Here is a 57,671-nt window from a genome sequence, read left to right on the forward strand (position 1 = left end):
ACCCAGATCATGAGGCTAGTCTCGTGGGCTCGGTTTTGTTTATAAGAGACAGAGCGCGGCCTGCGGAACCAGCGTCTGGCGCAGGCTGGCGGCGAGCACGCCGCCAGCGACGGCCAGGGCGTCGCCGACGAATTGGGACAGCACCAGCATCGCCAGGCCGGTGGTGGACGACGCCGGCGCGAACGGCGTGATCAGCACCGCCAGCCCCGCGCCGGTCATGGCGGCCAGGATCGCCGGCCCGTGCCCCAGGCGGCGTGCGAGCAGCGGCGCAAGACCTGCGCCGACCAACGCGCCCGCGCCGCCCGCCGCGATCGCCAGGCCCAGCATCGAAGGGGAAAGGCCGAGCGTGCGCACGGCGAACAGGACGTAAAGGGCGCTGAACACCCCGCCGAACAGGCCCTGGGCCGACTCCATGGCCAGGAGCGGGCGCACATGGCGCTCGGACCAGGCCGTGCGGAACCCTGATGTCAGTTCCTTCGGCCAATATTCGGCGGGCGCTGGGCGGGGGTGCTCCTCCGGCGTGCCGATCACGGCCAGGAAGGCCGCCGAAACAGCGTAGGTCGCGGCGTTGGCGGCGACGGCGAGCGGTGCGCTCAGCCACTGGAACAGCAGGCCGGCGAGAGCCGGGCCGCCGACCTCGGCCGTGGCATCGGTCGAGGCGAGCTGGGCGTTGCGCTCGAGCAGACGCTCCCGGCCGACCAGGGTCGGCAGGTAGGCGTGGCTGGCCATCTCGAAGATCGCGCTGGCGCCGGCGATCAGGGCGGCGACGATGAAGACCTGCGGTAGATCGAGGCGGCCCATCAGAGCGGCGATCGGAATGGAGGCGAGCAGCCCGGCGCGTATCAGGTCCATCCAGATCAGCACCGGCCGCCGGCGGGCGCGGTCGACGAACGGCCCGGCGGCGAGCGCGGCGACCAGAGCCGCGCCGCTGGCCGCGGCGGCCAGCAGGCCCAGGGTGGCGGCCTGCGCGCCCAGAGCGATCACCGCCATGATCGGCAGGCCCTCGCGGGTGATGCGGGCCCCGAAGGCTGAAACCGCCTGCGCCGCCCAGAGCCTGCGGAAGTCGCTGGTCACGCGATCTCCGTCACGAAGGCCGAAATCGCCCGATCGCCCTGGAGCCTGCGGAGCGGGACGCCGGGAGCCAGGTCAGCCAGGCGGCGCTCCATGTCCGGCCGGGCGTGGGCCTCATAGGTCCAGATGTCGGCCAGCATCTCGCGGCTGGGCGTGTCGCGACAGCCGGCGGGCAGATCGGCGCGTCCGCCGGCGCGCGGGTCCAGGCAGCGGCCGAGCGCGCGTGACAAGGCCAGCCAGCGGGGCTGCTGCAGCCAGACGACGAGTTCGGCGCGGGGCAGGGTGAGGTCGCCGACCAGCGCCAGGAACGCCCCATCGACGATCCAGGCCTCGCCGGCCAGCGCGTCGCGAACGCGCCGGCGGAAGACCTCGGCGTCGCCATGCGCCCAGTCAGGGCCGTAATAGAGCGGGTCGAGGTGGACGACGGGGAGCCCGAGCCGGGCACCGAGCGCGCGGGCCAGCCGCGACTTGCCGCTGCCGGAATTGCCAAGGATCACCACGCGGCGCATGACGGCCTCCTTGGACCCTGGCTATAGGACGTCAAGTTTCCGGAGAACCCCATGACCGACGCCGCCAAGCCGCTAGTCCTGATTTCGCACCAGATGCTGTCGCCCGTGCAACAGGCGCTGGAGGCGGCTGGCTACGAGGTGGCCCGGCGCTGGGAGCTGGCCCCCGGGCAGGCCGAACGGGTGCGGGCGATCGTGCATGCCGGTGAGATTCCGCTGAGCCACGACTTTCTGGAAAGCCTGCCGCAACTTGGTCTCATCGCCAATGTCAGCGTCGGCTATGACGGCGTCGATGTCCCGTGGTGCCGCGCCCGCGGGATCGAGGTGACCCACGCCAAGGGGCTCAACGCCGACGACGTGGCCGATCATGCGATCGGCCTGCTGATCGCCGGTTGGCGCAACATCGTGGCCGGCGACGCGGTGGTGCGGGCCGGCGGCTGGCGCGACGACCCTCGGGTCGGCAATCGACCCGGCCTGCGCGGGCGCAAGCTTGGGGTCATGGGGCTTGGCGCGATCGGTGAGGCGGTGGCCGTTCGCGGCGCGGCCATGGGCATGGAGATCCTGTGGTGGGGCCCGCGCGAGAAGCCGGAGGCCGCGTGGCCTCGGGCCGATAGCCTCGTGGCGCTGGCGCAGGCGAGCGACATCCTGGTCGTCGCCTGCCGCGCTGACGAGTCCAACCGCAAGGCCGTGAACCGCGAGGTTCTCGACGCGCTCGGCGGGCGCGGCATGCTGGTCAATGTCGCCCGTGGCTCGATCGTCGACGAGGACGCCCTGATCGCGGCGCTGAAGGAGGGGCGGCTGGGCCGTGCGGCGCTGGATGTGTTCGAGGCCGAGCCGACGCCCGCCGCGCGCTGGGCAGATGTCCCGAACACCGTGCTGACGCCCCACAGTGCTGGCGGGACGGTGGATTCCATTCCGCGTATGGTCGGACAAGCGCTCGAAAATGTTCGTCGCTTCGCTGCCGGAGAGCCGGTGATGAGCGCGGTCTAACCGCGCTCCGCCAGCGCATGCTATAAGCGGCTCCTCAAGCGGGTTTGCGCATCGTCCTCGGCTTGACATAAAGACATAAAGATATCTTTATGTGCCCATGACGCTCTCCACGAGTCAGGCGGTGGAAATCTTGCGCGCGGCGGGCGAGCCGACGCGCTTGCGGATTCTTGCGCTGCTGTCGACCGAGGAATTGGCGGTCCTGGAGCTTTGCCGAGTGTTGGACCAGAGCCAGCCGCGGGTCTCGCGTCACCTGAAGCTCCTGGCCGAGGCGGGCCTCGTCGAGCGGTTTCCCGATGGCGCCTGGGTTTTCTACCGACTGGTCACCTCTGGGGATGCACGTCACCTGGCCGACCAGGCGCTGGGCCTCATCGACCCGACCGACGAGGTCGTGGTTCGTGACGCCGAGCGGCTCCAGGCCGTGCGTGGCGAACGCTCAGCCGAAGCGGGTGAATACTTCGCGCGCAATGCTGCGCGTTGGGACGAGATCCGCTCGCTCTACGTTTCCGAAAGCGCTGTCGAGGCGGCGATTATCGACGCGGTCGGACCCGGCCCGTTCAAGCGCCTGGTCGATCTCGGTTCAGGCACAGGCCGGATGCTCACCTTGCTCGGGCCGCACGCCGAGGCGGCGATCGGGCTCGATCTCTCCCAGCAGATGCTCAACATTGCGCGCAACCATGTCGCTGAGGCGGGGCTGGAAGGCTTCGAGCTGCGTCATGGCGACATCTTCGGCACCCGGCTGCCCGGCCAGAGCGCCGATCTGGTCGTCGTCCATCAGGTGCTGCACTACTTGGCCGATCCCGCCTCCGCCGTGCGCGAGGCCGCGCGTCTGGTCGCCGAGGGCGGCCGACTGCTGATCATCGATTTCGCCCCTCACCACCTCGAGTTCCTGCGCGAGCAGCACCAGCATCGGCGTCTCGGGTTCGCAGAGCCGGAAATGGCCCGCTGGCTGGAGGACGCGGGGCTCTCTGACGTCCGTGTGACCGCGCTGCCGCCCGCCCGGGCCGAGGGGCTCACCGTGAAAATCTGGGTCGCTGAGCGCGCCCGCTTGCCGCAAAGGAGCGCCGCATGAGCCCTCATGAAACCGCGCTCGGACCCGTCGCCCGCGCCGCCGCTGGAAATGCGCGTCGCCCGTCCGTGTCGTTCGAGTTTTCGCCCCCCAAAACGCCCGAGGCTGAAGTGAGCCTGTGGGAGGCGATCCGCCGGCTCGAGCCGCTGAACCCGTCCTTCGTTTCGGTGACCTACGGCGCCGGCGGCTCCACCCGCGACCGCACGCACCGCACGGTCGTCAGGATGCTGAAGGAGACGACCCTTAAACCTGCCGCTCACCTGACCTGTGTTGAAGCCTCGCGCGCCGAGGTCGATGAGGTCGTGCAGGCCTATTGGGACGCCGGCATCCGCCACATCGTCGCCCTGCGCGGCGACCCGCCGGGCAACATCGGCGGGGTCTACGTGCCCCGTGCCGACGGCTACCTGAACGCCACCGAGCTGACCGCCGGCATCAAGGCGGTGGCTCCGTTCGAGGTCAGCGTCAGCCTCTATCCGCAGATCCACCCGGAGAGCCCGTCGATCGACCACGACATCGACGTGCTGAAGGCCAAGATCGACGCGGGCGCGACGCGCGCGATCACTCAGTTCTTCTACGATATCGACGCCTACCTGTTCTTCATGGACAAGCTGCGCAAAGCGGGCGTCGACATTCCAGTGTCGCCGGGGATCATGCCGGTCTCGAACTACAAGGGCCTGAAGAAGATGGCCGGGCCGGTCGGCATCCCGCTGCCGGCGTGGCTGGGCAACCTGTTCGAAGGCCTCGACAGGGACCCGGAGACCCGCAAGCTGATCGCCGCCTCGGTGGCCTCGGAAATGTGCGTGCGACTGGCCGAGGAAGGCTATTCCGACTTCCACTTCTACACGCTGAACCGCGCCGACCTAGTCTATGCGATCTGCCGGGTGCTGGGCGTGCGCGAGGCGCCGACCGAGCCGGCGGAGGCGGCGGCGTGAGGGCGATCGCGCTAGGCCTGGGCGTCAGCCTGCTGGGCGGGGCGGGGCTTGCGCAGAGCCCGGCCAACTGGACCGCGCCCTCCGAGCCGTTCTGGATCGCCGATGACCTCTACTATGTCGGCACGGCGGGCCTCGGCGCCTACCTGCTGACCTCCCCCGCGGGCCACGTGCTGATCGACGGGGCGATGCCGACCAGCGCCAAGATGATCGAGGCCAACATCGTCAAGCTCGGCTTCAAGCCGGCCGACGTGAAGGTGCTGCTGAACACCCACGCCCACTTCGATCATGCCGGCGGCCTGGCCGAGCTGAAGAAGGACACCGGCGCCAAGCTCTACGCCGCGGCCGGCGACCGCCACGCGCTGGAGACTGGGACCTATGTCGGCTCCGAAGACGTCAAGGCGTTCGACTTCGCCCCGGTGAAGGTCGATCATGTGCTGAAAGACGGCGAGCAGGTCCGGTTGGGTAGCATCGTGCTGACCGCGCATCTGACGCCGGGCCATTCGGGCGGCTGCACCACCTGGACCTTCCCGGTGAGGATCGACGGCGTCGAGCGCCAAGCCTTGCTCTACTGCTCCACCTCGGTGGCGGCCAACCGGCTGGTGTCGAAGACCAAGGGCCCGCAGTACCCGGGCATTGTCGCCGACTACGAGGCCACCTTCGCCAAGCTGAAAACCATGCAGGCCGACGTCTTCCTGGCCCCGCACGCCGAGCAGTTCGGCCTGGGCGCCAAGCGCGCCAAGCTGGCGGCCGCAGGGCCGAACCCGTTCGTCGACCCCGGCGAACTGCAGCGCACCGTCGCGGCGTCCGAAGCGGCGTTCCGCGCAGATCTCGCCAAGCAGCAGGAGGCTGCCCGATGACCGCACGTCAGGACCGTATCGCCGCGCTCAAGCAGATCGCCAAGGAGCGCATCCTCATCCTCGACGGCTCGTGGGGGGTGATGATCCAGAAGCGCGGCCTGGCCGAGGCCGACTATCGCGGCGAGCGCTTCGCCGATCACGCCCTGGAGCTCAAGGGCAACAACGACCTCTTGTGCATCACCCGGCCCGACATCATCGGCGACCTGCACGACCAGTATTACGCCGCCGGGGCCGACATTTCCGAGACCAACACCTTCTCCGCGACGGTCATCGGCCAGGCCGAGTACGACTGCGGCGAGGCGGTCTATGACATCAACTTCCAGGGCGCGAAGATCGCCCGCGAGCGCGCCGACGCCTGGACCGCCAAGGAGCCGCACAAGCCGCGCTTCGTGGCCGGCTCGGTCGGCCCGCTGCCGAAGATGCTGTCGATGTCGTCGGACGTGAACGATCCGGGCGCGCGCCTCGTGACCTTCGAGGAGGTCTACCAGGGCTATCGCCAGCAGATGATCGCGCTGCACGACGGCGGCGTGGACATGTACCTGATCGAGACAATCACCGACACGCTCAACTGCAAGGCCGCGATCAAGGCGATCCTGGACCTCGAGGACGAGGGCTATGAGCCGCTGCCGATCTGGATCTCGGGTACGATCACCGACCGCTCGGGCCGGACGCTTTCGGGCCAGACCGTTGAGGCGTTCTGGAATTCGGTGAAGCACGCCAAGCCGTTCGCCATCGGTCTGAACTGCGCGCTGGGCGCGGACCTGATGCGGCCGCACATCGCCGAACTGGCGCGGGTCGCCGACACCCTGGTCTCGGCCTATCCGAACGCGGGGCTGCCCAACGCCATGGGCGAGTATGACGAGCAGCCGCACCAGACCGGCCACCAGCTGCACGAGTGGGCCGAGCAGGGGCTGGTCAACATCCTCGGCGGATGCTGCGGCACCACCCCCGACCACATTCGCCACGTCGCCGAAGCCGTCGCCGGCGTCACCCCGCGCCAGCCGCCCGAGCGGCCCAAGGCGATGAGGCTGGCCGGCCTGGAGCCGTTCGAGCTGGTTTGATCTCTTCCGCTCGTCTCCGCGAAGGCGGGGAGCCAAGCGGCCTTCGACTACCCACTGGCTTCGGCCGAATTCTACTTCAGCTTGGGTCCCCGCCTTCGCGGGGATGAGCGGTTTGATTGCGATGCGCCCCACCTTCATCAACGTCGGCGAACGGACCAACGTCACCGGTTCGGCCAAGTTCAAGAAGCTGATCGTCGAGGGCGACTACGCCGCGGCGCTGTCGGTCGCGCGCCAGCAGGTCGAGGCGGGCGCGCAAGTCATTGATATCAATATGGATGAGGGTCTGCTCGACTCGGTCCAGGCTATGCGGACCTTCCTCAACCTATTGGCGGCGGAGCCCGACATTGCACGCGTGCCGATCATGGTCGATAGCTCCAAGTGGGAGGTCATCGAGGCCGGCCTGCGCTGCGCCCAGGGCAAGTGCATCGTCAACTCGATCTCGCTCAAGGAAGGCGAGGCCAAGTTCATCGAGCAGGCCGTCGCCTGCCTGCGCTACGGCGCGGCCGTGGTGGTCATGGCCTTCGACGAGGTCGGCCAGGCCGACACCGCCCAGCGCAAGTACGAGATCTGCAAGCGCGCCTACGACATCCTGACCGAGCAGGTCGGCTTCCCGCCCGAAGACATCATCTTCGACCCCAACATCTTCGCCGTCGCCACCGGCATCGAGGAGCACGACAACTACGCCGTCGACTTCATCGAGGGCACGCGGGCCATCAAGCAGAACCTGCCCTACGCCCGCGTCTCGGGCGGCGTCTCCAACGTCTCGTTCTCGTTCCGCGGCAACGAGCCGGTCCGCCGGGCGATCCACTCGGTGTTCCTCTACCACGCCATCGCCGCGGGCATGGACATGGGCATCGTCAACGCCGGCGACCTGCCGGTCTATGACGACATCGACCCGGAGCTGCGCGAGGCCGTCGAGGACGTGATCCTCAACCGGCCCCAGCGCACCAACGTCTCCAACACCGAGCGGCTGGTCGACCTGGCCCCCAAGTACAAGGGCGAGAAGGGGCAGGCCAAGGTCGTCGACCTGGCCTGGCGCCAGGCCAGCGTCGCCTCGCGCCTCAGCCACGCCCTGGTCCACGGCATCACCGACTATATCGACGCCGACACCGAGGAGGCCCGGCAGGCCGCGCAGCGCCCGCTGCACGTCATCGAAGGCCCGCTGATGGACGGCATGAACGTGGTCGGCGACCTGTTCGGCGCCGGCAAGATGTTCCTGCCCCAGGTGGTCAAGTCGGCGCGGGTGATGAAGCAGGCCGTCGCCTACCTGATGCCGTTCATGGAGGCCGAGAAGGACGGCCAGCCGCAGTCCAGCGCCGGCAAGATCCTGATGGCCACGGTCAAGGGCGACGTCCACGACATCGGCAAGAACATCGTCGGCGTGGTCCTGCAGTGCAACAACTACGAGGTCATCGACCTGGGCGTCATGGTCCCGGCGGACCGCATCCTCGACGCGGCCCTGGAGCACAAGGTCGACATCGTCGGCCTCTCGGGCCTGATCACCCCCAGCCTCGACGAGATGGTCTATGTCGCCGGCGAGATGGAGCGCCGCGGCTTCACCATCCCGCTGCTGATCGGCGGCGCCACCACCTCAAAAACCCACACCGCGGTCAAGATCGAGCCCGCCTACAAGGCCGGCTCCACCACCTATGTGCTCGACGCCAGCCGCGCGGTCGGGGTGGTCGCCGGCCTGCTCTCGCCCACCGAAAAGGACCGCATCGCCGCCGAGACGCGCGCCGACTACGCCAAGGTCCGCGAGAGCTATGCGCGCGGGCAGGGCAGCCGCGCCCGCGCCAGCCTGGCCGAGGCCCGCGCCAACGCCTTCAAGCCCGACTTCGAGGCCTACGTCCCGCCCAAGCCGAGCTTCCTGGGCACGCGCAGCTTCGTTTCCTACGACCTCGCCGACCTCGCCCGCCATATCGACTGGTCGCCGTTCTTCGCCTCCTGGGAGCTGGTCGGCCGCTTCCCGCAGATCCTCGACGACGACGTGGTCGGCGCGGCCGCCCGCGACCTCTATCGCGACGCCCAGGAGATGCTCGCCAAGATCATCGAGGAGAAGTGGTTCGAAGCCCGCGGCGTGGTCGGCTTCTGGCCGGCCGCCGCCGACGGCGACGACATCGTGCTCTATACCGACGAGACCCGCAGCGCCGAGCTGACCCGGCTGCACAGCCTTCGCCAGCAGATGCCCAAGGACAAGAGCCGCGAGGACGGCGGCAGGGCCAATGTCGCCCTGGCCGACTTCGTCGCCCCCGTCGGCGGCAAGCCCGACTGGGTCGGCGGCTTCGCCGTCACCGCCGGCCACGGCGAGATCGAGGTCGCCCAGCGCTTCAAGGAAGCCGGCGACGACTATTCGGCCATCCTCGCCACCGCGCTCGCCGACCGGTTGGCCGAAGCCTTCGCCGAGGCCATGCACCGCAAGGTCCGCACCGAGCTCTGGGGCTATGCCGAAGGCGAGCCGTTCGACTTGGGCGCCCTGGTCGCCGAGCAGTACCGCGGGATCCGCCCGGCCCCCGGCTACCCGGCCCAGCCCGACCACACCGAAAAGGCGACGCTGTTCAAGATCCTGGACGCCGAGGCCGCGACCGGCATGGAGCTGACCGAGAGCTTCGCCATGAACCCGCCGGCGTCGGTGTCGGGGCTCTACTTCGCCCACCCCGAGGCGCACTATTTCGGCGTCGGCCGGATCGAGAAGGACCAGGTCGAGGACTACGCGCGCCGGAAGGGGTGGGAGCTGAAGACGGCGGAGCGCTGGCTGGCGCCGATCCTGAATTACGAGCCGTAGGGGGCGCTTTGGCTCGTGGCGGACATCCACGAGGTCCGCTCTCCGGGCGCAAGGGAACCTAAACCAGTGCGCGCGCACTGGGCTCCTAGGAGAAGCTGGGAACGTCCGCCAACTGGACGGCGAATTAGCTCCGCTATAGCGTCGTCGGTTCAGGATGGGGAGACGTTGCCGAGCCGTCACGCTCTCGTCGCGTCGGTCTCCACAGTGCGACGAACCCAGGGCCTCGATAGCTTGCTCGATTTCCGAAAGACTTTGGCGCGCGTCCTAAACGCGATCGCGGACCGGCTTGCGCGAGTTCCCGAGAACCCAGGCGAGGCGACACGCTTTGTGGATCTTGCGCCGACCGACAAGGCGGATGCATCAGGGGTGTATTCAAGCGCCTTGATCGAGGCGACGCGCAATCCTCGCGTGATGAATATTGCGCTGACCGGGCCGTACGGCTCCGGCAAGAGCAGCATCATAAAGTCTTTCCTAAAGTCGTATAAGCGCCCTGTTCTACAAATATCATTGGCGGCCTTCCTGCCTGAGGTTGCGTCGCCCAGCGGCAAGGTAAGCAAGCAAGAGATCGAGCGGAGCATACTACAGCAAATGCTCTACGGCGCTGATGCCAACCGCCTTCCTCTGTCCAGATTCAAGCGGATCCAGTCGCCAAGCCGCTGGTCCATGCTGGCCTCGTTGTCCATGGCCATCGGCGTCCTGTGTTGCTGGTACCTAATACAGAATCAAACAGCGATACAAAAGGGGACCTACTTTATCCCGTTCGACGCAACCAATTGGTTCAATCTCTCGACTTTCGCCGTCGCCTGCGTGCTTTTTTGGTTAACAATTCATCACATTTACATCGCGAGTTTCGGCATTTCCCTGAAGAGCATATCGTTGAAGGATATAGAAATCGCACCTAAAGCGATGACCGAGGAGTCGATCCTGAATCGTCACTTGGATGAGATAATATATTTCTTTCAATCCACGAGGTATGATCTAGTAGTAATCGAAGATATTGACCGTTTCGACAATGCCGATATTTTTGTTACACTTCGTGAAATCAATAGTTTGATAAATGCCAACGCGGGTGTGACGCGAACGGTACGCTTCCTTTATGCGCTTCGCGACGACATGTTCGTGAATACTGATCGAACCAAATTCTTTGAATTTATTATTCCCGTAATCCCAATTATCAACAGCTCAAATTCGATCGACAAGGTGTTGGAGCAGGGAAGGCGGCTTTCTCTCGACAGTCGGTTGAACCCACAGTTTCTGCGAGAAGTATCGCGCTACCTGAACGATCTCAGGCTCATTCAGAACATATTCAACGAATACGCCATCTATGTCGCCAACCTCGAGGCCGAGGGTGAAGTCGATCTGGACGCGAACAAGCTGCTCGCGATCTTGATTTACAAGAATGTTTTCCCCAGCGACTTCGAGAAACTGCATCGCGGTAAGGGCAATCTCGCGCGAATCCTTCGTAGTCACGATGACTACATCGCCGCCAGCGAAGCCCGATGCACGGCCGAGATATCTCGCCTGGAGGCCCTCGTCGATCTGGGCGAAAGGCAACTGCCGAACGATCTCAGCGAGCTTCGCAAGATCTACGCGATGGCGCTTATTGAGAGGATTCCCATCCAATTCGGCGAAATCTCGCTGGATCGCAGCAATTTCATTGCGTTGTCGGCATTGCCCAATTCCGAACGCTTTGAAGAATATTTGGACGCGAAGCAAATCATCGTGCGCCATGTGAATGGCGGCGGCCACAACTATGTTCCCATGGCTGATTTTCAGGCCAAGGTTGATCCGGCGAGAAATTTTCAGCAACGCAAGAGCGATGTCGAAAAGAAGTCCGCTGCATTCAGGGAGGCCACGGCAAAGAGTATTCGTGACCTCAGGGTCAAGTTAAGTAATCTTAGGATGATGAAGTTTAATGAGGTAATCCGGGAGAATTCTGAAAGTCTCGATGAATGCTTCGAGCTGTTTGGGGGCGATGCTGATCTAGCGCGCTACCTTGTGCTGGAGGGATATTTGGATGACACCTATTATCAGTACACTTCGCTGTTCCACTCGGGGCGCCTGTCGCCGAGCGACAACAATTTCCTGATCCGGATACGCGCTCTCAAAAACCCCGATCCCGACTTCCAGATAGACAACCCGAAGGAGGTCATCGCTGCCATGCGCGGCGAGGATTTCAGTCGGAACTTCGTCCTCAACGTCAAGATCGTGGACTGTCTGCTTGCCGATCCGGCGTCCTACGCAGAGCAAAAGGAAAGGCTTCTAGCCTTCATCGCCGCCGATTTCGGAGTGTGCGAGCCCTTTCTCGCGGTCTACTACACGCGAGGCACCGAAGTCGCGACGCTGATCACCGAATTGGCGAGGACATGGCCCAACTTCACGCGCGAGGCGATGGCGAGTTCCGCCAATCTCACGCACGTGGCGCGCGTCATCAGCCACTTGCCTAGCGCGCGGCTAGAGGACCTCAACCGAAGGCATCCGGCGCTTTCCGAATTCGTGTCCAAGAGGTTGCCAGAGATCCTCGCCCTAGGCATCGACTTCCCGCCAGAGCGATTGCAACTGCTCGGCGCGGAGGTCGTCGACCTGTCCGCGATCGAGACTCATCCAGGCTTCATCAGGGTCCTGTTCGACAAAGGCCTCTACGAGCTTTCCGTCGACAACGTGGACTTCATATTCCGAGCCGTGCTCGGCATCGAAGACTGGACCAGGTCGCGCGAGCAGAACCACACGCTGATGCTGGAAGTCGGCAGCACTCCACTACTGGCCAAGGTCGACGAAAACTTTGAAGCGTATCTGGACGAGGTTCTTCTTCGCCTGCCCGATAATCGCCACGAAAGCGTGGCTGCCATCCAGCGCATCATCGGTCACGACGGCGTAGAACTTGAGACCCTGGTGGATTTTCTCAAGAGGCAGACCGCGGTGCTCCCGACGTTGGACGTGAGTCCCGCAAGACTTCACTCGATCCTCTTCGAGATTGGGAGAATCGAGCCGACTTGGGAGAACTGTCTGTCCTTCCTAAACAGCGAGAATTGCGACGAGAAGGTCCTGACCGACTTCCTGAATACCGAGGTCGCCTTCGCCGCTCTCGAGAGGTCCAAGGTTCCAGATGGAACATCGGCGGCTCCGCTGCGCAATTTCATCTTCAACAATGACGCATTGAACAATGACGCCTATGCGGCATATGTCCGAGCACTTCCAAATAAATTCAATGCCTTCCCAAGGGAACTCGGCGTCGACAAATTGAAGATCCTCGTCGAGCAAGATCGCGTCAACTTCTCGCCTGATAATCTATCCTGGATCAGTGATCATGTCTCATTGGCCGTCACATTCGTGAAGAACCATCTGGGCGAGTACTTCGACAAAGAGAGCGAATGCGATCTTGGCGACGACTTCCGCGAAAGGCTGCTGGAAGCGGACATCGACGATGAGGATCGCTTAAAGATAGTTAGCGCGATGGACCTAGGTGCCTTGCATGGCTTGCCGTCCCGTGCAGCGATCGTCGGCAACATCATTCATCGTACGGGCGCTTTGGCGGAGAACCTGGAAGCGGACGCCGCGCGCGAGATCATTGTGAACTCCCACCCGCTGAACACTCAGATCGCGCTGTTCAATATGCTGCATGAGAAGTTCGACGATCGGAGGGTGCGGGAGATACTACAGTCACTTCCCGAGCCACTTTCCGACATCAAGCCCGGCTGGACGACGCCGACACTCAAGACCAATGAGGTCAATCTCGAATTCGTGGCATGGCTGAAGACCCGCGGTTTCATCTCTTCCTGGAAACAGGGAGGGCTGTTCGACAACGACATACGTATCAACCTGTTCAGGAAATGACGCCTGTTGGCGACCGAGACCCGCGCGACCTGCTGAAGATCGTCCCGAGGTGAGCTGCTGTCATGCCCTCGCGGGAGTCTGCTTTCGGGCCCGGAGCCTTAGTCTGCTCATGGGGGTATATTGTTCGCGATTTGTTCTTGCCTTTCCGCCCCTACCGCGCTAAACTGAAGCCTTCTCATTTGCTGTCGTGGGGGCGTGATGCCCAAGGGTGTCGAGCCGGCGCGGGGCGCCGGCGGCAAGGCGGCGTGCGTGCGCTATACGCCGGAGCTGGGACGGGAGATCTGCGCGCGGGTGGCGGCGGGCGAGAGCCAGCATGCGCTGGCGCGCGAGCCGGGGATGCCGTCGCGGCGGACGTTTCGCGACTGGGCGCTGCGCGAGCCTGAGTTCGGGGCGGCGTTCGAGGCCGCCAAGCTGGAGGGCCGGCGGCGGCAGATCGCGGCCGACCGCGAGGCGGACCTGGCGCCGGGTAGGGGGAGGCTCTGGCGGCGGATGATGGCCCAGGCCTCGCCGAAGCGGCGGCGCGGGGGCAGCGTCTCGATCCTGACCCCGCAGCTCGCCGAGGACATTTGTCTGCGGATCGCCGGCGGCGAAACGGTGCTGGCGCTGTCGGCCGATCCGGACATGCCCTGCGCCGGCTCGATCTATGGCTGGGCGCGGCGCGAGGACTGGTTTCGCGAGATGTACGTGCGCGCCAAGGAGATCGCCGCCGACGTGCATTTCGACCTGGCCTACGAGGTGGCGATGGAGGCGACCGAGGACAGCGTGCGCGGCGACCGGCTGCGGGTGCAGGTGCTGCGCTGGCGGCTGGCGCTGAGCGAGCCGAAGAAATACGGCGTGCGGCGGATGCTGGGGCCTGCCGCGGAGGGCGAGCGCGACGGGGAGGGCGGACCGCAGCCGTTCGGGATCGAGCTGGTGAACTTCGTGCCGGGGCCGGGCGGCGGCTGGCGGGAGCTGGAGTAGGGGGCTGCGCGGCCCCCTCACCCTAGCCCTCTCCCCACGGGGGAGAGGGGACGGTTCGGAGCGCGACCTGGTCTCCTCTCCCCGCTTGAGGGGAGAGGGTAGGGTGAGGGGAGGCGGCGCGGAGCGCTCGCTGAGCTGGCCGCGGGCTCGGCTTGGGTCCCCGCCTTCGCGGGGATGAGCGGGTTCTTTACGTGCGGCGCATGGTGGTGATCGGGACCGGGGGCTTGAGCCACTGGCCGCGCTGGTCCTTGAACTTGGTCTCGCCGTTGGTGGGGAGCGACAGGATCTTTTCGACCACCGGCATGCCCTGGACCACGCGGCCGAAGGCGGCGTAGCCGAGGTTGTCGCCCTTGGCGGCCGGGTTGGCGTCGAGATAGGGCTGGTCGCCGACGCAGATGAAGAAGTTGCTGGTCGCCGTGCCGGTGGCGAAGCGGCCGAGCGAGATCGTGCCGTTGAGGTGCTTCAGGCCGGTCTTGGTCGTGCTCTCGTGGGCGATCGGCGGGAACGGGCGGACCTTGGCGTCCGGGGCGCCGACGATGGTGCCGTCCTTGGCCACGCCCGGCGTGCGGGCGGCGCGGAAGAAGCTGCCGCCGTCATAGGACCTGGCGTCCACATAGCGCAGGAAGTTGGCGACGGTGAGCGGGGCGCGGCGCGGCTCCAGCTCGACGACGATCACGCCGCGCGGGGTCTTGATGGCCACGCGCGGCTTGGCGGCGGCCAGCACGCTCTGCGGGGCGGCGAGGACCAGGCCGCCGGCGGCGATCAGGCGGCGTCGGGTGGGGGCGTCCATCTTGGGCTCCTCGGCGGCGGGGGCGTTCGGCTTAGCAGGGATCGGGGCGCGGTTCAGCCCTTGGGGCGGGCGCGGCCGGCGGCTTCACGCAGCGGGCCGCGGCCGTCGGTCCCGTGCCAGATCTGCATCTGCACGCCGGCCGCGTCGGTCGCATAGCGGAACTGGCCGCGGGTCAGGTCGGGGGTGCCGAGGATCTCCGCGCCCTCGCCGCCGAGCCCGTGGCAGGAGGCGCAATGGGCCTGGTAGAGCGGCACGGCGCGGATGATGGCGGCCTGGTCGCGGGGGGCGCCGGCCAGGGCCAGGACGTATTCGGTGAGGTCGGCGATCTCCGAGGGGGCGAGCTCGCCGGTGTCGCCGAAGGCCGGCATGGCGGCGGTCTGCGGCCAGGCGGTGAGCCGGGCGGCCTCAGGCTGGCGGGGAATCTGCTGCAGGGCGGCGGCGCCGAGGCCCAGGGCGGCGACCAGGCCGGCGCAGAGTAAGGCGGGTACGCGGGACATCGGCGCAGTCTAGAGCATTTTCCGCCGAAGCGGCCACCGCCCTGGGTCCGGCGGGGGCCGGGCGCCCGGACGGGCGCCTGGACGGGCGGGCCTAGAAGCCGACGAACACCGTGGCCTCGTCCACCGACCTGCGTTCGGAGACCACGGCGTTGGCCGGGAAGGTCTCGTCGGGCCAGCCGAGGGCGACCGCCTTCATGATCACCTGGTCGTCGGCGATGCCGGCGTGCTCGCGCACCACCGGCGACTGCATGATGCCCTGGCTGTTGATCACCGCGCCGAGGCCGCGCGACCACGCGGCGTTGACGAGGGCCGTGGTCACCGCCCCGCAGTCGAACGGGGTGTCGTCGCTGCCGGCCAGCACCCGGTCGTAGGTGACGATGACGCAGACCGGGGCATCGAACTGGCGGAAGCCGCGCAGCACCCAGTCCTGGCGCATCTCCTTGTCCTCGCGGGCGATGCCCATGGCGGCGAACAGCTGCTTGGCGACCCCGACCTGGCGGTCGCGGTGCGGGCCGGCGAAGGCCTCGCCGGTGCGGAACTCGCGCGAGTGCGGGATGCCGGCCAGGTTGCGCTCGGTGTTGCCGGCGCGGATCCTGTCCAGCGGCTCGCCGGTCAGGACGTAGAAGTTCCACGGCTGGGTGTTCATCGACGAGGGCGCGCGCATGGCCAGGCCGATGATCTCCTCGATCAGCGCGCGCGGGACCGGATCGGGCTTGTAGCCGCGGATGCTGCGGCGGCCGAGGATGACGTCGTCGAACTGCATGATGGGGCCCAGGTTCATTGGCGCAGGCGCAGAGAACTGCCAGCATTCCGCTGCGAAAGCCAATGGGGCTGTGTGCGGGCGTCGAGCGACGAGCCGACGGCGCGGGCCGCTAGTCGACGATGTCGACGACGGCCCCGACCGCGCCTCCGATGGCCGCGCCCTTGCCGGCGTTGCCCGACAGGCTGCCAATTCCCGCCCCGACGGCGGCGCCGGTGGCGGTGGCGCAGGCGGCGAGCATCACGCTGAGGGCGATCGCCGCGACGATGGAGCCGAGCCTGTTCATGTCGGGGTCCTACTTGGCCGGAGGAAATTGCGGTTTGGCGATCTCGCGCCAGACCACGGAAAGGACGGGCTTGTTCAACTGGGTCGGGTTGGCGCGGTACCAGCCGTCGACCACGCGGATGGCTTCTTCCAGATCGGTGTGCTTGAGGCCGCGTTGGGCGGTCCGCGAGAACGTCTGTTCGGAGCCGGGCAGGTTCTTGGCGTCCCATGCGGCGCCGACCGAGATCATGTTGGAGACGCCGGCGAGATAGGCCCGTTGCTGCTCGATCGAGGAGCGCTTCCAGTCGTTGCCGTCTGCGAGGTGGGTGAGGATCGGCTGGGCCGCGGCGGGCCAGGCCGCCAGCAGCGCGACGGCGACGAAGAGCGGCAAGCGGCGGCGCATGCGCAGGTCCTTCCTTCGAGCGAGGGCTCCTGCGCGGCAGCTGTACGACGGCGTCGCCGCAAGGTGGATCGGGCGAAACCCGCAATGCGGGGCGCGGCGGGCCTGACGCCCCGGGCGACCACGTGCGCTTACGAGCGCACGCCCGTGGCCCGGGAGGCGCGCAGCCTGCCGAGATGCTCGCGCAGCCGGCCGTCGGCGGCGACGAAGGCGCGGCGCGCGACCACGCCGACGGCGAAACTCAGGGGCACGGCGAGGGCGATGTTCGCCGGGTCTGAGAGGCCAAGCGGCCTCAGGCCGTGGATCACGACCGGATGCAGCAGGTAGACGTAGAGCGTCGCGGTTCCGAGGCTGCCGGCCAGGCGCGCGAGGGCGCGCGGCGCCGGGATCGACAGCCGCAGCGCCAGCACGGCCAGCGCCGCGGCGGCGACGCCGAGCACCTGAAGGCTCATGTCGATCTGGACCAACAGGGCGAGGGTGAGGGCCGCCATGGCGAGGGTGACCGCGACCTGCCGCGGGCCGCGCATGGTCTGCATCAGCCAGCCGATCACGAAGATGCTGAACGCCTCCGGCAGGCCGCGCTGCCCGACATAGGGCAGACCCGGCCCGTGCTCCACGAGCGCCAGACCCGCCAGCGCGAGCGCCAGCAGCCCGGACACCACCAGCCCCGATCGCCAGGGCCGCGTCGCGGCCTGCCGCCGCAGGCGGGGGACGGCGGCGACCAGCGCCATCGCCGCCACGATCTGGGCGTAGAGGCTGACGAACCAGAACGGACCGAGCAGCGAGCCGAACATCAGCGGCTCGTAGTTGCCGAGCAGCAGGAAATAGCTGAGCGGCGGGGCCTCGCGCGCCAGGCCGTAGGCCGCCAGCAGCGCGAAATAGATCGGCACGATCGGGTAGAGCATGCGCCTGGCGAACCCGATGGCGTCGCCCTCGGCGATGGGCCGCAGCTGGAAGCGGCCCATGGAGAAGCCCATGACCGCGATCAACGCCCAGGTCCCGCCATGGAGTGGATAGGCGCTGGCGTGCTGGGCCACGACGAGCGAGATCGCCGCCAGCCGCAGCAGCAGGTCGGTGTCGATCCGCGCCAGCGGCGGGCGGGTCGCGCTGGCCGGAACCAGGGCCTCGAGCGCCGACAGCGGCATGTTCTCCCAGCCCGGCGGGGCGCGGCCCAGGCGTTCCTCGAGCGCCATCTGCATGGTCAGGTAGCTCAGCGAGTCGCCGCCGAGCCCGGTGAAGCTGTCGCTTGGCCCGACCGTGGCGCTGCGGGTGGCTTCGCGCAGGATCGCGGCCAGGCTGCTCGACTGGGCGGCGTGGCGACGGGCGGCCATGGCCGAGTCGGCCACCGTTGCGGCGATCTCTTCCAGCGCCTTCTGGTCGACCTTTCCCGAGGGCAGGAGCGGCGGCTCGGGCAGCGGCGCGGCGGCGATCTCGGCCGGCGGCAGGTTGTAGAGGCCGGCCGCCGCGGCCCGCGCCGCCTCGACCTGGCCGGCCTGACGCACCAGCAGCACCAGCCGGTCGCCGGCGGCGACGGCGTGGGCCGGGACGCCGGCCTCGCTCAAGGCCTGCTCGATCTGGTCCAGGCTGAGCCGAAGGCCGAACAGCTTCACGAAGCGCTTCATGCGCCCGACGATGCGGTAGTAGCCCGCGGCCGTGCGCGCGGCGATGTCGCCGGTCCGCAGCTGAGCCGGCCCGGGCGGGGCGGCGAGCCCGGCGCGATCGACGGCGTAGCCCATCATCACATTGGGGCCTTCATAGACCAGTTCGCCCGGCCGGCCGGGGCCGAGGATCTCGCCCCCGGACTCGTCGGCCAGCCAGATCCGCCCGCCCGGGATCGCCTGGCCGATGGTGTCGGCGGCCTCGGGCAGGGCCGAGGGCGGCACCCAGGAGATGCGCGGCGCCGCCTCGGTCTGCCCGTACATCAGCACCAGGTCCCAGCCGCCGTCGCGACCGAGCGCCGCAAAGCGCCGCGCCGTCTCCGGGGCGAGCCGGCCGCCGGCCTGGGTGACATAGCGCAGGCGCGGCAGCTCGGCGCCGGAGAAGCCGGCGGCGGCCAGCAAGTCGAACTGGTGCGGCACCAGGGCCAGGCTGGTGACCCCGGCGGCCCGGGCCTCGGCGAAGAACGCCGGGTCGGACACCGAGCGGTCGGTCAGCGCCAGCGTCGCCCCGACCGACAGGTACGAGTTCAGGACCGACAGTCCGTAGGAATAGAAGAACGGCAGGGTGGTCGCGGCCCGGTCCTGGTCCGTCAGGCCGAGGTACTCGCCGATGGATGCGGCGTTGGCGGCGATGGCGCCGCGCGAGAGGCGGACCATCTTCGGCTCGCCCGTGCTGCCAGACGTCGACAGGAGAAGCGCCAGGTCGGGATGCGGCGGCGGCCAGCCGCCGTCCCGCCAGCCGGCCCGCGCCTCGGCGGCGAGCCGTCCGTCGGCGCCTGCCTTCAGGTGAATGTCGGGGGTCCATACCTGCTGGATGCGGCTGCCGGGCGGGCAGGAGCCGGGCTCCTGGAGCATCACGGGAAAGCCGGCGCGCAGGGCGCCCAGATAGGCGCCGATGGCCTCGCCCGTCGTGGGGAAGTCGAGCAGCACCAGCGGGACGAAGCCGCCGGCCAGCGTCCGCAAGCGGTCGGCCCAGGCCTCGGCGTTCTGCGAGAGCGCCCGGTAGCTGGTCTCGCCGCCCTGGGCCGAGACCAGGGCCGGCCTGTCCGGGGCGGTGACCTCCAACGTCCAGAACGGCGCCATTGCTACCCCGAAAAGTAGATCTCCGCCGTGCAACTCTACATTGGGGCTGGCGTCTGTCCATCGGTCAGGCTCAGGGGGGGGGTGGCATCGAGACGCTCGATGGATCGGGCCAAATTGGGCGTGTCGGGTCGATGTCCTTGCGGCCCATCAAGCTATCGCCGAAGCTCGGCGACCGAACGTTGCCGGTGCGCAGGGCGCGCGGCGGATGGAGGGGCGGACCATGGTCTTGCGACATATGCTGGCGGCCACCGGTCTGGTGCTGGCGTCCGCGGCGCCGGCCGCGGCGCAGGAAGTTCCGACGCTGTTCGGGTGGACGCTCGACAGCGTCCGCGGCGGCGTTCGCTATGCTCCCGATTATCTCGGATCGGACGACTACCGGGCGTGGTTCACCGGCGCGGTGGTGCTGGTCCGGCGCGATGCGGCGCCGACCCCCCAGGGCGCGCCGGACGACGGGGTGAGCCTGGGCCTGATCGGCACGGGGCCGGTGACCGCCGGGGTGGTCGGCCGCTGGCGCTCGTCGCGCGAGGACGACGACGACCTGCGCGGCTTCGAGAAGATCGACGCGACCGTGGAGGCCGGCGGCTTCGTCAACTGGTGGCCGACGGACTGGCTGCGGTTGCGGGCCGAGGCGCGCCGCGGCTTCGGCGGGCATGACGGTTGGGCGGGCGATTTCGGCGCCGACGCCATCGTCCGCGGCGAGCGTTGGACGTTCACGGCCGGGCCGCGCCTCGACTGGGGCGACGACGATTTCACCAGCACCTATTTCGCGGTCACGCCGCAGGACGCCGCCCGCAGCCCGCGCGGGCTCGCGGCCTATGCGCCGAGCGGCGCCACCTGGTCGCCCGGGCTGGTCGCCAGCGCCGAGTATCGGGTGACGCCGCGCTGGAGCGTGCAGAGCGTGGCCACCTATTCGCGGATCACGGGCGATGCGGCCGACAGCCCGATCGTCGAGGACCTGGGCTCGCCGGACCAGTTCAGCATCAGCCTCAGCGCCCGCTACACCCTCGGACAGTGACGGGGCGGCCCAAGCCCTTGAAATGGGTCACGACTGAGACCTCGAACTCCGCGCACCTGAGCTTTGGTCGCGGCGAAACCTCCGAAACGTCCGCAATGGGCGCGGCGCTGCGAGAACCCGCAACGGGTTGGAGGCGAATTCGTCCGCCCAGCCGTCGGGGTCCGCTGAATGGGCTTGGCCAGAGGCCTGCTTTGACCCATTGCGGACATCGACGACGGGGCAGCGACCTGACTGCTCAGGGCTCCAAGGAGACCATAGTCACGTCCGCTTCGGGGCATCTAACCTTGCACGGAAGGCGATGACCGACACTGGCGCGACACTGACACTTCGACATGAGCCCCGGTACGTCATTTGTCCTCTCGACGACATCCCAAGGGAGTGTTCAGGGGAAGAAGCTCGACCTGCCCAGAATTGATCGGTGCGCCTGACTCGAATTGCTGCTTCAGCCAAAGGCGACCTTGAGTATCCCTCATCAGCTGACGACATCTGCGGTAACCGGGGCCTTCGACACACAGCTCATCGCCTACGACTGACGCTTTGCCGTTCACATCCGCACGATCCTGAATGCCGACGTAGTCCCCATTTGCGGCGAAGATCTCCTCCTGGAGGAATGACTCGCCTGGCACGCAAGGCACGGATCGCATGATCGCGCCGTCTTTCAGCAGTGCCTGGAGTTCACGACCAGTAAGTTGGCGACCGCGGTCGGCTACCTGCGCGAATGCTTGGCAGGCTCCCGTAACCACAAGCACAGATGCCGCAAGAAGAGTTCGTCGCATTCAACCCTCGCCGGCGACGAGCCTGTCACGGGAGCGGCGTCGCGCAAATGGGCAGGGGGCAAATGTTTGCGGCTCCACCCGGTCGCTCGCTGCTCGCCGTTCAGACAAAGGGGGCTATCTCAAAGGAGGCGGCCATGAGCCAACCAGATCTCTTTCGCACCCCAATTAAGCCCTGGAACGCTGGCCGACTGGTCGGCCCCAAGGCACCGCTCAAGCCAAAGCATGTTTGGGCGATCCGTCAGGAATTGAAGGGCGCGCGACGTTGTCGTGATCTGGCGATGTTCAACTGCGCCCTCGATTCAAAGCTTCGAGCCTGCGACCTCGTGCGTCTCAGGCTCAGCGATGTGGCGCCGGGCGGAGCGCTCCGAACGCGGTCAACCATCATCCAGCAGAAGACCGGCCGCCCCGTTCCGTTTGAGATTACCGAGCCGACCCGGAGCTCGATTGAGGATTGGCTGAAGGTCCGCGGCGCTAGGAGTGATGATTGGTTGTTCCCCAGCCGGAACCGACCTGGACGCCACATCGGCACGCGCCAATATGCGCGCCTCGTCGATCGCTGGGTTCGGCTGATCGAACTTGAGGCCGATGCCTACGGGACGCACAGCCTTCGTCGCACCAAGGTTGCGTTGCTCTACAAGAAGACCGGCAATCTGAGGGCCTGCCAACTGCTGCTTGGCCATCGAAAGCTGGAGAGCACGGTCCGATATCTCGGAATTGAGGTAGACGACGCGCTCTCAATTTCCGAGCAGGTGAACTCTGAGTGACCTAGCGGGTCCGCTCGGCGGACCCGCCGATGGTCAGGGAGGGGTGGTTAGCGGGCTAGCGCCCGCAGGCAAGGCCGCTGGAGGGGGCGGGCACGGAGGGAGATTACCCGCGCTGGACTCTGTCTCTGCCCGAGCCTCGTTTCGCCATGCGTCTCAAGCCCTGAGCATGTTCGCTGCCTGCGTGTAGTTGTACGCCTCGTAAAGCGTCCACAGACCGCCCGCGATGAAGACCACGCCGATAAGGATGAACAGCGTCATCACGCCGACGGCAATCAGCGTCCCCCCCATCAGATAGCCAACCGTTGTCGGGATGCTGTAGACCGCGCGGGTCTTGTCGTTGCGCAGCGCGAGCGCCTTGAACACGCCGTTCTTCTCGCGTCCGGCCAGTGTCACTTCATCGCCATCCCGAATGTCCGGCACGTCGGCCAGCTTGATTTGCGCGGAGCGCTCGCCCACGCGAAAGGCGATGACCTGTCCGGTTTTCACGGAGCCGCCATTGCGGCCTACCGTGCCCCGCGTTTCAGTCGAATGACGGATACCGCTCACGGCTCCGCTTAGTGTGGTCAGTCCCATCTCAGTCCTTTGCGGTCTAGAGTTTCGGCGCTTGCGCCGCCGCGTCCGATTTGCGTTTGGCATTGGTCCTGAGACCGTTGGCCCACACGGTGGTGCGCATTTCCGCCGCCGAAGGCCGTCAGCGCCGCGCGGGCCTCCGCTTCGGTCATGCCGAAACGCACTCTGCAACGTCCATCTTGGCCGCAGGCGTCGAGGCGGTGTGCGCGAAGGCGGGCGTGAGCGTGGTCAGCGCCACGCCGATGAGAGCGGAACACAGCGCAGCCCTTCGCTGCATGCGGGATCTCCTTACCCGGATGGATGAAGTGCGGCGTCAGCCCGTCACGTCGCTGATATCGTTCGCGCGCCAGTCGGGCGGCATGGTCGATTGGGCGCAGTAGCGCGCGTTGCGCTCCCAGCCGTGCTCGCTCTTGGCGGTGAACGCCGTATCCCCTGTAAGGGTGTAGAGGGAGGTACTGGTTTCCGGTGGGGCATTGTCCTGCAAATCGCGGCAGGCTTCCGTCACGCGGTAGGTATCCGGCCCTGTTTGCTCGATTTTCTTGAACTCGCAGAAATTCCGTGCGCCGCCGATGCCCTCGCGGCGCAGCAGCGTCGTGGTGGCGTTGGAGGCTTGGCCGCACGGCGTGTCGCTCTCGACGTAGTAACCGCGCTTGAGGGGCAGCGCAGCGATGGTGGCTGCTTGCGCTTTGGCCGGAACAGCTTCAGGCGCAGGGGGTGCAGCAGCTTCGTTTGTGACAGCGCCAACCGCCGGTGTGTTGCCGGATACCGTTTCCGCTGCCACCTGTGTGGCGGCGGCGTTCTCCGCCGTTAAGGTGTTCTGGCCGCAAGCGGAAAGTGACACCACAAGCAGCGGCACAACGAGGGAACGGGCTTTGCTCATGACATCTCCGCGTGTGAAAATCCCTTTCCGCTATGGTTAAGGTGGCGCGGATGCCTATTCGCCCCCTAAACAGGGTAGAAATCAGCCACGGCAGGACGGCAAAGCGCTATCCCGCCGTATCGTTCATGCGAGGTTGCTGGTGCGTCGCAGGAGTCAATTCGCAGCAACGGATGAATGAGGAGGAACTGCACGGTCATGCCGTCAGAAGAACTCTATGAAGCGTCCCGCGTCTCGGGCCTTGTTGCGCATCTATACGATGCGGCCATAGACGATACCTTGTGGTCAGGCACCGCGACCCGCATCGCAGAAACCTTCAGATCGACCAGCACCGTCTTGAAGCTGCACGGCGACGGCGCACGCGTGAACCTTCTCGAATGCACCGACAACCTCGTGGTGTCGGAGCGGCAGCAGGCTTGGGCCGACGACTGGCACCGCAAGGATTTATGGGTGGAGCGCAGCGTCGCCTACGGCATGTCGCGCATCATCACCGACCAAGACCTGGTGACGCCCGAGGAACAGGCGCGCAGCGGCTTTTATCAGGAATGGCTCCGGCATTTGGATATCCATCACATGCTCGGGGCGGTCTTTCCCGCAGCGGATGGGGCGATTGGCGTACTCGGCATTCACAGGCCGCAGGGTGCGGGAGCCTATAGCGCAACGGAGCGGCGTCAGGCGGCGCTGGTGCTGCCGCACTTGCAGCGGGCGCTGCGTCTCGGGCAGCGTTTCGCGGCGGTGTCACAATCTCATGCCGCCGCCTTGGAGGCGCTCGACAGACTGGATACAGGCGTTCTGATTGTGGAGGGCGCGGGCCGGGTCATTCAAGCCAGCAGTATGGCGGAGCGCCTGTTGCGCGAGAACGCGGAGCTTATGGTTATTCGCGGGCGGCTGGCGCTGCGCCCGCCTGCGCTGCACGACTCATTGTTGTCTCTGGTGCAAGGTGCAATGGCCACCGCGCGGGGCAGGATTGCCAAATCCGGCGCGGCGCTCTCCATTCCGCGTCCGCACCGCATGCCGCTGGCTCTTGAGGTCGCCCCCATGCGCCCGACCGTATCGGCCTTTGGGGAGCAGCGGCCTGCCGTGCTGGTGTTCATCCGCGACCCCGAAGCGCCGATCGCCGTCGCACGCCTGCGCGAGCTATTCAGCCTCACGCGGACAGAGGGCGTGGTTGCGTCTGCGCTCGGACGGGGAGCCTCGCTTGAGGACATTGCCGCAAACATGGGCATCGGGCTTGCCACCGTGCGCAGCCACCTTAAGCGCATTCTCGCCAAGACCGGAACACATCGGCAGGCGGAAGCCGTGGCAATGCTAGCGCGCAGCGTTTCGACGGTTTCCAATCACTGACGATAGGGGCGCGTCCGGCATGCTTCGGCGATCTCCGCCTATTCCAGCATGTTCCAGCCGCTCGACCGGTCCTTTTGGTGGTCCAAGGTCCTAAGCCCGCGCGCTAAGGTCCGCAACGAGTCGACAGCGGTCGAAGCCATAACGTCTGACTGCAGACCCACTACTAGGTCCGCTTCCAGGCACGATGCCAATGTCTCCTGATGGCGCTTTGCAGGCGCTATCCAAGCTCGTAGCAAACGTCCGCTTCCCATCCTTGCCGACATAGCAGGCGTCCGCTCCTGGTTGCTCGGCGAGCCGTCGCTGGGCGGGCGACCTCTGCGCCTCCCCAATCTCACTTCGATGTATCGGGCCGCTCTCAAAGCGTAAGGGGGCCGGTCTAAAGTGGGGGCCGTCGTGCGTGGGTCACTTGGGCGCGCCTCGCCGCTGAACGGCGTCAGGCGCTTCGAGGCTTCGGAGGTAGTCCACCAGCGCGTTGATCTCGTCTTCCCCCAACTCCAAAGCCGGCATGCGAGGATGAATCGGCGCCGCGCCCTCTTCAAGGGATCTCGGCCAGTTCTTGATCATTCCCTCTTCGAGCAGTTGAGCCAGTCCGCCTGGGCCATATCTGTACTTGAGACGCGCAAAGGGCGGGGCTTCCTTCAGCGGACTTTCGCCATCGCCGATGGCGTGGCACGCCGCGCAATTGCGTTCAGCAACCTTCCTGCCGGCGGTCACCGACGGACGCTCGGCCGCCACGGCCCATGAGCTGATAGACAGCACGGTCAGCGATGCAGCTGCCGAAGCCAGGAGTCTGCGGTTTCTGAGCATCTAGATGTCGCTCGCTTCAAGGAAGAGGCAGCATGACAACAGCCGTTCAGGGGAGCAAGGCCGCCAGGCGGGGCGCGTTTCAGTGAGCGGTCGCCAACGGCCTCATTGGTCCAGTGGAGCCCGGGGACCCGGCTCGACCGCGACAGCGCGCTGAAGCCGGCCGCGCGGTTCCACTAGGTGGTGGGGCCCCCGTGTCATGCGATCGCTACAGAAGCCTCACCGCGATGACATCAAGCCTCACTAGTTAGCCCGCTCCATCGTCCTGGCGACAGCGGGGGCGGGGAGTGGGGCGCGCTGCAAAAAGCGCAAGTTGAAAGCCGTAAAATGTCGTTTGTTTCTCGGTTCCTGGTGACCGTGTCAGCCCTCGCGCTCGCCTCGGCGGCGCATGCGCAAACCTTCGCCGACGACGCCTCAACCGATGCCGGCGGCGCCGTCGAGGAGTTGGTGGTCACCGGCAGCACCCTGCGCAGCCAGGAGGCGGTGAGGAACCGCCGCGAAAGCGTCGCGGTCGTCGACACCCTGACCCAGGACGACACGGGCGACCTGGCCGACGAGACCCTGGCCGAGGCGCTGATCCGGGTGCCCGGCGTGTCATCGATGCAGACCCTCTATGGGGAGCAGGAGGCGGCCTATGTCTCGGTGCGCGGCATCTCGCCCGACCTCAACTTCACCTCGTTCGACGGCATGGCGATGTTCTCGTCGGCCAATGACGGCGACGGCCTGCGCCGCGTCGACCTGAACCTGATCCCGACCCAGATCTCGCGGACCACCGAGGTCTTCAAGACCTTCACCCCCGACCTCGACGTCGGCGCCATCGGGGGCGTCACCAACATCATTCCGCGCAGCGCGCTGAACGATCCCGACACCACCTATCTCGACGTGTTCGGGACCTACCAGTCCGGCAAGGGCAAGTACGTGCCCGGAACCAACAGCCTAGGCGACTACAACGACACGCCCTGGGGCGGCGGGGTGAAGGGGCTGCTGGCGCGCTCCTTCGGGGACCGGCAGCAGTTCGGCGTCGTGCTGTCGGGCGTCTATCGTCAGAAGACCTTCGACTACACCAAGCGCAACGCCAACGGCCGGGTGTTCTACACGCCGGCGGGCACGCCCGGGAGCGCCGACCTGTCCAACTGGGACGGCCAGCAGCCGCTGCCGTCGCTGATCCGGCCGATGGACTACACCCACTTCACCAAGACCTACGGCGGCTCGGCCCAGTTCGAGTACGAGCCCATGCCGGGCCTGCAGCTGTCGGTCCTCGGCTACGGCTACCGCCAGCAGGAAGACCAGACGTTCAACCAGTTCCAGGTCCAGAACTATTCCAACCTGCAGCGCCTGAGCCCCGAGGTCGCCCGGCTGAAGATCGGCAACACCACCTCGGGCTATGACTACGACCGGTTCGAGAACGAGACAGGGGGCGCCATCTTCAAGGCCGTCGCCGACCTGGGCGACAAGGGTTCGCTTGAGTTCCGCGCCGGCTGGAACATCAACCGGTTCCACGACACCGACCTGGGCGCCTATTACGCGTTCACGCCGCCGAACTCGTTCATCACCTTCGACATGTCCGGCCTGTCGGACCAGATCACGATCGAGAACAACGACGCGCTGATCAACATCGCCAACTACAAGCTGTCGTCCGCCTCGGACCTCTATGTCGACGCCGAGATGACCTCCAAGGAGGCCAAGCTCGACTACAAATGGAACTATGGCGGCGAGGCCCGCGGCTTCGGCTTCGCGGCCGGCGCCGACCTGCGGCAGGTCGAGACCGAGCGCGACTCCAGGACCATCACCTACGTGTCCAACAGCAGCCCGATGGGCGCCGTCGGCTTCGTGCCGGACATCAGCTCGTGGATGTACGAGTACCCGGTCGTCTGGGTGAACTACGACCAGTTCGCCCAGTCGGTGAAGCCGGGCCTGGCGATCAACCAGACCAGCACGAACAACGCCGCCTGGTCGGCCGACTACCGATATGAGGAGACCGTCCTGGCCGGCTATGCGGCCCTGTCCTATGCGACCGACACCTTCAGCGCGGTCGCCGGCCTGCGCTACGACAAGGTCGACTTCACCGCCCATTCGCCGCTGGCCACGGCTGGACGCTATGACGGGACGTTCGCCGAGCGCGACGGAGGATACGACCACCTGCTGCCGTCGTTCATCGCCACCCAGCGCCTCTCCGACAATCTGCGGATCAAGGCCGGCTACAGCCGGACCCTCGGCCGGCCGGCATTCGGCGACATCGCGCGGGCCGAGAGCGTCAACACCCAGAACCTGACGATTTCCCGCGGCAACCCGGACCTGAAGCCCCGCCGGTCCGACAATTTCGATCTGGCCGCGGAGTACTATTTCGGCGGCAGCGGCCTGGTCTCGATCAGCGGCTTCTACAAGAAGATCAAGGACGACATCTTCACCCAGACCACCCAGCAGACGATCAACGGCGCCACCTACGACGTCTCGCAGCCGATGAACGCCTCGCAGTCGACGATGAAGGGCATCGAGTTCCAGGTCGTCACCGACGCCGTTCCGTACCTGCCGGGCTTCCTGGAGGACAAGGTCGGCTTCTCGGCCAACGCCACCCGGATGTGGGCGGAGATGGACTACGCGTCGGGCAAGACCTGGGTGCACCTGGACGCCCTGCAGTACCAGGCCGACTGGCTGGTCAATGTCAGCACCTTCTACCGCCTGCCGCGCAACGGCGAGATCCGCCTCGCCTACAACTGGAAGAGCCGCAGCCCGATCTCGCTGGGCGCCTATCCGTGGACGACCTACTGGCTCGAGGAGCGCGGACAGCTCGACGCGGCGGTCCGCTACACGCTGGCCGACAACCTGATCGCCAAGTTCCAGGTCAACAACATCCTCGAGGACCCGGTGCAGCAGGGCTACTACGGCGTGCCCTACGAAATGCGCCGCTATGAGCTGACCCGGAACCGTTCGTTCCAACTCGACCTGATCTACAAGTACTGATGGGGCCGGGGGGTATGAAGCAGCGGCTTCTCAGCCTGGCGAGCGCCGCCGTCGTCATGGCGACGGCGGCCGGCGCTCAGGCCGCGGGCTATCGGTCGGGCGACTGCGGGGAGTTCACGGTGGCCATGATCCCGGACACCCAGAACTATGTCGACTACCGCCACCAAAAGTGGTCGGGCTTCCCCTTCGACGCGGCCGAGCAGTACTACGCGCAGCTGTGGTGGGTGGGCGAGCGCGCCGCCGGCGCGGGCGGCGACATCGTCTTCGCCACCCACATGGGCGACGTCTGGCAGCACTATTCGGAGTGGATGGACGAGGGCCACGCCGCCCGCGGCTTCAAGTGGATGCCCAATTTCGGCGGGTCCGAAGTCGCCGCCTCGCCCAAGGTGCACACGCGGGCGTTCGAGATCCCCACAGCGGTCCGCGGCTATCAGCTGATCGACGGCAAGCTGCCGTTCTCGGTGCTGCCGGGCAACCACGACTTCGATGCGCTGTGGACCGACCCGGCCCATCCGCCGCGCCCTGAGGCCAAGAAGGACGGCGTGAGGCATGTCGGCGGCCTCACCGGGTTCCAGTCGGCGTTCTCGGCGGACTCGGCGTTCTTCAAGGACAAGCCCTGGTACGTGGGCTCCCACGACGGCGGCGCCGACAGCGCCCAGGTGTTCACCGCCGGCAAGTGCAAGTTCCTGCACATCGCCCTGCAATACCACGCGCCGGACGCCTCGCTGGCCTGGGCCGCGAAGCTCATCCAGCGGTATCCCGGCCTGCCGACCATCGTCTCGACCCACGACTATCTCGACCGTGACGGCAAGCGGAACCGGCGCTCGAACCCGAACAACAGCCGGCTCGACCGCCAAGACAACGACCCGCAGATGATCTGGGACGAGTTCATCAGCCGCCAGGATCAGGTGTTCCTGGTGCTGAGCGGCCACGTCGGCGGTCAGGGCTACAGCGTTGCTGCCAACGCCTTCGGCCACGAGGTTCACCAGTTGATGGCCGACTATCAGGGCCGCGGGCGGACCGCCACGGAGGCCGGGGCGGACGGCGCCGATGTCGGCGACGGCTGGCTGCGGCTGCTGAAGTTCAAGCTGGACGGCGAGCGGCCGTCGATCGACGTCCGCACCTATTCCACCCACTACGGCAAGTTCGCCTCGGAGATCCCGGAGTACGGCGCCTGGTACAAGGCCCATGACGGCCAGGCGGGGCTCTCCGACGCTGACTACCTCAAGCGCGACGAGTTCGCGCTCCCCCTCACAGATTTCCACCAGCGCTTCGGCGCGCCCGCGACGCCGTCGCGGCAAAAGCCTTGATCGAAAGGGCAGGCAGCTCATGCTTATTCGCGATCGCCGCGAGCTCATTAAGGCGGCCGGCGCCTTGGCCCTGGTCTCGGGCTTTGCGCCCCAGCGGGTGATCGCCGCGCCGACCGGCGCCTATCCGTTCGCGCTGGGCGTGGCCGCGGGCGACCCGTGGCCCGACGGCTTCGTGATCTGGACGCGGCTGGCGCCCAAGCCGCTGGAAGAGCACGGCGGCATGCCGCAGAGCGCGGTGAAGGTCGGCTGGGAAGTCTCCGAAGACCAGCGCTTCGCCAAGATCGTCCGCAGGGGCGAGACGTTGGCCCGGCCCGAGCTCGCCCACTCGGTCCATGTCGAGCTCTCCGGCCTGCGGCCGCACCGCCACTACTGGTACCGCTTCACCCTGGCCGGCGGCGAGGCCAGCCCGATCGGCATGGCCCGCACCGCGCCGGCCGCCGGCGAGCTGGCGACCAGCGTCCGCATCGGCGTCGGCGGCTGCCAGCACTGGGAGGCCGGATTCTTCGACGCCTGGGGCCACATGGCGCGCGAGCCCGATCTCGACCTCGTGTTCCACTACGGCGACTATATCTACGAGCGCGCGAGCCGGCCGCTGGGCGAAGGCGTCGTGCGCCAGCACGTCGGCGACGAGATCTACAGCATCGACGACTACCGGCGCCGCCACGCCCAGTACAAGTCCGACCCGCACCTGCAGGCGGCGCACGCGGCCTGCGCGTTCGCGGTCTCGTTCGACGACCACGAGGTCGACAACAACTGGGCGGGCGAACTCGATCAGGACGGCACGCCGCCGGAGTTCTTCGCGCTGCGCAAGCTGGCGGCCCTCCAGGCCTGGTACGAGCACATGCCGGTGCGCCGCGCCCAGTTGCCGGGCCCGGGCGGGATCACCGCCTATCGCCGGCTCGACTATGGCGGCCTGCTGCGCATGCATGTTCTCGACACGCGCTCATACCGTTCCGACCAGCCCTGCAACGACGGCAAGCTCAAGCCGTGTCCGATTGAGGCGCACGTCGCCCCGACCATGCTCGGCGCCAGCCAGGAGGCCTGGCTCGACGAGGGGCTGGGCAACAGCGCGGTGTGGAACCTGCTGGCACAGCAGGTGCTGGTCACGCCCTATCAGCGGCACAACCCGGGGGAGTCGGCGTCCTTCACCTCGTTCGACACCTGGGACGGCTATCGCCCGGCCCGGGCGCGGCTGGTCGACTCCATCCGCAAGCGCGAGCTGACCAATGTCGTGATCGCCTCGGGCGACTTCCACCGCAACATCGTCAGCGCGGTGCCCGAGCGCGAGGAGGCGCCCGACGGCAAGGCGGCGGCGGTGGAGTTCCTCGCCACCTCGATCACCTCGAACGGCGACGGCGGCCCCCTCGCACAGGCCGAACGCGAGCTGTCGACCAATCCGCACATGAAGATGATCAACAATTTCCGCGGCTACCACATCTTCGACATCTCGCCCAAGCGCTGGGAGACCAGCGTCAAGGTGATGGACAAGGTCCAGACCCCCGGCGGCAAGATCAGCGCGATGGCGCGATACGCGGTCACTCCGGATCAGTCGAAGGTGTACGAGGCCTAGGCGGCCACCGTAGCGGGCGGCGTGGCTCCGTCGCCCGCGTCGCGGAAAATGCTGGCCCGCGTGAACACAAACGCCAGTCTGGTCTCCGCTGGCGAAAGACTCGGTCGCTCCAATTGATGTCAGGCGCGCGTACCGCGCCGCGGCCGCCCCGAGGCCGGGGCGGCGCGATGCAGATTTCTCGCGCGCCATGGTTGGGGTGCGCGCGACGCTCGACGTCTCTATAGCCGGGTGCAGGACGCACAGCGGGACGCGAAGTACGAATGACGCCGAAAAGCGGCATCGAAATGGATGAGATGGCGCGTCGCTACGCAGGTCCGCTGGCGCGCTACTTCCGTGCACGCGTGCGCTCGGCAGCGGACATCGACGATATGGTCCAGGAGGTGTTCCTGCGGCTCGCCGCGCGCCGCGGAGACAGCGCGGTGGATACGCCCGAGAACTACCTGTTCACGGTCGCCGCGAGCGTCCTCAATGACAGCTTCAGGCGCGCCGCAAGACGCGGGGGAGCCCATCAGCTGTTTGACGAGCAGTTGCACGCCGACGAGGATTTCTCGCCGGAGCGGGTCTACCTTGGACAGGAACAGCTACGCATCGTCGTGAGGGCGCTGCACGAACTGCCCGAACGCACCAGGACCGTCTTCGTACTGCACCGCTACGAGGAGATGAGCTACGCGCAGATCGCGCGCCGGCTGCAGGTCTCGGTGAGCGCCATCGAGAAGCACATGAGCAAGGCCCTGGCGCATCTGTCCAGGCGAGGGAGGCTCCCATGAACGGCAAGCCTCAGATCACCGACCCCGACGAAATCGCCGCCAACTTCTTCCTGCGTCGGCGATCGAGTCAGTGGAGCCAGGCAGATGCGCGTGAGCTGCAGGCCTGGCTGGACGTCTCGCCGCTTCATCGCGCCTGTTTCGAGAGCGTCGAGCGCATGTGGGACGATTCGGGGCACGTGGCCGCCAGCGCCGACATACGTGCGCTACGCGCTGAGGCCCTGGGGGTTCGCACGCCGCCCGAGCGGGGATGGTCACGGCGGCGGACGGCGATCGCCGCGAGCCTCGCACTGATCGCAACCGCCGGAGGGCTTGGGCTGCTGATCTGGGGAGGCGGCGGGCCCGCCGGCCCGGTGGAAGCGCCGCCCCAAGTCTATCGAACGGCCGTCGGCGAGCGCGCCACCGTGACCCTAGCGGACGGATCGCGTCTGCTGCTCAACACCGCCAGCGAGGTGAAGGTCGACTATACCCCCGCGCGACGGGGGCTGCAGTTGGTTTCCGGCGAAGCCTGGTTCGACGTCGCCAAGGACAGCACACGCCCGTTCGTGGTCAGCGCCGGGCGCCATGCGGTGACGGCGGTGGGGACATCCTTTGACGTGCGCATGGAGTCATCTGGCCTCCGGGTCGCCGTGGTCGAGGGACGGGTTGTTGTCGATGCGGTCGGACGTGGCAGGCTCTCGGAGGTGAGGGCGGGCGAAAGGATCGACGTTTCGGGTGAAACCGCGGTGCTGCGCCCATCGGGCCCGGTGGCGGGCGACTGGCGCGAGGGCCGGATCGAGTTCGCCGCGGCGACCCTTTCCGAGGCTGCAGCCGAAATGAACCGCTATCGCCGCACGCCCATCGTCGTGACCGACCCGGCGATCGCCCGCATGCGCGTCAGCGGCGTCTTCTATGCTGGCGAAAACAGCGGCTTCCTGGACGCCCTGCCGCTCACGCACCCGGTCATCGTCGAGGTGGGCGAGGACGCGGTGCGCATCAGGCCGGCGGCATCTGACAAAAAAATTCATCGATGAGGTGAGGCCCCGCCGCCGCCTGGCGTCTTCGCCTGGAAACCCGCGTGTCGCGGGTCGGGGACAGTAGGGGGCGCGCGTGCAAGTTCATCACCTCAAGATCATGGCTCTGGCCAGTTCTGCAGCTGTGGCTTTGGTCGGTTCGGCCGCCTGGGCGCAGGCGCCGGCGCGCGCCCAGTTCGATATCCCAGCCCAGGACCTGGGCGCGGCGCTTCGGAGTCTGGGCGTCCAGGCGGGCCGAGAGGTCCTGTTCGACCCGAGCCTCGTCGATGGCCGCCGCGCGCCCGCGGTCCACGGAGAAATGGCGGTCTCCTCGGCGGTCGAACGTCTGTTGGCCGGTCAGGCGCTGCGATCGCGCGAAAGCGGCCGCACGATCGTCATCGAACGCGCGCCGGGCCGCGTCGCAGTGAGCAAGGTCTCGGCGCCGGGCCCGCTGGTGGCCGCAGGCGAGCCGGTCGAGGCGGCCGAGGTCGAAGAGATCGTGGTCGTCGGCTCTAACCTAGCCGGTGTGACCGAACGCGGGCTGCTGCCGGTGTCGGTTGTCGATCGCAGCGAGCTGGAGATGAGCGGCGCGGTGACGGCCGGCGAGATGATCGCCTCCCTGCCGCAATCGGGCGGCCAGGCGTTCAATAACGAACAGCAGGGCCCCAACCAGGCGCGCGGCGACGTGGCCTCGGCTAACCTGCGCGGCATTGGCTCGGGCAACACCCTGGTGCTGCTGGACGGCCGCCGGATGGTAGGGCACCCGGGGACCCAGCAGGAAGGCTCCGTTCCCGTCCAGGTCGTCAACCTGAACACCATCCCGGCCACGGCGCTGAAGCGCGTCGAGGTTCTGCGCGACGGCGGCGGCGCGATCTACGGCTCGGATGCGGTGGCCGGCGTCCTGAACAACGTTCTCGACGACAACTATGTCGGCGGTCAGATCGTAGCCCGCTACGGCGGCTCGGAAGGCACGAACCTGACCGAGACGTCGCTCGGCGCGAAGTTGGGCAGGGACTTCAACGACGGCGCGACCCACGTGGCGCTGTTCGGCGAGTACTTCGACCGGACCGCCATGCCGGCCAGCGACCGCGACTACGCCGCCACCGACTATCTCGGCAACCGGGTGCCGGCCCAGTATGCGGGCAGCTTCGACAACCGCTCCAGCCTGACGCCGTGGCTGACCGGCCGGGTCGGGACCGCGGTGACCAACTTCGGCCCGTCGTTCACTGCCTTCCATATGCAGCCGTGCTCGTACACGGGCTCTGACGCCCAGGTCGGCGGCGGGGTCTGCATCGATGGCGGCTCGGCGACGCTCGACACCTCCCTGCGCACGGACGAAGGTCCCGAGCGCACCATGTCGCCGAGCTCGGAACGCTACAGCCTGATGGCCGTGGCGAGCCACGATTTCGGCCAGGTCGAGTGGTTCGGCCAGGCGCTGTACTACGGCGCGACCTCCAGCTCGGTTCGTGGCGGCACAACCAACCTGACCTCCGCGCCGCTGACCATCGGCGCCAACAATCCCTACAACCCGTTCGGTTCGGGCCCCGGCCGCCTGGCCGGCTACACCGGTCCGGCCCAGGCGATCACGGTCGTCGGCCTGCGCGTCGATGACGTCGGCCGTCGCCGCATCGACGTCGACTCAGACGCCTACCGGCTGCTGAGCGGCCTGCGCGGCGACCTGGGCGACTGGTCGTGGGAAAGCGCGCTGCTCTACTCGCACGCCCGCACCAAGGACGTCGAAAGCAACCGGGTCAGCAACACCGCGCTCCAGGCGGCTCTCAACAGCAGCGACCCGAGCCGCGCCTACAACCCCTTCAACGGCGGCGACCTGGCCAATGTCGGCGGCTTCGATGCGACGTCCAATCCGGCGTCCGTGGTCGATCCGCTGCGGGTCAGCATCACCCGCGACGGCACGACCAGCCTGGCGCTGTGGGGCGCCAAGATCAGCAACCCGCAGGCCTTCACCCTCTGGGACCGCGACATCGGCCTGGCCTTCGGCGCCGAGTGGCGGCGCGAGACCTTCAAGGACGACCGCGATCCGCGCATTGACGGGACCATCACCTTCGCGACCGCCGGCGGCCCGACCAGCGACGCCATGGGCTCGAGCCCGACGCCGGACACCTCCGGTTCGCGCAAGGTGTTCTCGGCTTACGCCGAACTGCAGACCTCGCTGATCCCGGAAGGGGCGGACATTCCGCTCGTCCGCAGCCTCGACCTGCAGCTGGCCGCGCGCTTCGAGGACTACTCGGACATCGACGAGCAGATCCTGAAGCCGAAGGTGGCGCTGGGCTGGCGGCTCAACGACTACCTCCTGGTCCGGGCCGCCTACTCACAGGGCTTCCGCGCGCCGAACCTGGAGACGGTCAACGCCTCTGAGATCCGCCGCGTGCAGGAGAACCTGACCGACTACTACAGCTGCGCCGTAGCGCAGGGCGTGACCCAGTTCTCGGCTCTCAACCGCTCAGCCTGCTCGGCCTATCGCTACAACGTCGAGGACGTGAGGGCGGGCAACAAGGACCTGAAGTCCGAAACCAGCGACAACTTCAGCGCCGGCGTGGTGTTCACCCCGACCCCGGACCTGATGTTCTCCATCGACTGGTGGCGGATCGAGCAGGACGGCGTGGTCGGCGTGTTCGAGTCGCAGGATCACCTGAACCTCGACGCCATCGGCCGCCTGGGCGGTTCGGGCCCGAACCCGGCCTTGACCCGCAACGCGCTGGGCGAACCGATCCGCATCGCCAACCAATTCCTGAACCTCGACTCCCGGACCATCGAAGGGATCGACGTGGGCGCTACGTGGCGGATCGACGGCACGCAGTTCGGCGACTTCCGCCTGGGCCTCGATGTCGCGCTGCTGCAGAAATTCGACCAGACCCCCTCGGCCGAGGCCGCGGCGCTGCTGGCGGCCGGCCTGCCGGCCAGCGCCGGCGGCTCGCTCATCGAGCAGGACGACAACCCGCGCACGCGCGGCCAGGCCTATGTCACCTGGTCGTCGGGTCCCTGGGAGGTCTCCGGCTACGCTCGCTATGTCGGCGTGGTGAAGGATAGCTCGGCGCTGCTCTACAAGGGCGACGACTGGCTGACCTTCAACGCCTCGGTCGGCTATGCGCCCGACGAGGGCGTGCTGAACGGCATGGCCTTCCGGGTCGGGGTGAACAATATCGCCGATAAGGACCCGCCGCTGGCCGACGAGACCTTTGGCTATTTCACAAAGCTCTACAGCAACCGCGGTCGCTACTGGTTCGCCCAGGTCAGCAAGAGCTTCTGATCCCAACGACCGGCCCGCGGCGCGCCAGGAGCGCCGCGGGCCATTGCTTTTCCGGAGTTCCCATGCGCCTGACCGCGACCCTCGCCGCGCTGCTCGCGGCCGCCAGCCTTGTCGCCCCGGACGCGGCCGAGGCCCAGGCCGTCAAAGGCGCCGCGGAGTACATCCTCGACTATGACGCGATCCATCATCCGGTGATGGCCCGCAAGGGGATGGTGGTCAGTCAGAGCCAGATCGCTTCGGAGGTCGGCGCAGACGTGCTGCGGCAGGGCGGCAATGCGGTGGACGCGGCCGTGGCCACGGGGCTGGCGCTGGCGGTCACCCTGCCGCGGGCGGGCAATCTTGGCGGGGGCGGCTTCATGCTGGTCCACCTGTCCAAGGAGAAGAAGACCCTGGCCATCGACTATTATGGCCAGGCCCCGGCGGCGACGGACGCCCGTCTGCTGGCCGGCGACAACGGCAAACTCGATCCGGCCAAGCGTTACTCGCATCGCGCCGTCGCCGTGCCGGGCACAGTAAAGGGGCTCTACGAGGTCCACCGCCAGTACGGGCGCCTGCCTTGGCGGCGACTGGTGGAGCCGGCCGTCAAGCTCGCCGCCGACGGCCTCGTGCTCACCGACGACATGACCTATGCGCTCGAGGTCTATCGCCAAGCCCTGCTGGCCGACGCCCCGTCGGCCAAGGCGTTCTACCGGCCTGGCGGCGCGACCTATGCGCCCGGCGAGCGGCTGAAGCAGCCGGACCTGGCTTGGTCGCTGCGCCAGATCCGCGACGGCGGCGCCGACGCCTTCTATCGCGGCGAGCTGGGACGGCGCGTCGCCGCCGGCGTCCAGGCCGGCGGCGGGGTGCTGACGCAAGCGGACCTGGCCAGCTACCAGATCCGCATCCAGGAGCCGCTCTGGTGCGAGTACCGGGGCGTGCCAGTGGCCTACATGCCGCCGCCGGCGGCCGGCGTGCTGCTGTGCGAGCTCATGAACATCCTTGAGCGCTATCCGATGGCCGACTACGGCCAGAACAGCGTCCAGTCCCTGCACGTCACGGCCGAGGCCATGAAACTGGTGTTTGCGGACCGGGCGCGGTTCATGGGCGGCTGGCCGCAATATCAGCCGCCAGTCGGCGGGCTGTCGAACAAGGCCTATGCGAGCGAGCGCGCCAAGCTGATCGACCCGCAGCGGGCCATGGATTCGCGCGTCGTCCCCGGCGATCCGCTGACCTTCGAGAGCCGCGACACCACGCACTATTCCGTCGCCGACGCCGAGGGCAACGTCGTCAGCAACACCTTCACCCTCGGCTCGTCGTTCGGGGCGCACGTCATGGCGCCGGGCACCGGCTTCTTCCTCAACGACGCGATGGCTAACTTCGCCTGGGGCGGCAATGAGCCGGCCAATGCGCCCGAGCCCGGCAAGCGGGTGATCTCGACCATCACGCCGGTCATCGCCTTCAAGGATGGCGAAGCCTGGCTGGTGTCGGGCACGCCGGGCGGCACCCGTATCATTTCGGCCATGGCTCAACTGCTGAGCAACGTGGTGGACCACAGGCTGAACATCGCCGAGGCGACTCAGCGTCCGCGCATTTTCCAGGCGGCCAGCGACACGCCGGTGGAGTTCGAGCCCGGTTTCCCGGTGGACATGTTGCGGCTGATGGAGGGCCGGGGGCACAAGGCCAAGCCGAGCCTCACCATGGGCTCCACGCAATCCATTCTGATCGAGAACGGGGTGCTCGAGGGAAGCGCCGACAGTCGCCGGCCCGACGCCGCCGCCGTAGCCGTTGACTAAGAACCTGGGAGGGCTCTCCGGCGCCAACTCCCAGAGCTAGGCTGGGGCGCCGCCATCGCATCGGCCCTCGTCATGCCGCCATCTCGACTACCATTGGGATGGCCGGCGAGTGGATCTCTATCGCGAACCCGCCAGCGGCGCCCTCTTTCGGATCGTCGACTAGCGGGCGTACCGGCAGGTCACGGCTTCGGCGACCATTTGGCCATCTCGGCCAGGATCTCGCGCAACGGCGCCGATGCATCCCGTCGCGGCGGGAGGAACTCCGGACGAGATTCCGGATAGGGCCGCTAACGGACCATCACCGCGATCAGCGCCTCGACATGGTCTTCGATCACTTTGGGATCCGACGTATCGATCCCCCAAACCCGCCGGACTTCAGGTCCCAGGATGTAGAAGAGCTGGGCCGCGCCAACGAATATGTAGGCGAGCGCCGGCAATGAGGCGGCGGGCAGGATGCCGTCTCGTTGCAGTAGGTGAATGAACAGTCCCAGTGACTCGCTGGTCCGCTTGATGAAGGTGTCGGCCGCCCAGTGAAATCGTTCGCTGTCGCGGCAGGTCTCCTGGACCATCAGGCGGGCGTGTTCTGGATGGCGGGCCGAGTAGAGCACCACCTGGCGGATGATCTCGGCGGCGTAAGCGCGCCGGTCGGCGTATTTTGGATCATCCGGACCGGGAAGGGTCAGGGCGTTGGCTTGGCGCTCGAACAGGAAGGTGACGGCCGCCCGCCAGAGCTCGTCCTTGCTGTTGAAGTGATACTTGATGAGGGCGTGGTGGACCCCCGCCTTGGCCGCGATGTCTCTTGTCGAAGAGCCCTCGAACCCCCGCTCCGCAAACTCTTCAAGGGCCGCCTGCAAGATGCTGGCGCGCGTCGCTTCCTTCTGTCGTGTGCGGGCGTTCAAGGCGACATTTCTCCAGGTCTTCAAGGCCGACGGCGGACCTCTGGCGGGCGGAGAGAATGCCCCCAGAAGCATTTCAATCAAAATCGATCAAACTCCGTCAAAATCCGCTCGACTTCATTATGCGCCTGTATAATATCGACCCATCACGCTGGAGCACAATGGCGGGGATCGGGCCCACGGCCCGATGCGGAGGAGCGTTCGTGAAGCTTTCCAATCCGAGACGAGCCGCCTCACGGCATGCTCTGCGGCTGGTCGTCGGCGCGGCGCTTGTCGTTTCAGCCTGGACGCCGCCAGCCATGGCGCAGCCGACGCTTGCGAGCGTCGGCGCGCCGGTGGAAGTCCGGATCGACGCCGGCGCGTTGCGCGGTCGCGAGGTCGACGGCGTCAAGATGTTCAAGGGCATTCCATTCGCGGCGGCGCCCACGGGCGATCTGCGCTGGCGCGCGCCGGTTTCGCCCGCATCCTGGACAGGTCTGCGCGAGGCCGAGCGCTACGGTCCCGACTGCATCCAGAACCGTCCGGCCTGGGACAAGACGCAATCCAAGGAACCGACCAGCGAGGATTGCCTGAGCCTCAACGTCTGGGCGCCGGTCGGCGCGAAGGCCGCGCCGGTCATGGTCTGGATCCACGGCGGCGGTTTCGTAATGGGTTCTGGCAGCCAGCCGATCTTCGACGGAAGCAGGCTGGCCCAGCGCGGCGTCGTGCTGGTCACCTTCAACTATCGTCTGGGCCGCTTCGGCTTCTTCGCTCACCCGGCCCTGACCAAGGAAGCGGCCGGCGCTGCAACCGGCAACTTCGCCTTCATGGACCAGATCGCCGCGCTGGAGTGGGTGAAACGCAATATCGCCGCGTTCGGCGGCGATCCGGCCAACGTGACGATCTTCGGGGAGTCCGCGGGCGGCGGCTCGGTGGCTCAGCTGATGCTGATCGCCCCCGCTCAGGGGTTGTTCCACAAGGCCATCGCCCACTCCGGCGGGGGCCGGGACGTGCTGCCGCTGCTCAACGCCGAGCGGCCGGGCAAAACCGCGGCCGAAGCGGTCGGCGTGGCCTTCGCGGCCAAGGCCGGCGTCAAGGACGCCGACCCGGCGGCGCTGCGGGCGATCCCGGCGGCCAAGGTCTTGGGCGGCCTTGATCTGCTCAACCAGGAGGCCGCGACCTATTCGGGCCCGATGATCGACGGCGTGCTGGTCACCGGCAACGCGGCGGAGGGCTTCGCCGCGGGACGCCAAGCGAAGTTGCCGTTCCTGGTGGGCGCCAACAGCGATGAACTGGGCTTCCTGCCCGGCTTCCTTCGCGGCCCGATGGCGGCCAAGGCGCTGAAGGATCTCGGCGGCGGCGACGACATCCTGGCGGCCTACGGTTCGAAAGCCGTGCTGGACGAACAGCTGCCCAGCGACATCACCTTCGTTGAACCGGCCCGTTTCCTGGCGAGCGCGCATGCGGCCAGCGGTCAGCCGGCCTGGCTGTTCAGCTTCGGCTATGTGCCAGAGGCCAAGCGCAAGTCGCAGAAGGGCGCGGGGCACGCCAGCGACCTGCCGTTCGTGTTCGGCAATCTGACGGCGGCGGACCTTGCGCCGACGCCGGATGACGAGGCCGCCGCCAAGCTGATCGGCGATTACTGGACGGCCTTCGCCAAGTCGGGCGATCCGAACGGCGGGGCGCGCGCCGCCTGGCCGGCCTACGGGCGGGCCGCCGACACCCAGCTCACATTCACCAACGAAGGCGCGGTCGCGGCGAAGGCCAAGGCGGCCCCGCTCGACGCCATCGGCGCTCACTACACAAGGCCGTAAGGCCAACCCAGAACGGGAGGGGGACTATGCTAAATCTCAAGAAGGCGCTGCTTTCGAGCGCTGGCCTCGCCTTGCTGATCTCCGCCGGCGCCGCGCAGGCGCAGGAGAGCATGGCGAGCGAACTGACCGAGGTGGTGGTCACCGCCCAGAAGCGCGAAGAGCGCTTGCAGGACGTGCCGATCGCCGTCAGCGTCGCCTCCGGCGAGCGCCTGGAGCGGCAGAACATCTCCAATATCGATCAGCTCAAGCTGGTGGTTCCGAGCTTCGAGGCGACCTCGTTCGGCACCTCGATCCGAGGCGTCGGCACCGCGACCTTCTCGACCTCGATCGAGCCGACCGTCTCGACGGTGATCGACGGCGTGGTGTTGGGCCGGCCGGAGATGGCGCTCGGCAGCTTCTACGACATCGAACGGGTCGAAATCCTGCGCGGGCCGCAGGGCATGCTGTTCGGCAAGAACGCCTCGTCCGGCGTGGTCAGCATCGTCACCAACAACCCGCGCCTGGGCGCGGTCGAGGGGGCGGGCAACTTCAACCTCGGGGAGGGCGGCTACAACAAGTCCGACATCACCGTGAACCTGCCGGTCGGCGAGACCGCGGCGGTCCGCATCGGCGGCTTTGTCAACAAGCTGGACGGGGTGCTTCACAACAAGTTCGACGGCCGTCGCTTCAACGGCAATGACGAGTTCGGCGGGCGGGTGAAGTTCCTCTGGCGGCCGACGGACAATTTCGACGTGCTGCTGGCCGGGGACTACGGCGATCAGGAGCAATCGATCACTTGGTCGCCCTATAAGGTCGTGCCTGGTTCACCAATGGCCATGGCTCTGGCCGCCTGCGGCGTCACGCCGTCGCCGGAAAACGCCGACCTCTGCATCGACGGGCCGCAGCTCAAGGATCGGGAGAACTATGGTCTGTCGGCCACGGTCAACTGGGAGCTGTCCAACGGGCTGAGGCTCACCTCGATCACCGCCACGCGACGCGATTTCGATGACAGCAGCGGCGACTCCGACAGCCTGCCGATCAACATCCTCAACACCAATCTGAGCGACCAGGACATCAGGCAGTTCAGCCAGGAACTGCGGGTCGCCTCGCCGACGGGCCAGCGCCTCGAGTACGTTGCAGGCCTCTACTATTTCAAGATGACCACCGACCAGACGACAGACCAGGCCGGCACCTTTGGCGTCTTCCCCCTGCCGCGGCTGAATCGGATTATCGACAATCACGTGGTGACCAAGAGCCAGGCGATCTTCGGCCAAGCGACGTTCCACGCCACCGACAAGCTGCGGCTCCTGCTTGGCGGCCGCTACACCAAGGACAGCGTCTCGCTGGATTTCGACCAGTACGCCCAGCCTGGCTTCCTGCCGATCGGGCCGGCGGTGGCGTTCTCAGACACCGTCAAGGAGGACAACGTCTCCTGGCGGGTGGGCGCCCAGTACGAGATCACCCCGGTGACCATGGCCTATGCAACGATCTCGCGTGGCTACAAGGGACCGGGCTTCAACCAGACGGCGGTGTCCAGTCCGCTGCAGGACCAGCGGGTCGGACCCGAATATCCGATGAGCTATGAGCTCGGTCTCAAGACCGTGCTGCCGGGCGGCCGCGCGATCCTGAACGTCGCCGTCTTCGACACCAAGTTCGAGGACTACCAAGCCCAGACGGTCGACTTCTCGGTGACCCCGCCAGCGTTCCGCACCATCAACGCTGGGGACCTGAAGACCCGCGGCGTCGAGGTCGATATTACCGCCGCACCCATTGAGGGCCTGTTGATCAATGCGGCAGGGACCTGGCTGGAGGCCGAGTATGGGAACTTCGGCTTCATCGACTGCTATCCGGGCCAGCCCATCGGACCTGGCCAATGCGAGGTGGTGTCTCCCGGCTTCCCGCCACTGCTGCCCCCTGTCCTCGGTTATGACCCCTCCGGTCAGCGCCTGGCAGGTTCGCCGGAATGGAAATTCGCGCTGGCAGGCGCCTACCAGCGTCCCATCGCCGAGGGCTTCGACGGTTTCATCCAAGCCGACTACTCGTGGCGCAGCGAGGTCAACGCCTCGGCCAACGGTGACCCGGCCACGGTCATCGGCAGCTACGGGATCCTCAGCGGCGGCATCGGCGTCGAGACCCAGGACGGTCGCTGGCGGCTGTCGATCTGGGGCAAGAACCTGACCGACGAGCGCTTCCCCAGCGCGCTGTTCAGCACGCCGTTCGGCGGAACGGGCTCCTATAGCCAGGTGCTCACGGGCGACGCGTTCCGCCGCTTCGGCGTGGCGCTGAACGTGCGATACTAGCATCCTCCCCTGGGGGCGGCGCCTTGGGCTCCGCCCCCGCCTTTCGAAGGGTGTCCCTTAGTGGCCGAAGACCTCAGTCTGGTGCGCGGGGCGGTGACACCGCCCCTGCTTGAACACACGATCGGCGCGGCGCTTGATCTCGCCGTGCAACGGTCGCCCGACGCCGAGGCGCTGGTCTCGATCCATCAAGGCGTGAGGTGGACCTGGGCCGAACTCGGCCGCCGGGCCGACGCTCTGGCCGCGGGGCTGCTGGCCCTTGGACTTCGGCCAGGCGACCGAGTCGGGGTCTGGGGACCAAATAGCGCCCAATGGGCGCTGGCCCAGTTCGCCACCGCGCGGGTCGGCCTGATCCAGGTGAACATCAACCCGGCCTACCGACTGTCCGAGGTCGAGTACACGCTAAACAAGGTGGGGGTGAAGGCGCTGATCGCCGCAGAGCGCTTCAAGACCAGCGACTATGCCGGGATGATCGAGACCCTGGCGCCCGAGATCTCCGGCTCGGCGCCTGGCGCCCTCAGCTCAGCGCGGTTGCCCGACCTTCGGAGCCTCATCAAGATCGGCGGCGAGGCTCGGCCGGGCTGGATCGATTTCGAGGCGGTCGCCGGGCTGGCCGGCGCCGAGCAGGTCCAGCAGCTGGCGAAGATCTCGCGCCATCTGGACCGCCATCAGCCGATCAACATCCAGTTCACCAGCGGCACCACTGGCCTGCCCAAGGGCGCGACGCTGTCGCACCGGAACATCCTGAACAACGCCTATTTCGTCGGGCGAGCCATGGGGCTTCAGGCAGGCGACCGGCTCTGCATTCCGGTTCCGCTCTACCACTGTTTCGGCATGGTGATGGGCAACCTCGCCTGCGTGGTTCATGGCGCGACCATGGTCTATCCCTCAGAGGGCTTCGACGCGCTGGCGGTGTTGCAGGCCGTGCAGGCCGAGCGCTGCACCGCCCTGCACGGCGTGCCGACCATGTTCATCGCCGAACTGGAACACCCGCAGTTCGACAGCTTCGACCTGTCGTCGCTGCGCACCGGAATCATGGCCGGATCGCCCTGTCCGATCGAGGTGATGCGGAAGGTCATCGACCGCATGCATATGCGCGAGGTCGGCATCGCCTATGGCATGACCGAGACCAGCCCGGTCAGCTTCCAGACCGCTTGCGACGATCCGCTGGACCGGCGGGTCTCGACTGTCGGCCGGGTGCATCCGCACCTGGAGGTCAAGGTGGTGGGCGGTGACGGCGCTGTTCTGCAGCGCGGCCAGGCCGGCGAGCTCTGCACCCGCGGCTACTCGGTGATGTTGGGCTATTGGGATGAGCCGGAGAAGACGGACGAGGCGGTCGACGCCGAGGGCTGGATGCACACCGGCGACCTCGCGGTGATCGACGACGAGGGCTACGGCAACATCGTCGGCCGCATCAAGGACATGGTCATTCGCGGCGGAGAGAACGTCTATCCGCGCGAGGTGGAGGAGTTCCTGTTCCGCCATCCGAAGGTCGAGGACGTCCAGGTCGTCGGCGTGCCAGATCCCCGTTTCGGAGAAGAGCTGTGTGCCTGGGTGAAATTGCGGACCGGCGAGACCGCGACCGAGGTCGAGATCGTCGACTTCTGTCGGGGGCAGATCGCCCACTACAAGATCCCGCGCTATGTCCGGTTCGTGGAGAGCTTCCCGATGACCGTCACTGGGAAGATCCAGAAGTTCGAGATTCGCGCCGCGATGATCTCCGAACTCGGTCTGGCCGAGCAGGCCACCGCCTGACGATCAGCCAGCCGGCCTGACGCACTGCGACCGCCGGAAAAGTCGCTGGGCCGGCCGGTGCGCCATCGGCCAGGGGACCTTGCGGTCGTCACCCAGATTGACTCCGCGCAGGATCACTTGGCGTCCAGCAAGATCGTCGAAATTCTCTGCGCGAACATCGATCTGAAGCTTTGACATTTCCTCTCCCGGCGCCATTGTGCGTTCGTTATACAACTGGTGAATAAAGCGTCCGGCCGAGTTGCCGAGAGGCGCTGTGCATGAGCGAGGGGGGAGTGGGCATGGCACGGGGAGCGCGGCTGACGGTCGCCTGGAAGGTCGCCTTCGGCGCCGGGGACTTCGGCTTCAAGTCTATTGGCAGGCGGCTGGGCCCTACCTGCTGCTCTCCTGCACCGACGGCCTGGGCATCCCGGCCGCGACCGCGGGCCTGATCTCTCTTCCTGATCCTTTTCTATCCGCTCGGTCGCGAGACCCACAGCCAGAGGGGCGCGGAGATCACCGCCCGAGCCGGCCTTACCCCTGTCCCGACCACGTGATGCACCTACGGAGCACCCCGGCCATGAATTGTTCGAAATGGGCCATGACCCTTGCTGCCGGAGCAGGCGCGCTGCTGGCCGCGGGGGCGGCCCACGCCGCCGACTGCGCCGATCTCGCCGGCCTGAAGCTGAAGAACGCGACCATCACCTCGGCCAAGCCCTATGCGACCGGCGAAGGCGTGGAGATCGGCGTGTTCGGGATTCCACCGCTGCCGACCATGAAAGCCTTCTGCCGGGTCGAGGCGACGCTGAGGCCGACGCCGGCCTCGAACATCAAGGTCGAGGTCTGGCTGCCGGCGTCGTCGGACTGGAACGGCCGCTTCATGGCCACCGGCAATGGCGGCTACGGCGGCAGCCTGGGCCAGCCGCGCCTGGCCATGCGGCCCGCCCTGCATCGCGGCTATGTCACTGCAGGCACCGATCTTGGCCACAGCGGCGACGGCAGCACGGGTGAGGACGCCTCCTGGGCGCTCAACCAACCTGAACTGATCCGCGACTTCGGATATCGCGCCAACCACGTCACCGCCGAGTTCGCCAAGGCCGTGACCGCCGCCTATTACGGCTCTGGCCCGAAGTACTCATACTTCCACGGCTGCTCGGACGGCGGCCGCGAGGCGCTGATGGAGGCGCAGCGCTATCCGGGCGACTTTGACGGCATCGTCGCCGGCGCTCCGGCCAACGCCTGGCTGCGCTTGATGACCTCGATGGCCTGGACCTGGAAGTCGGCCCACGTCAACCCGGCCAGCATGATCCCCGACGAGAAGCTGCCGGTGATCCAGGCCGCCGCCCTGGCGCTCTGCGACAAGATCGACGGCGTCGAAGACGGCGTGATCGAGGACCCGCGGGCCTGCCGCTTCGATCCGCACACCATTCAGTGCAAGTCCGGCGACGGCCCCGATTGCCTGACCGCGCCCCAGGTCACCGCCCTGCGCGCCCTCTATCAGGGCCCGCGCGACGCTGGCGGCAAGCAGCTCTTCGCCGGCTTCCCGGCGGGCGGCGAGGCCGTTCCGAACGCCTGGCCGTTGTGGATCACCGGCGCCAAGGCTCAGCACCCGGGCTTCGCCCGTTCGTTCTTCCGCAACATGGTCTATTCGGACCCCGCCTGGGACTTCCCGGCCGACTTCGATCTGGGCAAGGCCCTCGTCGACGCCAAGGCTGCGGTTGGCGATATCCTCCCCTCTGACAACCCCGACCTGTCGGCCTTCCATCGTCGCGGCGGCAAGTTGATCATGTTCCACGGCTGGGCCGACGCGGCCATCAGCCCGTACGCGTCGATCGAGTATTTCGATGCCGTCCGCGCCAAGACCGGCGCAGCCAAGACCGACAGCTTCGCGCGCCTGTTCATGGCTCCGGGCGTCTCGCACTGCCTCGGCGGCCCTGGTCCGAACACCTTCGACATGCTCGAGGCGGTGGCCAAGTGGGTGGAGAAGGGGCAAGCGCCTGATCGCGTGATCGCCACCAAGTACGACAACGAATACGCCAGCCTGCTGGATATGCCGGGCGCCAAACCCCTGCGCACCCGTCCGCTCTGCGCCTATCCCAAGATCGCGGTCTGGGACGGCAAGGGTTCGACTGACGAAGCCGCGAGCTTCACCTGCAAGGTTCCTGGCAAATGAGGGAGGGGCGAGGTGTATCGCGCCGTTCGTTTCTGATGGCCGCCGGCATGGGCGCCGGAGCCAGCCCGGCGGGCGTGGGGGCGGCGATGGCCGCGCCTGCCGCCAAGGTCGTCGACCTTCGCATCGATTATCTCGACCGCCCGCTCGGACTTGAGAACCTCACGCCGCGCTTTTCGTGGCGGTTGGATGGCAAGGCGGCAGGCCTGCGCCAGTCCGCCTATCGGATCGTTGTCGCGGCGTCCGAGGCTGAACTTGGCTCCGGACCGTGGCTCTGGGATAGCGGGCGGGTTGAAACCTCCCGAAGTTTCGACGTCGCTTGGGCCGGGCCGAAGCTCGCGTCGCGGCAGCGTCTTGCATGGCGGGTCAGCGTCTGGACGGCCAGCGCCGCCATGCCGATCGTCAGCGCCTCGTCGTCCTGGGAAATGGGATTGCTTGAGAAGGCCGACTGGAAGGCCGACTGGATCGCCGCGCCCGACCCCGAAGCCGAGGACGACCGCAAAGCCGGCATGATCTGGCTGTTCGGCAACACTGGCGCGGACGTCAAGCCGCGCCGATTTCGGCTGAAGTTCGACTTGCCCGAGACGCCGGTGCGCGCCGAACTTCTCGTCGCCGGCAAGGATGAGCTGACCACGGTCTGGCTCAATGGCGCTGAATTGCCCCAGCCGGACTGGCGCCCCCTGTGGGGTACGATGCGCGAGCTCTCCACCGGCGATCGGCTGCAAGCCGGCGCCAATGTGCTGGGCGTCGAGATCGCGACAAATCCAGCCGCCCTGCCGAAGACGCCGGCCGTCTTGGCTGCGCTCCTACGGGTCACCCTGGCGGACGGCCGCGTGTTGCGGATCGTCTCCAGCACCGACTGGCGCACGCGGCCAGCCGAGGGCGCCGACTGGACCACCGACGACGGCTGGTCCCCGAGCGGATCGGCCCAGGGGTGGGGACTTAGCCCGCCTTGGCCGGCGCGGCCGGCGTCGCTGTTGCGGCGCGACTTCACGGTGCGCAAGCCCGTGGCCCGCGCGCGGCTGTACGCTACTGCGCTCGGCGGCTACGAGGCGCACATCAATGGCCATCGGGTGGGGACGGGAAAGCTCGCGCCGGAATCGACCGATTTCCGCAAGCGCGTGCTCTACCAGGTCCACGACGTCACCGATCTGATCAAGAAGGGCGACAACGCCATCGGCGTCATCCTGGCCGATGGTTGGTATGGCAGCGCGTTCAGCTGGAACAACAGCCGTTGGAGTTTCGGTCCGCCGCCCAACCGGCTGATGGCCCAACTCGAACTGACCTATGGCGACGGGACGATCGAGCGGCTGATCACCGACGAGGCCTGGCGCGCGGGCTCCTCGCCGATCTTGAGCGCCGAGATCTACAATGGCGAGGTCTATGACGCGCGGCGCGAGCAGACCGGTTGGGCGTCGCCTGGCTTTGACGCCGCCAACTGGGAGCCAACCCGAAAGGTCGAAACCCCGGCACTCGCCTTCGCCGCTCAGGTCGCGCCGCCGATCCGCGAGACCCAGCGCCTGGCGCCGGCCTCGATGAAGACCCTCGCGCCCGGCGTACATGTCTACGATTTCGGCCAGAACTTCTCGGGCCATGTGAGGCTGAAAGTGAAGGGCGCGGCGGGAACCCCGGTCCTGTTGCGCTTCGCCGAGGTGGTCAGCCCCGACGGCCACATCGACACCGCCAATCTTCGCGGCGCGCGGGCCAGCGACACCTATGTGCTGAAGGGGCAGGGGACCGAGGTCTACGAGCCCAGCTTCACCTATCATGGCTTCCGTTATGTCGAGTTGACCGGCTATCCGGGAACGCCGCCGAAGGACGCCATCGAAGGCGTCGTGATCCACAGCGACTGCGCGATCACCGGAGTGCTGAAAACGTCCGACCCGCTGATCGACCGGATCTGGCGCAACGCGCTCTGGAGCCAGCGGTCCAACCTGGTCGGCATTCCGACCGACTGTCCGCAGCGCGACGAGCGGATGGGCTGGATGGGCGACGCCCAGGTGTTTTGGAACACGGCCAGCTACGCCATGGACGTGGACGGCTTCACGCGGCGGTTCATGGGCGATGCGCGCTCGGCCCAGGTCAAGGGCTCCTTCCCAGACGTGACGCCGTTTCCGGCGAATTGGGACGGATCGCCGGGCTGGGCCGACGCCGGGGTGATCCTGCCTTGGACGCTCTATCGCCAGTACGGCGACACCGGCGTGATCGAGGAAAACTGGGCGGCCATGGAGGCATGGCTCAAGCACATCGGTGACGCCAATCCGGACTTCCTGTGGAGCAAGCGGCGCGGCATCGACTACGGTGATTGGCTCTCGCCCGAAGCCGTCACCCCCAAGTCGCCGACCACCCCCAAAGACCTGATCGCCACCGCATTTTGGGCTTACGACGCCGAACTGATGACGCAGATGGCGCGGGCGACGGGACGCACCTCGGACGCCGAGCGCTACGCCGAGCTGCGCCAGAACATCGGGGCGGCCTTTCAGAAGGCCTATGTCCGAGGCGACGGCGGCATCGGCAACGACAGCCAGACCAGCTACATTCTGGCGCTCCATTTCGGCCTGCTGCCGGAGGCTCTGCGGCCGCTGGCGGCGAAGAGGCTCGCCGACGACATCGTCGGGCGCGGCTACCGGCTCAACACCGGCTTCCTTGGCACCCCCTACATCCTCGACGCCCTCGCCGACCACGGCCATGAGGACGTCGCCGTCGCCCTGCTCAAACAGACTGCGTTCCCGTCCTGGGGGCACATGGTCGCGAAGGGGGCGACCACGGTGTGGGAGCGCTGGAACGGCGACACCGGCGACGTCGCCATGAACTCGTACAACCATTATGCCTTCGGCGCGGTGGCTGGGTTCCTCTACCGGCGCCTGGCCGCCATCGAGCCGCTGACGCCAGGCTTCGAGCGGATCCGCATCCGCCCGCTGGACGACGCTCGCCTGCCGGATGGCGGCGGGACCTACGACTCGGTCATGGGCCGGATATCGACCAGCTGGAAGCGGGGCCACGCCGGCTTCACCCTGGACGTCAGCGTGCCGCCCAACAGCACGGCGGAAATCCACATTCCGGCCGCCGCGAGCGTCGCCGTGCGGGTCGGCGGCAAGCCGGTCGAAGATTCTAGCGAAGTGCGGCTCGTGAGCCGCGACGCCGTGAAGGCGGTGCTGGCGGCCGGCCCCGGCGCTCACCGCTTCACCGCTGGCTAGGGGAAGAGAGCGATGACGATCGAGACAGTGGCGTCGACGGCAAACCCCGTAGCCGATCGAGCCTTGAGGGGGCCGCTGGCCTTCGCCATCGGCTGCTTCCTGATCTGGGGGTTGGCCTATGGGCTGCTCGACGTGCTCAACAAGCACTTCCAGGAGACGCTGCACGTCGGCAAGGCGCAGTCGACCTGGCTGCAGATCGCCTATTTCGGCGCCTATCTGATGATGAGCCTGCCTGCCGGGCTCCTCCTGCAGGCCAAGGGCTACCGGTTCGGGATCGTTTTCGGGCTGGCTGTCACCGCCGTGGGCGCTTTGCTGTTCATCCCCTCGGCCCAGGCCGCCAGCTTTCCCTACTTCGTCGGCTCGATGTTCGTGATGGCGAGCGGCCTCTGCTTCCTGGAGACCGCCGCCGACACCTATGTGAACGTCCTAGGGGCGCCCGAACGGGCGCCGCAGCGGCTCAACCTCGCCCAATCCTTCAACGCGCTCGGCGTGTTCATAGGCCCGCTGATCGGCGGTTCGCTGTTCTTCGGCGGCGCCCTCACCGAGGCGGCCGGCGGCGAGCAGCGGGCCGTGCAACTGGTCTATCTGGTGATCGCGGTCATGGTGCTGATCTTCGCCGCCGTGGTGGCCCGAGCCCATCTGCCGGAGATCCGCGACGCCGTTCATTATCCGTCCGCAGAGGGGGAGGCCGGCCAGGGCCAGCGCCTGTGGGCGCAGCGCCACTTCGTGTTCGGGGTGGCGACCCAGGCCCTCTACATCGGCGCCCAGGTGGGCATCGGCGCCTTCTTCATCAACCTAGTCGTCGAGACCTGGTCAGGACTGAGTTCGCGCGATGGCGCCTTCCTGCTGTCGATCGCCGCGGCCGCCTATCTGATCGGACGGTTCGCCACCACAGCCCTCTTGTTGAAGTTCCGCCCCCGGGCCGTGCTGACCCTCTATGGCGCGGTCAACGTCGTCCTCTGCCTGGTGGTCGCCGCGGGGATCGACAAGATTTCGGCTATCGCCCTGATCGCCAGCTTCTTCTTCATGTCGACCATGTTTGCGACCATCTTCACGCTCGGCGTCGCCGACCTTGGCCCCGCGACCAAGCGAGGATCCTCGATCATGGTGATGGCCATCGGCGGCGGGGTGCTGTTGCCCTATCCGATGGGTTTGATCGCCGAGCAGCACGCAACCGCGACCGCCTTCCTTCTGCCGGCCGTATGCTTCGCGGTCGTGGCGCTCTACGGCTGGAAGGGCGCAGAGCGGCCTACCGGTCGACCGGCGCCACGATCAGTCTGACGCCGGCTCGCTCGACGTACTGAGCCGCCTCGTCGCCGAGGCCGTCGTCTGTGACCAGGATCGCGACATCCTCCAGCGCGCACAGCACGTGGGCGGCGGAGGCTGCGAACTTGCCGCTGTCGACCATCAGCACGATCTCGTCGGCTTGGCTCAGCAGCCGGCGCTCGGCCTGGACCAGCAGCACGTCGCTCTGCATCACGCCATGGCGGCCGACCGCCTGGGCGCCCATGAACATCCGGGTGGCGTGAAAGCGGCTGACCCCATCCTCGTCGAAGGGGCCCAGGACGATGTTCTGTTCTCGGAACAATTGTCCGCCCGGGATCGAGATGCGGGTGTTCGGCTGCGGGAGGAGGGCGCTGACGATGTGCAGCGAGTTGGTCAGGACTTGCAGGCCCAGCGGTTCGAGATGCGGGCACATTTGCAAGGTGGTCGAGCCGCCGTCGATGATCACGGCTTCGCCCGGCCGACAGAGGGCGGCCGCCGCTCGGCCGATGGCGGCCTTCTGTTGTGGTTGGCGGCCGATATTTTCGTGAAAGGGGACGCCCGTGAGGCGCTGGATGTCGCCCTCCGCCGGCGTTTCAATCTCGGCGAGACGCGCGCCGCCGCGGACCCGGACGATGTGGCCTTCGGAGGCCAGGCGTTCCAGGTCGCGGCGCAGGGTGGCCGGCGAGGCGTCGACCCGGCGATCGAGTTCCTTGAAGCCGATGAAGCCGCGCTCCTGCAGCATCTGCAGGATCAATTGCTCGCGTTCAGCGGCGTGCATGCGAGTCCTCGATGATTGATTGCGAGGCCTATTTCAGTCGGTTTGCGGCCGACTGCAATCAACTCCGATCATTTCGTCGGTTCAGACGATCCCGGCGCCAAGCCTGACAGCCTTGCGCTCCTGGGCCTTGCGATCGCGCCAGCCGCTGGTCCGATACATATCAAGCACGTCGATGGCGCCTCCGGCCTCCAGGCGCGCCATGGCCAGGATCGGGCTGACATCGGTGCGGTAGGCGCGGCGCAGCGCCTGGAAGCCCATCATCACGTCGTTGTCGGCTTGAGCATGGCGGAGGGCCTCACGGTCAACGATCACGGCCTTGGCGTAGGCGCCCAGAATGGCCTCGGCTGAGGAGAGCATGCTTTCGATCGGATCGGTGACGTTATGCGACTGGTCGATCATGTAGGCCGGGTTGAAGCCGTCGCGGGGCGCGAGCTCGGCCTCGACCAGCTCATTGAAGATCAGGAACAGCTGGTGGGGGTTGATGCTGCCGCAGTCCAGGTCGTCGTCGCCGTACTTGCTGTCGTTGAAGTGGAAGCCGCCCAGCTTTCCGAAGCGGTGCAGGCGGGCGACGATCTGCTCTATGTTCACGTTCGGCGCATGGTGGCCGAGGTCCACTAGGCACTGGGCCTTGGGCCCCAATTGCTGCGCGGCCAGGATGCTCGATCCCCAGTCGGAGATGACCGTCGAATAGAAGGCTGGCTCGAACATCTTGTGCTCCAGCAGCATCCGCCAATCCGTCGGGAGCGCCTTGTAGATCTGGCTCGCGCTGTCGAGATATCGGTCCAGCGACGCGCCCAGACTCTGTTGGCCTGGAAAGTTGGTTCCGTCCGCAAGCCACACGGTCAGGGCCTTGGAGCCCAGCACCCGCCCAATCTCGATGCACTCGATATTGTGCTCGATCGCCTGGGCGCGCACGGCGGGGGCGGTCGCGGTCAGGCTGCCGTGCTTGTAGGAAAGCGTTTGGCCCTCCTGATCCTGGAAGGTGTTGGAGTTTACCGCGTCGAAGCCAAGGCCGAGCGCGGAGGCTTCCTCACGCAGACCCACATAGTCAGCAACACGATCCCAAGGGAAATGGGGCGAGACGCGCGGCGTGGCGCGGCCCAGCTGCTGGACCACGGCGCAGTCCTCCAGCTTCTCGTGGATGTTGGTCGGTTCGCCGGGAATCGGAAACTTGGCGAAGCGGGTGCCGCCGACCCCGCTGCCCCAGGTGGGCAGGGCGACTGAGAAGTCGGCCACCTTGGCCTTCACCGCCTCCACGTCGATCCCGCGCCGTTCGAGCGCGCGGCCCAGGCTGTCATACTCGTCGCGCAGAGCATCGTAGCGCGCGGCGTTGTGGTCGGCGATCTGGTCGCCGCAGAGGGGAAGTCCCGTCATGTCGCCGTGCTCCGTTGTCGATCTTAGCGCGTGAACGCCTGGGCGTTGCCGGCGTCGACATTGATGATGTTGCCCGTGGACTTCGACGCCGCGTCGGAGACCAGGAAATAGACCGCCTCGGCGATATCGTCCGGCAACACGTTGCGCTTCAGCATCGAGCGCTTGCGATAGAATTCCTCAAGCTCATCACCGGCGTCGATGCCGTAGGCGTCCGCGCGCTCCTTGCGCCAGTCGCCGTCCCAGATGCGCGAGCCTCGGATCACTGCGTCTGGGTTGACCGTGTTGACCCGAATGCCGTGCTCGGCGCCTTCCAGGGCCAGGCAGCGGGCCAGGTGCAGCGATGCAGCCTTGGCCGAGGCGTAGGCTGCGGCATTGGGCGTAGCGGCCAGCGCGTTCTTCGAGCCGACGAAGACGATGGCCCCGCCATGCTGCCGCTTCATCAGCGGGAAGGCGGCGCGACTAGCCAGGAAATAGCCCTCGACCAGCACACTGTGATTGCGTCTCCAGAGCTCGACGGTGGTCTCCTCGATAGGCGCCGAGGAGGCTAGGCCCGCATTGGCCACCAGGATGTCCAGGCCGCCATATTCGCGGGCGGCGGTTTCAAAGGCCGCAGCGATGTCAGTCTCGCTGGTGACGTCGCACAGCTGAGTGCGGACCACGTCGTGGCCGAAGCGGGCCCGGAGTTCGTCGCCGGTCGTCGACAGGGCCGCCACATCACGGTCGGTCAGAACAACGCAGGCGCCTTCGCTCAGCAGTCGCGTCGCGCAGGCCGCACCAATCCCGCCCGCCGCCCCGGTGACCAGTGCAACCTTGCCGACCAGCGGCTTGGGTTTGGGCATCCGCTGCAGCTTGGCCTCTTCCAGGGCCCAATACTCGATGGCGAAAGCCTCGGATTCCGGGAGGCCCACATAGTCGCCGATGGCGTTCGCGCCGCGCATCACATTGATGGCGTTGGCATAGAATTCACCTGCCAGGCGGGCCGTGGTCTTGTCGGCGGCGAAGGTGAAGCGGCCGACGCCGGGCAGCAACACGACCACGGGATTGGCGTCGCGCATCTTCGGGTCGGCCGGTCCGGCGTTGCGGGCGTAGTAGGCGCCGTAGCCCTGGCGATAGGCTTCCAGCGCCTGGGCCAGATAGGCGTCGTTGCCGATCCGGGCCGGGTCCAGGGTCAGCGGCGTGATCTTAGTGCGCAGGAAGTGGTCGGGGCAGGAGGTGCCGATGGCGGCCAGCCGCAGGAAGTCCTGGGAGCCGACGAAATCCAGGGTCTCGGCGTCGTCGCTGAAATGGCTGATCTTTCCCTGCGCACCGGTCATCAGGCCTCGAAGCCGGGGCGCCAAGTTGGCGGCGATCTGGGCGCGCTGGTCGGAGGGGAGCGGCGCCACGGCTCGTCCGCCGAAGGCCGGCTTCAGGGCAAGCTTGGCGTTCAGATAGGCCGCCGCGCGGGCGATCAGATCGACGGTGTTGTCGTAGCAGGCCTTTGAGCTCTCGGCCCAGCAGATGATCCCGTGGCCGGCCAGCATGACTCCGCGCAGCCCGGGGTTGGCGGCCGCATAGTCGCGCAGGCGCAGGCCAAGATCGAAACCCGGCCGCTTCCAGTCGAGCCAGCCGACCTCGCCTCCATAGATCTCCCGCGTAGCCGCCTCGCCGCCGGAGGAAGCGGCCAGGGCGATCACGGCGTCGGGGTGAACGTGGTCGACATGTTCAAAGGGCAGATAGGCGTGCAGCGGGGTGTCGATGGAAGCAGCGCGCGGGTTCAGGTCGAACGTGCAGTGGGGCAGGTAGCCCACCATCTCGTCTTCGTGCTCGACACCGCGATAAAGGCCTTCAAGCTGCAGAAGCTTGCCGAGATAGAGGGTCGAGAAGCCGTCCAGCTGCATCGAACCGATGTCACCGCCCGAACCCTTCACCCATAGGACCGTCGTGGCTGCGCCGGTCAGCGGATCTCGGTCCAGGATTTTGGCCGACGTGTTGCCGCCGCCAAAGTTCGTGATCGTCAGGTCCGACCCCAGCAGGTTCGAGCGATAGAGCAACAGCTCTGCGGGAGAGAGGGCCGCGGCGGTTTCATCCGACCATCGGGACGCGGGAATTTGAAAGCGGATGGCGCTGTCGCTCACGGCGCTCTCGACGGGACTGCTCATGAGGCAATGCTAATCAGGGCGCTGGCGCGTCGCAATCATCTTCGATAGAAAATGATCAAAATAGATCGCGGGGTGGAATTTTGAGCGGTGGAGCCGTGGTGGTGCTGGACGTGGGCAAAACCAACGCCAAGCTCACCCTTTGGGATGAGGGCGGCGCCTTGTTGGAGCGGCGGTCACGAGCCAACGTCGTTGTCCAGTCGGATCGCTATCGCGTCCTCGACGCCGCGGGGGTCGAAGCTTGGTTGGCCGACACCCTAGGAGATTTTGCGGACCAGGCTGAGGTCGGGGCCATCATCCCGGTCGCACACGGCGCCGCCGCGGCGCTGATCCAGGATGGCCGGCTCTGGACGCCGCCGATGGACTATGAGGAGGAACCCGATCCGGCCGACCGCGCAGACTATGATCGGGGCCGTGACGCCTTCGCGCTGACCGGTTCGCCACGGCTGCCCCAAGGCCTGAACCTTGGGATGCAGTTGCATCGATTGGAGCGGCTGACCGCCCCTTGGCCGCGAGATCTGCAGATTGTCACCTGGCCGCAGTATTGGGCTTGGCTGCTGTGCGGGCAGACGGCCAGCGAACTGACTAGCCTTGGCTGTCACACCGACCTATGGCGCCCTGGCGATGGCCGCCATAGCGCAATGGCTATCGCACGCGGCTGGGCGCAGCGGCTGGCCCCCCTGCGGGCGGCGGCCGATGTCCTGGGGCCGATCAGCACAGCGTGGGCCAAGCGCACCGGACTGCCTGTCACCTGCCAGATCCATTGCGGGCTCCACGACAGCAACGCCGCGTTGCTGGCGGCCCGAGGGCATGCAGAGATCGCGATGGGCGACGCCACCATCCTGTCGACCGGCACCTGGTTCGTGGCGATGCGCTCGTTGGCCGATCACGGGAACGTGGCGGCCCACGACCTCGTCGAGAGTCGTGATTGCCTGATCAATGTCGATGCCGATGGCCGGCCTGCGCCGTCGGCTCGCTTCATGGGGGGCAGGGAGGCCGAGTTGCTCGTTGGGGCAGACATCTCCGCCCTCACCGAAAACTACGATTCCGACGTGTTGATCGGCAGACTGCCGGCCCTGATCGAGCGTGGCGTGTTCGCGTTGCCCGGCGTCGTGCGCGGCGTCGGACCATTCCCTGATGGCCCGGGCGGATGGGAGAACGAGCCTGACGACCAACTCGACCGCGCCGCCGCCGTGGGCCTCTATCTGGCCCTGATGGCGGACGTCGTCCTCGATCTTGTCGGTTCACGCGAGCGGCTGGTGATCGAGGGGCGGTTCGCCGAGGCTCAGGTCTTCGTGCGGGCCCTCGCCGCCTTGCGTGCTCGGCAGAGTGTCTATGTCTCCAAAGCCCAGGACGATGTGCCCTATGGCGCCCTGCGGCTGCTGAGGCCAAGCCTTGTTTCGGCCTCGCCGCTCACGCCTGTCACCCCGCTTCCTCTGGACATTTCGCAATACGTTCGCCGCTGGCGCGCGCTCGCGCAGGGGGATGATCACAGGGGGCGGACGGCTCGGCGCTAGCGGGGAGCGGAGCGGGATTCCGAGCCGGGCGGAACGCTGATTCAACCTTCATTGCTGGGCGAGAAGGGGACGACCCCGGCGCAAGCCGGGGCCGCCGCGCGCCGTTAGCGGGCCATGTTCAGGACCTGGACCTGGGTGAACTCCTTCAGGCCCTCTTCGCCCAGTTCGCTGCCGACGCCGGAGAGCTTGGCCCCGCCGAACGGCAGGTGCGGCTGCAGGTCGGCATGCTTGTTGATCCAG

Annotated in this window: 41 protein-coding genes (1 of these 41 running past the window's edge); 25 read left to right on the top strand and 16 right to left on the bottom strand. The window is 67.1% G+C overall.

Annotation, left to right across the window (positions count from 1 at the left end):
- Positions 1-39: 39 nt before the first annotated feature.
- Together OUA97_RS13075 and OUA97_RS13080 are read right to left on the bottom strand one after the other, a co-directional pair.
- Positions 40-1,074, bottom strand: a complete 1,035-nt coding sequence (locus OUA97_RS13075) for an MFS transporter (protein ID WP_267232339.1) — start codon at positions 1,072-1,074, stop codon at positions 40-42.
- Positions 1,071-1,580, bottom strand: a complete 510-nt coding sequence (locus OUA97_RS13080) for a hypothetical protein (RefSeq protein WP_267232340.1) — start codon at positions 1,578-1,580, stop codon at positions 1,071-1,073. Before OUA97_RS13080 ends, OUA97_RS13075 begins: the two co-directional genes overlap by 4 nt.
- Before the next feature lie 51 nt (positions 1,581-1,631).
- Here OUA97_RS13080 and OUA97_RS13085 point away from each other — a divergent pair, with 51 nt between their 5' ends.
- The 8 genes from OUA97_RS13085 (at position 1,632) to OUA97_RS13120 (ending at position 14,059) form a co-directional block, all read left to right on the top strand.
- Positions 1,632-2,567: a 2-hydroxyacid dehydrogenase gene (locus tag OUA97_RS13085; protein WP_267232341.1), complete on the top strand. Its 936-nt coding sequence runs from the start codon at positions 1,632-1,634 to the stop codon at positions 2,565-2,567.
- Positions 2,568-2,664: 97 nt separating this feature from the next.
- The gene (locus OUA97_RS13090; RefSeq protein ID WP_267232384.1) at positions 2,665-3,636 is read left to right on the top strand and encodes an ArsR/SmtB family transcription factor; all 972 of its coding nucleotides are present in this window, start codon (positions 2,665-2,667) and stop codon (positions 3,634-3,636) included.
- On the top strand, positions 3,633-4,565 hold the full coding sequence (gene metF, locus OUA97_RS13095) for a methylenetetrahydrofolate reductase [NAD(P)H] (protein WP_267232342.1): 933 nt from the start codon (positions 3,633-3,635) through the stop codon (positions 4,563-4,565). The genes OUA97_RS13090 and metF overlap by 4 nt, the downstream gene beginning before the upstream one ends.
- Positions 4,562-5,422 carry a subclass B3 metallo-beta-lactamase gene (gene bla / locus OUA97_RS13100; RefSeq protein WP_267232343.1) on the top strand — a complete coding sequence of 287 codons (861 nt, stop codon included), beginning with the start codon at positions 4,562-4,564 and terminating at the stop codon, positions 5,420-5,422. Before metF ends, bla begins: the two co-directional genes overlap by 4 nt.
- Positions 5,419-6,483 carry a homocysteine S-methyltransferase family protein gene (locus OUA97_RS13105; protein WP_267232344.1) on the top strand — a complete coding sequence of 355 codons (1,065 nt, stop codon included), beginning with the start codon at positions 5,419-5,421 and terminating at the stop codon, positions 6,481-6,483. The genes bla and OUA97_RS13105 overlap by 4 nt, the downstream gene beginning before the upstream one ends.
- A 121-nt stretch (positions 6,484-6,604) precedes the next feature.
- Positions 6,605-9,265 (top strand): methionine synthase, encoded by a 2,661-nt coding sequence (metH, locus tag OUA97_RS13110; RefSeq protein WP_267232345.1) that lies wholly within the window; start codon positions 6,605-6,607, stop codon positions 9,263-9,265.
- Positions 9,266-9,430: 165 nt separating this feature from the next.
- Positions 9,431-13,099 (top strand): hypothetical protein, encoded by a 3,669-nt coding sequence (locus OUA97_RS13115; RefSeq protein WP_267232346.1) that lies wholly within the window; start codon positions 9,431-9,433, stop codon positions 13,097-13,099.
- 198 nt (positions 13,100-13,297) lie between these two features.
- Complete coding sequence (locus tag OUA97_RS13120; protein ID WP_267232347.1) at positions 13,298-14,059, top strand: hypothetical protein; 762 nt, start codon at positions 13,298-13,300, stop codon at positions 14,057-14,059.
- A gap of 187 nt (positions 14,060-14,246) precedes the next feature.
- Here the strand turns inward: OUA97_RS13120 and OUA97_RS13125 are convergent, their stop codons facing one another.
- The 6 genes from OUA97_RS13125 to OUA97_RS13150 form a co-directional block, all read right to left on the bottom strand.
- Positions 14,247-14,849 carry a peptidylprolyl isomerase gene (locus OUA97_RS13125; RefSeq protein WP_267232348.1) on the bottom strand — a complete coding sequence of 201 codons (603 nt, stop codon included), beginning with the start codon at positions 14,847-14,849 and terminating at the stop codon, positions 14,247-14,249.
- Between the two features lie 53 nt (positions 14,850-14,902).
- Entirely contained in the window at positions 14,903-15,346 is a 444-nt protein-coding gene (locus OUA97_RS13130) for a c-type cytochrome (RefSeq protein ID WP_267232349.1), read from the bottom strand.
- A 91-nt stretch (positions 15,347-15,437) separates the two neighbouring features.
- The gene (locus OUA97_RS13135) at positions 15,438-16,127 is read right to left on the bottom strand and encodes a nitroreductase (protein WP_323690794.1); all 690 of its coding nucleotides are present in this window, start codon (positions 16,125-16,127) and stop codon (positions 15,438-15,440) included.
- Between the two features lie 91 nt (positions 16,128-16,218).
- Positions 16,219-16,392, bottom strand: a complete 174-nt coding sequence (locus tag OUA97_RS13140) for a hypothetical protein (protein ID WP_267232350.1) — start codon at positions 16,390-16,392, stop codon at positions 16,219-16,221.
- 9 nt (positions 16,393-16,401) lie between these two features.
- The gene (locus OUA97_RS13145; RefSeq protein WP_267232351.1) at positions 16,402-16,773 is read right to left on the bottom strand and encodes a hypothetical protein; all 372 of its coding nucleotides are present in this window, start codon (positions 16,771-16,773) and stop codon (positions 16,402-16,404) included.
- 128 nt (positions 16,774-16,901) lie between these two features.
- The gene (locus tag OUA97_RS13150; RefSeq protein ID WP_267232352.1) at positions 16,902-19,511 is read right to left on the bottom strand and encodes a non-ribosomal peptide synthetase; all 2,610 of its coding nucleotides are present in this window, start codon (positions 19,509-19,511) and stop codon (positions 16,902-16,904) included.
- Positions 19,512-19,731: 220 nt separating this feature from the next.
- On the opposite strand from OUA97_RS13150, the gene OUA97_RS13155 reads away from it, so the two are divergent.
- Both OUA97_RS13155 and OUA97_RS13160 read left to right on the top strand, forming a co-directional pair.
- A complete protein-coding gene (locus OUA97_RS13155) occupies positions 19,732-20,526 on the top strand; it encodes a MipA/OmpV family protein (RefSeq protein WP_267232353.1) in 795 nt (264 codons plus the stop codon).
- A 910-nt stretch (positions 20,527-21,436) separates the two neighbouring features.
- A complete protein-coding gene (locus tag OUA97_RS13160) occupies positions 21,437-22,066 on the top strand; it encodes a tyrosine-type recombinase/integrase (protein WP_267232354.1) in 630 nt (209 codons plus the stop codon).
- Between the two features lie 153 nt (positions 22,067-22,219).
- Here OUA97_RS13160 and OUA97_RS13165 read toward each other — a convergent pair whose 3' ends face one another.
- A complete protein-coding gene (locus OUA97_RS13165) occupies positions 22,220-22,612 on the bottom strand; it encodes a hypothetical protein (RefSeq protein WP_267232355.1) in 393 nt (130 codons plus the stop codon).
- A 337-nt stretch (positions 22,613-22,949) separates the two neighbouring features.
- Positions 22,950-23,516: a hypothetical protein gene (locus OUA97_RS13170; protein ID WP_267232356.1), complete on the bottom strand. Its 567-nt coding sequence runs from the start codon at positions 23,514-23,516 to the stop codon at positions 22,950-22,952.
- Positions 23,517-23,711: 195 nt separating this feature from the next.
- On the opposite strand from OUA97_RS13170, the gene OUA97_RS13175 reads away from it, so the two are divergent.
- Positions 23,712-24,857, top strand: a complete 1,146-nt coding sequence (locus OUA97_RS13175; protein WP_267232357.1) for a helix-turn-helix transcriptional regulator — start codon at positions 23,712-23,714, stop codon at positions 24,855-24,857.
- 402 nt (positions 24,858-25,259) lie between these two features.
- Here the strand turns inward: OUA97_RS13175 and OUA97_RS13180 are convergent, their stop codons facing one another.
- The gene (locus OUA97_RS13180) at positions 25,260-25,664 is read right to left on the bottom strand and encodes a c-type cytochrome (protein ID WP_267232358.1); all 405 of its coding nucleotides are present in this window, start codon (positions 25,662-25,664) and stop codon (positions 25,260-25,262) included.
- A 324-nt stretch (positions 25,665-25,988) separates the two neighbouring features.
- On the opposite strand from OUA97_RS13180, the gene OUA97_RS13185 reads away from it, so the two are divergent.
- The 7 genes from OUA97_RS13185 (at position 25,989) to ggt (ending at position 38,298) form a co-directional block, all read left to right on the top strand.
- Positions 25,989-28,622, top strand: a complete 2,634-nt coding sequence (locus OUA97_RS13185; RefSeq protein WP_267232359.1) for a TonB-dependent receptor — start codon at positions 25,989-25,991, stop codon at positions 28,620-28,622.
- A 14-nt stretch (positions 28,623-28,636) separates the two neighbouring features.
- On the top strand, positions 28,637-29,932 hold the full coding sequence (locus tag OUA97_RS13190) for a serine/threonine protein phosphatase (RefSeq protein WP_267232360.1): 1,296 nt from the start codon (positions 28,637-28,639) through the stop codon (positions 29,930-29,932).
- Positions 29,933-29,951: 19 nt separating this feature from the next.
- Positions 29,952-31,502, top strand: a complete 1,551-nt coding sequence (locus tag OUA97_RS13195; RefSeq protein WP_267232361.1) for an alkaline phosphatase D family protein — start codon at positions 29,952-29,954, stop codon at positions 31,500-31,502.
- Between the two features lie 260 nt (positions 31,503-31,762).
- A complete protein-coding gene (locus tag OUA97_RS13200) occupies positions 31,763-32,269 on the top strand; it encodes an RNA polymerase sigma factor (RefSeq protein ID WP_267232362.1) in 507 nt (168 codons plus the stop codon).
- On the top strand, positions 32,266-33,279 hold the full coding sequence (locus OUA97_RS13205; RefSeq protein WP_267232363.1) for a FecR family protein: 1,014 nt from the start codon (positions 32,266-32,268) through the stop codon (positions 33,277-33,279). The genes OUA97_RS13200 and OUA97_RS13205 overlap by 4 nt, the downstream gene beginning before the upstream one ends.
- A gap of 76 nt (positions 33,280-33,355) precedes the next feature.
- A complete protein-coding gene (locus tag OUA97_RS13210; RefSeq protein ID WP_267232364.1) occupies positions 33,356-36,526 on the top strand; it encodes a TonB-dependent receptor in 3,171 nt (1,056 codons plus the stop codon).
- Positions 36,527-36,588: 62 nt separating this feature from the next.
- Positions 36,589-38,298, top strand: a complete 1,710-nt coding sequence (ggt, locus tag OUA97_RS13215; protein ID WP_267232365.1) for a gamma-glutamyltransferase — start codon at positions 36,589-36,591, stop codon at positions 38,296-38,298.
- A 287-nt stretch (positions 38,299-38,585) separates the two neighbouring features.
- Here the strand turns inward: ggt and OUA97_RS13220 are convergent, their stop codons facing one another.
- On the bottom strand, positions 38,586-39,197 hold the full coding sequence (locus OUA97_RS13220; RefSeq protein WP_267232366.1) for a TetR/AcrR family transcriptional regulator: 612 nt from the start codon (positions 39,195-39,197) through the stop codon (positions 38,586-38,588).
- A gap of 200 nt (positions 39,198-39,397) precedes the next feature.
- Here OUA97_RS13220 and OUA97_RS13225 point away from each other — a divergent pair, with 200 nt between their 5' ends.
- The 6 genes from OUA97_RS13225 to OUA97_RS13250 all read left to right on the top strand — a co-directional run bounded on the left by OUA97_RS13225 (position 39,398) and on the right by OUA97_RS13250 (position 51,642).
- Positions 39,398-40,987, top strand: a complete 1,590-nt coding sequence (locus OUA97_RS13225) for a carboxylesterase/lipase family protein (protein WP_267232367.1) — start codon at positions 39,398-39,400, stop codon at positions 40,985-40,987.
- Between the two features lie 26 nt (positions 40,988-41,013).
- Positions 41,014-43,266: a TonB-dependent receptor gene (locus OUA97_RS13230; protein WP_267232368.1), complete on the top strand. Its 2,253-nt coding sequence runs from the start codon at positions 41,014-41,016 to the stop codon at positions 43,264-43,266.
- A gap of 60 nt (positions 43,267-43,326) precedes the next feature.
- Positions 43,327-45,018 carry an AMP-binding protein gene (locus tag OUA97_RS13235; protein WP_267232370.1) on the top strand — a complete coding sequence of 564 codons (1,692 nt, stop codon included), beginning with the start codon at positions 43,327-43,329 and terminating at the stop codon, positions 45,016-45,018.
- A 577-nt stretch (positions 45,019-45,595) separates the two neighbouring features.
- A complete protein-coding gene (locus OUA97_RS13240) occupies positions 45,596-47,167 on the top strand; it encodes a tannase/feruloyl esterase family alpha/beta hydrolase (RefSeq protein WP_267232371.1) in 1,572 nt (523 codons plus the stop codon).
- Between the two features lie 86 nt (positions 47,168-47,253).
- Positions 47,254-50,361, top strand: a complete 3,108-nt coding sequence (locus OUA97_RS13245) for an alpha-L-rhamnosidase (RefSeq protein WP_267232372.1) — start codon at positions 47,254-47,256, stop codon at positions 50,359-50,361.
- Positions 50,362-50,373: 12 nt separating this feature from the next.
- Positions 50,374-51,642 (top strand): sugar MFS transporter, encoded by a 1,269-nt coding sequence (locus OUA97_RS13250; RefSeq protein WP_267232373.1) that lies wholly within the window; start codon positions 50,374-50,376, stop codon positions 51,640-51,642.
- Here the strand turns inward: OUA97_RS13250 and OUA97_RS13255 are convergent.
- From OUA97_RS13255 to OUA97_RS13265, 3 genes are all read right to left on the bottom strand, one after another.
- A complete protein-coding gene (locus OUA97_RS13255) occupies positions 51,611-52,405 on the bottom strand; it encodes a DeoR/GlpR family DNA-binding transcription regulator (RefSeq protein ID WP_267232374.1) in 795 nt (264 codons plus the stop codon). The two genes, OUA97_RS13250 and OUA97_RS13255, sit on opposite strands and share 32 nt — an antisense overlap.
- Positions 52,406-52,486: 81 nt before the next feature.
- Positions 52,487-53,779, bottom strand: coding sequence for an L-rhamnose catabolism isomerase (rhaI, locus tag OUA97_RS13260; protein WP_267232375.1), 1,293 nt, complete (start codon positions 53,777-53,779; stop codon positions 52,487-52,489).
- A 23-nt stretch (positions 53,780-53,802) separates the two neighbouring features.
- A complete protein-coding gene (locus OUA97_RS13265; RefSeq protein WP_267232376.1) occupies positions 53,803-55,893 on the bottom strand; it encodes a bifunctional rhamnulose-1-phosphate aldolase/short-chain dehydrogenase in 2,091 nt (696 codons plus the stop codon).
- A gap of 122 nt (positions 55,894-56,015) precedes the next feature.
- Between OUA97_RS13265 and OUA97_RS13270 the strand changes: the two genes are divergently transcribed.
- Entirely contained in the window at positions 56,016-57,431 is a 1,416-nt protein-coding gene (locus tag OUA97_RS13270) for an FGGY-family carbohydrate kinase (RefSeq protein ID WP_267232377.1), read from the top strand.
- 104 nt (positions 57,432-57,535) lie between these two features.
- On the opposite strand, the gene OUA97_RS13275 is transcribed toward OUA97_RS13270, so the two are convergent.
- Positions 57,536-57,671, bottom strand: the final stretch of a protein-coding gene (locus OUA97_RS13275) for an aldehyde dehydrogenase family protein (protein ID WP_267232378.1). Its footprint extends 1,277 nt past the window's final position; only the last 136 of its 1,413 coding nucleotides appear in the window; its start codon lies beyond the right edge, outside the window — the gene reads right to left on this strand; its stop codon occupies positions 57,536-57,538.

Origin of the sequence: Phenylobacterium sp. 58.2.17 (genome assembly GCF_026411515.1) — a bacterium.
Classification (GTDB): Bacteria; Pseudomonadota; Alphaproteobacteria; order Caulobacterales; family Caulobacteraceae; genus Phenylobacterium.

Coding starts and splice junctions, on each gene's coding strand:
- OUA97_RS13080 (WP_267232340.1), bottom strand. CDS start 1,580: ATGCGCCGCGTGGTGATCCTTGGCAATTCCGGCAGCGGCAAGTCGCGG.
- OUA97_RS13085 (WP_267232341.1), top strand. CDS start 1,632: ATGACCGACGCCGCCAAGCCGCTAGTCCTGATTTCGCACCAGATGCTG.
- OUA97_RS13090 (WP_267232384.1), top strand. CDS start 2,665: ATGACGCTCTCCACGAGTCAGGCGGTGGAAATCTTGCGCGCGGCGGGC.
- metF (WP_267232342.1), top strand. CDS start 3,633: ATGAGCCCTCATGAAACCGCGCTCGGACCCGTCGCCCGCGCCGCCGCT.
- OUA97_RS13105 (WP_267232344.1), top strand. CDS start 5,419: ATGACCGCACGTCAGGACCGTATCGCCGCGCTCAAGCAGATCGCCAAG.
- metH (WP_267232345.1), top strand. CDS start 6,605: ATGCGCCCCACCTTCATCAACGTCGGCGAACGGACCAACGTCACCGGT.
- OUA97_RS13120 (WP_267232347.1), top strand. CDS start 13,298: ATGCCCAAGGGTGTCGAGCCGGCGCGGGGCGCCGGCGGCAAGGCGGCG.
- OUA97_RS13125 (WP_267232348.1), bottom strand. CDS start 14,849: ATGGACGCCCCCACCCGACGCCGCCTGATCGCCGCCGGCGGCCTGGTC.
- OUA97_RS13130 (WP_267232349.1), bottom strand. CDS start 15,346: ATGTCCCGCGTACCCGCCTTACTCTGCGCCGGCCTGGTCGCCGCCCTG.
- OUA97_RS13135 (WP_323690794.1), bottom strand. CDS start 16,127: ATGAACCTGGGCCCCATCATGCAGTTCGACGACGTCATCCTCGGCCGC.
- OUA97_RS13140 (WP_267232350.1), bottom strand. CDS start 16,392: ATGAACAGGCTCGGCTCCATCGTCGCGGCGATCGCCCTCAGCGTGATG.
- OUA97_RS13145 (WP_267232351.1), bottom strand. CDS start 16,773: ATGCGCCGCCGCTTGCCGCTCTTCGTCGCCGTCGCGCTGCTGGCGGCC.
- OUA97_RS13150 (WP_267232352.1), bottom strand. CDS start 19,511: ATGGCGCCGTTCTGGACGTTGGAGGTCACCGCCCCGGACAGGCCGGCC.
- OUA97_RS13155 (WP_267232353.1), top strand. CDS start 19,732: ATGGTCTTGCGACATATGCTGGCGGCCACCGGTCTGGTGCTGGCGTCC.
- OUA97_RS13160 (WP_267232354.1), top strand. CDS start 21,437: ATGAGCCAACCAGATCTCTTTCGCACCCCAATTAAGCCCTGGAACGCT.
- OUA97_RS13170 (WP_267232356.1), bottom strand. CDS start 23,516: ATGAGCAAAGCCCGTTCCCTCGTTGTGCCGCTGCTTGTGGTGTCACTT.
- OUA97_RS13175 (WP_267232357.1), top strand. CDS start 23,712: ATGCCGTCAGAAGAACTCTATGAAGCGTCCCGCGTCTCGGGCCTTGTT.
- OUA97_RS13180 (WP_267232358.1), bottom strand. CDS start 25,664: ATGCTCAGAAACCGCAGACTCCTGGCTTCGGCAGCTGCATCGCTGACC.
- OUA97_RS13185 (WP_267232359.1), top strand. CDS start 25,989: ATGTCGTTTGTTTCTCGGTTCCTGGTGACCGTGTCAGCCCTCGCGCTC.
- OUA97_RS13190 (WP_267232360.1), top strand. CDS start 28,637: ATGAAGCAGCGGCTTCTCAGCCTGGCGAGCGCCGCCGTCGTCATGGCG.
- OUA97_RS13195 (WP_267232361.1), top strand. CDS start 29,952: ATGCTTATTCGCGATCGCCGCGAGCTCATTAAGGCGGCCGGCGCCTTG.
- OUA97_RS13200 (WP_267232362.1), top strand. CDS start 31,763: ATGACGCCGAAAAGCGGCATCGAAATGGATGAGATGGCGCGTCGCTAC.
- OUA97_RS13205 (WP_267232363.1), top strand. CDS start 32,266: ATGAACGGCAAGCCTCAGATCACCGACCCCGACGAAATCGCCGCCAAC.
- ggt (WP_267232365.1), top strand. CDS start 36,589: ATGCGCCTGACCGCGACCCTCGCCGCGCTGCTCGCGGCCGCCAGCCTT.
- OUA97_RS13230 (WP_267232368.1), top strand. CDS start 41,014: ATGCTAAATCTCAAGAAGGCGCTGCTTTCGAGCGCTGGCCTCGCCTTG.
- OUA97_RS13240 (WP_267232371.1), top strand. CDS start 45,596: ATGACCCTTGCTGCCGGAGCAGGCGCGCTGCTGGCCGCGGGGGCGGCC.
- OUA97_RS13245 (WP_267232372.1), top strand. CDS start 47,254: ATGGCCGCGCCTGCCGCCAAGGTCGTCGACCTTCGCATCGATTATCTC.
- OUA97_RS13250 (WP_267232373.1), top strand. CDS start 50,374: ATGACGATCGAGACAGTGGCGTCGACGGCAAACCCCGTAGCCGATCGA.
- OUA97_RS13255 (WP_267232374.1), bottom strand. CDS start 52,405: ATGCACGCCGCTGAACGCGAGCAATTGATCCTGCAGATGCTGCAGGAG.
- rhaI (WP_267232375.1), bottom strand. CDS start 53,779: ATGACGGGACTTCCCCTCTGCGGCGACCAGATCGCCGACCACAACGCC.